At 59.7% G+C, this 57,180-nt stretch carries 50 protein-coding genes and 1 pseudogene (1 of these 51 cut by a window edge); 25 read left to right on the top strand and 26 right to left on the bottom strand.

The window, feature by feature from the left end:
• Positions 1–1,848, bottom strand: partial view of a peroxidase family protein gene (locus Enr8_RS19560; RefSeq protein ID WP_186767751.1) — the 5' portion only. It extends 255 nt beyond the left edge of the window; the window shows 1,848 of its 2,103 coding nt (coding positions 1–1,848); it begins with the start codon at positions 1,846–1,848; its stop codon lies beyond the left edge, outside the window.
• Positions 1,849–2,115: 267 nt separating this feature from the next.
• On the opposite strand from Enr8_RS19560, the gene Enr8_RS19555 reads away from it, so the two are divergent.
• Positions 2,116–2,397 (top strand): hypothetical protein, encoded by a 282-nt coding sequence (locus tag Enr8_RS19555; protein WP_146434717.1) that lies wholly within the window; start codon positions 2,116–2,118, stop codon positions 2,395–2,397.
• Between the two features lie 65 nt (positions 2,398–2,462).
• On the opposite strand, the gene Enr8_RS19550 is transcribed toward Enr8_RS19555, so the two are convergent.
• The 4 genes from Enr8_RS19550 to Enr8_RS19535 are packed head-to-tail and all read right to left on the bottom strand — an operon-like array spanning position 2,463 to position 6,462.
• Positions 2,463–3,539, bottom strand: coding sequence for an ATP-binding protein (locus tag Enr8_RS19550; RefSeq protein WP_146434714.1), 1,077 nt, complete (start codon positions 3,537–3,539; stop codon positions 2,463–2,465).
• Between the two features lie 4 nt (positions 3,540–3,543).
• A complete protein-coding gene (locus Enr8_RS19545; protein WP_146434712.1) occupies positions 3,544–4,002 on the bottom strand; it encodes a glycine cleavage system protein H in 459 nt (152 codons plus the stop codon).
• Positions 3,999–5,309 carry a coproporphyrinogen-III oxidase family protein gene (locus Enr8_RS19540; protein WP_146434710.1) on the bottom strand — a complete coding sequence of 437 codons (1,311 nt, stop codon included), beginning with the start codon at positions 5,307–5,309 and terminating at the stop codon, positions 3,999–4,001. Before Enr8_RS19540 ends, Enr8_RS19545 begins: the two co-directional genes overlap by 4 nt.
• Before the next feature lie 46 nt (positions 5,310–5,355).
• On the bottom strand, positions 5,356–6,462 hold the full coding sequence (locus Enr8_RS19535) for an outer membrane protein assembly factor BamB family protein (RefSeq protein ID WP_146434708.1): 1,107 nt from the start codon (positions 6,460–6,462) through the stop codon (positions 5,356–5,358).
• A 251-nt stretch (positions 6,463–6,713) separates the two neighbouring features.
• Here Enr8_RS19535 and Enr8_RS19530 point away from each other — a divergent pair, with 251 nt between their 5' ends.
• Complete coding sequence (locus Enr8_RS19530; RefSeq protein WP_146434706.1) at positions 6,714–8,252, top strand: YcjF family protein; 1,539 nt, start codon at positions 6,714–6,716, stop codon at positions 8,250–8,252.
• On the top strand, positions 8,242–9,609 hold the full coding sequence (locus Enr8_RS19525; protein WP_146434704.1) for a GTP-binding protein: 1,368 nt from the start codon (positions 8,242–8,244) through the stop codon (positions 9,607–9,609). Before Enr8_RS19530 ends, Enr8_RS19525 begins: the two co-directional genes overlap by 11 nt.
• 43 nt (positions 9,610–9,652) lie before the next feature.
• On the opposite strand, the gene Enr8_RS19520 is transcribed toward Enr8_RS19525, so the two are convergent.
• The 3 genes from Enr8_RS19520 to serC form a co-directional block, all read right to left on the bottom strand.
• Positions 9,653–10,360 carry a metal-dependent hydrolase gene (locus Enr8_RS19520; protein WP_146434702.1) on the bottom strand — a complete coding sequence of 236 codons (708 nt, stop codon included), beginning with the start codon at positions 10,358–10,360 and terminating at the stop codon, positions 9,653–9,655.
• Between the two features lie 248 nt (positions 10,361–10,608).
• Entirely contained in the window at positions 10,609–12,231 is a 1,623-nt protein-coding gene (gene serA / locus Enr8_RS19515) for a phosphoglycerate dehydrogenase (RefSeq protein WP_146434700.1), read from the bottom strand.
• Positions 12,232–12,286: 55 nt separating this feature from the next.
• Complete coding sequence (gene serC, locus Enr8_RS19510; RefSeq protein WP_146434698.1) at positions 12,287–13,399, bottom strand: 3-phosphoserine/phosphohydroxythreonine transaminase; 1,113 nt, start codon at positions 13,397–13,399, stop codon at positions 12,287–12,289.
• A gap of 296 nt (positions 13,400–13,695) precedes the next feature.
• On the opposite strand from serC, the gene Enr8_RS19505 reads away from it, so the two are divergent.
• Entirely contained in the window at positions 13,696–14,421 is a 726-nt protein-coding gene (locus tag Enr8_RS19505; protein ID WP_146434696.1) for an SDR family oxidoreductase, read from the top strand.
• Positions 14,422–14,714: 293 nt separating this feature from the next.
• Here the strand turns inward: Enr8_RS19505 and Enr8_RS19500 are convergent, their stop codons facing one another.
• Positions 14,715–16,160, bottom strand: coding sequence for a sugar porter family MFS transporter (locus Enr8_RS19500; RefSeq protein ID WP_146434694.1), 1,446 nt, complete (start codon positions 16,158–16,160; stop codon positions 14,715–14,717).
• Between the two features lie 89 nt (positions 16,161–16,249).
• Entirely contained in the window at positions 16,250–18,298 is a 2,049-nt protein-coding gene (locus Enr8_RS19495; RefSeq protein ID WP_186767750.1) for a WD40 repeat domain-containing protein, read from the bottom strand.
• A gap of 211 nt (positions 18,299–18,509) precedes the next feature.
• Between Enr8_RS19495 and Enr8_RS19490 the strand changes: the two genes are divergently transcribed.
• The 5 genes from Enr8_RS19490 to Enr8_RS19470 all read left to right on the top strand — a co-directional run bounded on the left by Enr8_RS19490 (position 18,510) and on the right by Enr8_RS19470 (position 24,338).
• Positions 18,510–18,818: a putative quinol monooxygenase gene (locus tag Enr8_RS19490; protein ID WP_146434690.1), complete on the top strand. Its 309-nt coding sequence runs from the start codon at positions 18,510–18,512 to the stop codon at positions 18,816–18,818.
• 6 nt (positions 18,819–18,824) lie between these two features.
• On the top strand, positions 18,825–19,895 hold the full coding sequence (locus Enr8_RS19485; protein ID WP_146434688.1) for an XdhC family protein: 1,071 nt from the start codon (positions 18,825–18,827) through the stop codon (positions 19,893–19,895).
• A complete protein-coding gene (locus Enr8_RS19480; protein WP_146434686.1) occupies positions 19,882–20,496 on the top strand; it encodes a nucleotidyltransferase family protein in 615 nt (204 codons plus the stop codon). The genes Enr8_RS19485 and Enr8_RS19480 overlap by 14 nt, the downstream gene beginning before the upstream one ends.
• Positions 20,497–20,766: 270 nt before the next feature.
• Positions 20,767–23,394 (top strand): hypothetical protein, encoded by a 2,628-nt coding sequence (locus tag Enr8_RS19475; protein ID WP_146434684.1) that lies wholly within the window; start codon positions 20,767–20,769, stop codon positions 23,392–23,394.
• Positions 23,395–23,405: 11 nt separating this feature from the next.
• Positions 23,406–24,338, top strand: a complete 933-nt coding sequence (locus Enr8_RS19470) for an ABC transporter ATP-binding protein (RefSeq protein ID WP_146434682.1) — start codon at positions 23,406–23,408, stop codon at positions 24,336–24,338.
• A gap of 347 nt (positions 24,339–24,685) precedes the next feature.
• On the opposite strand, the gene Enr8_RS19465 is transcribed toward Enr8_RS19470, so the two are convergent.
• On the bottom strand, positions 24,686–25,219 hold the full coding sequence (locus tag Enr8_RS19465) for a hypothetical protein (RefSeq protein WP_146434680.1): 534 nt from the start codon (positions 25,217–25,219) through the stop codon (positions 24,686–24,688).
• A 282-nt stretch (positions 25,220–25,501) separates the two neighbouring features.
• On the opposite strand from Enr8_RS19465, the gene Enr8_RS19460 reads away from it, so the two are divergent.
• The 3 genes from Enr8_RS19460 (at position 25,502) to coaD (ending at position 27,562) form a co-directional block, all read left to right on the top strand.
• Positions 25,502–26,134, top strand: coding sequence for a hypothetical protein (locus tag Enr8_RS19460; protein WP_146434678.1), 633 nt, complete (start codon positions 25,502–25,504; stop codon positions 26,132–26,134).
• Positions 26,135–26,222: 88 nt separating this feature from the next.
• Positions 26,223–26,891, top strand: coding sequence for a hypothetical protein (locus tag Enr8_RS19455; RefSeq protein ID WP_146434676.1), 669 nt, complete (start codon positions 26,223–26,225; stop codon positions 26,889–26,891).
• A 167-nt stretch (positions 26,892–27,058) separates the two neighbouring features.
• Entirely contained in the window at positions 27,059–27,562 is a 504-nt protein-coding gene (gene coaD / locus Enr8_RS19450; protein ID WP_146434674.1) for a pantetheine-phosphate adenylyltransferase, read from the top strand.
• Here coaD and Enr8_RS19445 read toward each other — a convergent pair.
• Together Enr8_RS19445 and tatC are read right to left on the bottom strand one after the other, a co-directional pair.
• Entirely contained in the window at positions 27,559–28,593 is a 1,035-nt protein-coding gene (locus tag Enr8_RS19445; RefSeq protein WP_146434673.1) for an alpha/beta hydrolase family protein, read from the bottom strand. The genes coaD and Enr8_RS19445 overlap by 4 nt on opposite strands.
• 25 nt (positions 28,594–28,618) lie before the next feature.
• Positions 28,619–29,764 carry a twin-arginine translocase subunit TatC gene (gene tatC / locus Enr8_RS19440; RefSeq protein ID WP_146434671.1) on the bottom strand — a complete coding sequence of 382 codons (1,146 nt, stop codon included), beginning with the start codon at positions 29,762–29,764 and terminating at the stop codon, positions 28,619–28,621.
• Between the two features lie 281 nt (positions 29,765–30,045).
• Between tatC and Enr8_RS19435 the strand changes: the two genes are divergently transcribed.
• The 4 genes from Enr8_RS19435 (at position 30,046) to Enr8_RS19420 (ending at position 33,906) form a co-directional block, all read left to right on the top strand.
• On the top strand, positions 30,046–31,014 hold the full coding sequence (locus Enr8_RS19435) for a type I phosphomannose isomerase catalytic subunit (RefSeq protein ID WP_146434669.1): 969 nt from the start codon (positions 30,046–30,048) through the stop codon (positions 31,012–31,014).
• A 194-nt stretch (positions 31,015–31,208) separates the two neighbouring features.
• Positions 31,209–31,481 (top strand): membrane or secreted protein, encoded by a 273-nt coding sequence (locus tag Enr8_RS19430; RefSeq protein WP_146434667.1) that lies wholly within the window; start codon positions 31,209–31,211, stop codon positions 31,479–31,481.
• 131 nt (positions 31,482–31,612) lie between these two features.
• Positions 31,613–33,028, top strand: a complete 1,416-nt coding sequence (locus Enr8_RS19425; protein ID WP_146434665.1) for a pseudouridine synthase — start codon at positions 31,613–31,615, stop codon at positions 33,026–33,028.
• Positions 33,025–33,906 (top strand): dihydroorotate dehydrogenase electron transfer subunit, encoded by an 882-nt coding sequence (locus tag Enr8_RS19420; RefSeq protein ID WP_146434663.1) that lies wholly within the window; start codon positions 33,025–33,027, stop codon positions 33,904–33,906. The genes Enr8_RS19425 and Enr8_RS19420 overlap by 4 nt, the downstream gene beginning before the upstream one ends.
• Positions 33,907–33,916: 10 nt before the next feature.
• On the opposite strand, the gene Enr8_RS19415 is transcribed toward Enr8_RS19420, so the two are convergent.
• The 4 genes and pseudogenes from Enr8_RS19415 to Enr8_RS19400 form a co-directional block, all read right to left on the bottom strand.
• Entirely contained in the window at positions 33,917–34,315 is a 399-nt protein-coding gene (locus tag Enr8_RS19415; RefSeq protein ID WP_146434661.1) for a peptidase associated/transthyretin-like domain-containing protein, read from the bottom strand.
• A gap of 102 nt (positions 34,316–34,417) precedes the next feature.
• Positions 34,418–35,350: a DUF1559 family PulG-like putative transporter gene (locus tag Enr8_RS19410; RefSeq protein WP_146434658.1), complete on the bottom strand. Its 933-nt coding sequence runs from the start codon at positions 35,348–35,350 to the stop codon at positions 34,418–34,420.
• A 55-nt stretch (positions 35,351–35,405) separates the two neighbouring features.
• A pseudogene (locus Enr8_RS26450) lies at positions 35,406–35,483 on the bottom strand (prepilin-type N-terminal cleavage/methylation domain-containing protein); the annotation flags it as partial.
• Between the two features lie 342 nt (positions 35,484–35,825).
• Positions 35,826–36,977, bottom strand: a complete 1,152-nt coding sequence (locus tag Enr8_RS19400; RefSeq protein WP_146434656.1) for an aminotransferase class V-fold PLP-dependent enzyme — start codon at positions 36,975–36,977, stop codon at positions 35,826–35,828.
• Positions 36,978–37,242: 265 nt separating this feature from the next.
• Between Enr8_RS19400 and Enr8_RS19395 the strand changes: the two genes are divergently transcribed.
• Positions 37,243–37,425 (top strand): hypothetical protein, encoded by a 183-nt coding sequence (locus tag Enr8_RS19395; protein WP_146434654.1) that lies wholly within the window; start codon positions 37,243–37,245, stop codon positions 37,423–37,425.
• Positions 37,426–37,431: 6 nt separating this feature from the next.
• Here Enr8_RS19395 and Enr8_RS19390 read toward each other — a convergent pair whose 3' ends face one another.
• Entirely contained in the window at positions 37,432–38,133 is a 702-nt protein-coding gene (locus tag Enr8_RS19390; protein ID WP_146434652.1) for a hypothetical protein, read from the bottom strand.
• A gap of 253 nt (positions 38,134–38,386) precedes the next feature.
• Between Enr8_RS19390 and Enr8_RS19385 the strand changes: the two genes are divergently transcribed.
• Positions 38,387–39,454 (top strand): prenyltransferase/squalene oxidase repeat-containing protein, encoded by a 1,068-nt coding sequence (locus tag Enr8_RS19385; protein ID WP_146434650.1) that lies wholly within the window; start codon positions 38,387–38,389, stop codon positions 39,452–39,454.
• 46 nt (positions 39,455–39,500) lie between these two features.
• Here the strand turns inward: Enr8_RS19385 and cobA are convergent, their stop codons facing one another.
• Positions 39,501–41,027, bottom strand: a complete 1,527-nt coding sequence (gene cobA, locus Enr8_RS19380) for a uroporphyrinogen-III C-methyltransferase (protein ID WP_146434648.1) — start codon at positions 41,025–41,027, stop codon at positions 39,501–39,503.
• A 188-nt stretch (positions 41,028–41,215) separates the two neighbouring features.
• Here cobA and Enr8_RS19375 point away from each other — a divergent pair, with 188 nt between their 5' ends.
• From Enr8_RS19375 to Enr8_RS19355, 5 genes are all read left to right on the top strand, one after another.
• Positions 41,216–42,658, top strand: a complete 1,443-nt coding sequence (locus Enr8_RS19375; protein WP_146434646.1) for a tetratricopeptide repeat protein — start codon at positions 41,216–41,218, stop codon at positions 42,656–42,658.
• 88 nt (positions 42,659–42,746) lie between these two features.
• Positions 42,747–43,022, top strand: a complete 276-nt coding sequence (gene rpsT, locus Enr8_RS19370; RefSeq protein ID WP_146434644.1) for a 30S ribosomal protein S20 — start codon at positions 42,747–42,749, stop codon at positions 43,020–43,022.
• A gap of 203 nt (positions 43,023–43,225) precedes the next feature.
• Positions 43,226–44,002 (top strand): SDR family NAD(P)-dependent oxidoreductase, encoded by a 777-nt coding sequence (locus tag Enr8_RS19365; RefSeq protein ID WP_146434642.1) that lies wholly within the window; start codon positions 43,226–43,228, stop codon positions 44,000–44,002.
• A gap of 92 nt (positions 44,003–44,094) precedes the next feature.
• The gene (locus tag Enr8_RS19360; RefSeq protein ID WP_186767749.1) at positions 44,095–44,454 is read left to right on the top strand and encodes an STAS domain-containing protein; all 360 of its coding nucleotides are present in this window, start codon (positions 44,095–44,097) and stop codon (positions 44,452–44,454) included.
• Positions 44,447–45,700: a GspE/PulE family protein gene (locus Enr8_RS19355; protein WP_146434637.1), complete on the top strand. Its 1,254-nt coding sequence runs from the start codon at positions 44,447–44,449 to the stop codon at positions 45,698–45,700. The genes Enr8_RS19360 and Enr8_RS19355 overlap by 8 nt, the downstream gene beginning before the upstream one ends.
• Before the next feature lie 145 nt (positions 45,701–45,845).
• On the opposite strand, the gene Enr8_RS19350 is transcribed toward Enr8_RS19355, so the two are convergent.
• The 7 genes from Enr8_RS19350 to rnr all read right to left on the bottom strand — a co-directional run bounded on the left by Enr8_RS19350 (position 45,846) and on the right by rnr (position 52,940).
• Complete coding sequence (locus Enr8_RS19350; RefSeq protein WP_146434635.1) at positions 45,846–46,871, bottom strand: hypothetical protein; 1,026 nt, start codon at positions 46,869–46,871, stop codon at positions 45,846–45,848.
• A 224-nt stretch (positions 46,872–47,095) separates the two neighbouring features.
• A complete protein-coding gene (gene mtnC, locus Enr8_RS19345) occupies positions 47,096–47,830 on the bottom strand; it encodes an acireductone synthase (protein ID WP_146434633.1) in 735 nt (244 codons plus the stop codon).
• Positions 47,827–48,408, bottom strand: a complete 582-nt coding sequence (locus Enr8_RS19340) for a 1,2-dihydroxy-3-keto-5-methylthiopentene dioxygenase (protein WP_146434631.1) — start codon at positions 48,406–48,408, stop codon at positions 47,827–47,829. Before Enr8_RS19340 ends, mtnC begins: the two co-directional genes overlap by 4 nt.
• A 40-nt stretch (positions 48,409–48,448) precedes the next feature.
• Positions 48,449–49,177 carry a methylthioribulose 1-phosphate dehydratase gene (gene mtnB, locus Enr8_RS19335; RefSeq protein WP_146434629.1) on the bottom strand — a complete coding sequence of 243 codons (729 nt, stop codon included), beginning with the start codon at positions 49,175–49,177 and terminating at the stop codon, positions 48,449–48,451.
• Positions 49,178–49,256: 79 nt separating this feature from the next.
• The gene (gene miaE / locus Enr8_RS19330) at positions 49,257–49,832 is read right to left on the bottom strand and encodes a tRNA-(ms[2]io[6]A)-hydroxylase (protein ID WP_146434627.1); all 576 of its coding nucleotides are present in this window, start codon (positions 49,830–49,832) and stop codon (positions 49,257–49,259) included.
• 139 nt (positions 49,833–49,971) lie between these two features.
• A complete protein-coding gene (locus Enr8_RS19325) occupies positions 49,972–50,301 on the bottom strand; it encodes a hypothetical protein (protein ID WP_146434625.1) in 330 nt (109 codons plus the stop codon).
• A gap of 341 nt (positions 50,302–50,642) precedes the next feature.
• Positions 50,643–52,940, bottom strand: coding sequence for a ribonuclease R (gene rnr, locus Enr8_RS19320; RefSeq protein ID WP_146434623.1), 2,298 nt, complete (start codon positions 52,938–52,940; stop codon positions 50,643–50,645).
• A gap of 494 nt (positions 52,941–53,434) precedes the next feature.
• On the opposite strand from rnr, the gene Enr8_RS19315 reads away from it, so the two are divergent.
• Positions 53,435–55,750, top strand: coding sequence for a DUF1592 domain-containing protein (locus Enr8_RS19315; RefSeq protein WP_246120158.1), 2,316 nt, complete (start codon positions 53,435–53,437; stop codon positions 55,748–55,750).
• Positions 55,734–57,053: a DUF1552 domain-containing protein gene (locus tag Enr8_RS19310; protein WP_146434619.1), complete on the top strand. Its 1,320-nt coding sequence runs from the start codon at positions 55,734–55,736 to the stop codon at positions 57,051–57,053. The genes Enr8_RS19315 and Enr8_RS19310 overlap by 17 nt, the downstream gene beginning before the upstream one ends.
• Positions 57,054–57,180: the final 127 nt, after the last annotated feature.

The following is a 57,180-nucleotide window of genomic DNA, read 5'->3' as shown; positions in this document are numbered from 1 at the left end:
CGTCACCGGGCCCGTTGGCGTCAGCAGCAAGGCCTGGATCTGGTAGTCGCCCGTTTCCAGGAAGTTGTCAAAGTGGTAGTTGCCGCGGCGATCAGTCGTCGCTTCGGCGATTACTTCTCCTTCGTCATCCAACAGCTGCACCGTTGCGCCAGGCAATCCTCGCGGACGGTCACGGCGGCCATCCTGTTGACCGTCGGCCAGAACCGTTCCGCTGACCGTCGCCGACATGAAGAAGACGTTTTCCTGCAGATTATCGATCACCGTGTTCCGCTGAATGATGTCGGAGAGCGAGGTCCGCTCGATACGGTCGACGTCTTGGGCTGAGAAGATGTTCTCGTACCAGAAGCGATCGCCGTCACGCAAGCGAGTGAACTGTTCGACCAGAATCGCCTGAGTCGTTTCGCCGACGCTGCCGCCGGGCACGTGATCTTCGGCCAAGGCGCCGACCCACAAGTCGATGTTGTCGACCGTGCCGTACAGTTCTTCCAGCGATTGCTGCAGTTCGGGATCGGAGGTGATCTCGGCGAAGCTGGTTACCCGCGGTAGACCATACGCTTCTCGGACCGAGTTATAGTCGGCGATGCCATGATCACGACCACGCTGGATGTTGAGCGACGCCAGGTCGAGCCCGCCGCTGCCGGGAGGGCCGAACAGGAAGTTGCGAACGCTATCGACGATCTGCGTATCGACTTCCTGTGACTGCGACGAGGCGGCGTATTTCAGCAGCGAGTCGATGCCATGCTGTTGCACGAGCGCCGGATTGAAGAACGCCTCGGCGAGGGTCACCTCGTCCGCAACTGCGCGGCCGTCGTTGCCGAAGAACTCGATATCGTCGTTGAGTAGACTATGCCCCATCCGGTAGCCGGCCGTGGCAAACTCGTTGCTGATCTGCGGATTGATTGTCGAATCGTAGCCCGCGTAGTCAGGCAACACGCCTTCGCCGAGCAGGGCAGGGAGGAACTCGTTAAACGTGATCGACTGGATCTCAGCGATCACGATCGAGCGAGCCTGCTGGTAGATCTCTTCGTCGGACAACGCAGGATTCTCGGCCCCGATTCGCTCGGCCCAGAAGTTGTGCTCGCGCACGAACAACGTTTGCAGCGCGGTTAACTCGATGTTCTCGTTGGCCCGGATGTCGCCGGCCGCAAAGAATCCTTGGTCGTCGATCGGCAGCAAGTCGCCGTCGCTGGTCAATAACTTGCCTCCCTCGAAGCTGCGCAGGCTATCGGCGACTTCCTGCGTCGAGCCATAAACCTGCGAGCCGTCGATGAAGGCGGTGATCGAGTTGAATTGCTCCCGCGGATTGTCGACGCTGTCGCCGGTCGCTGGGTCAAACAGCGAACGGAAGAACGAGATCACATCGTCGCCGCTGGCGTCCGGATCAAAGTAAGGATCGCCGGTCGGAACGGCGATGCCGACCGCCTCGGCGTCTCCCCCTTCGGTCAAGTCAATATCATGATCGAGGAACTGGCCCCAGACATAAATGAAGGCGGAAAGTTGGCGCTCGTTGCCGACCGAGTCGGGATCTTGGGCGGCCAACGCATTGCTGATCTCGCGAGCGCTGGGGCGATCTTCACCTGCTAGTGAAGAGATGCCGTCGCCATAATCGGCCGCGGCGACGCGGACGAAATTTTCGCCGACGCTGCCATACTCGGGGTTCTCGACATTGTTGCCGGCGCCGTCGATCGAGCGGACTTCGTCAATCAGCGCGGTCGGAACTGGCGCCGGCGGAGGAAGGGTCGCATCGTCGATCGGGGCGATCGAGAGCGTATCGATCGCAAACAATTCACGCTGCTCGAGCGCTTCCAGATTCGATGGGCGCGTACCGCTAGACAGTTTGCTTCGCATGGGGTTTTTCTCTCTGCTGGGGTGTGACGCCTTGCCCTACTGTTTAGATAGTAGCTGGGCGAAGAGAATCTGTCGCGGAATTTGCGCGGAGAAAATTATCGGGGCATCTTCGCGAGGTGTGTTCCGGCTGTTTTGCGTAGGGTGGTGGAGCAAGCGCACGGGCCTTTGCTACTTCGAAACACGTGATTCGCTTGCGCAACCCACCTTCATTGCCGAACGCATTTCGTGGGTTGCACAAGCGAATGCGTTGGTTGGTGGTAGTAGTGCGTGTTGCGTTGGTTTCACCCACGCTACAAGAAAAGAAGACTAGCCGGCGCCGCAGCGAAGTTCGCCTTCCGTCAGAATGCGGCAACGAAGGCCGCCGTGGAAGGGCGGCAATCTTGGCTTCCCTCAAACACCACGTCGCCGACCGACGACCTGGCGGAGACCGCAACGAAAGCGGAAGGGGGACTCACCAGCGAGGCGTGCGTGATCGAAGAGCAGGCCCGCTTAATCGAGCCGCTGCAGAGTGGCGAGAACCTGTTGAAGAAACCGCACACGCGATGCTGACTGGTTGCCGCATTGAAGACATGCTCATCCGTCGAAGACGCCGTAAGGGCATGGCGCCAGGGAATCTAGATGTCTAGCTCGTCGACGGCGTCGATCAGGTCGTCTAGCTCATCCCGGGCTTCGGCCGGTTTGTCGGCCTGGCGTTTGGGAACGCCTACGGACGAACCGACGGCGTCGCGGCCGGCGAGCATAAGTTGCTCGTCCCGCTCGCGGACGGCGGTGTCGACGGCGTTGGGGTCTTCGGCCGGTTTGCCGAAGAGCTGCGAGAGGTCGATCTTCAGACCGCCATCGGCGACCAGGTCGCTGCCGGCGATCGTTGGCGTTTTATGCTGCGGGAAGATGATGGCGTTTTCGGGACAAACGCGGCTGCACGCGGGGCAACCTTTGCGGCAGTTGTCGGGCTGCTCGACCAGGATCGTATCGATCCCGTCGACCCCATAAACGCCGAACAGGCAGAAGTCGATGCACTCCATGCAGTTGGTGCAGCGGCTGTAGTCGATCACCGGGTACCAGCGACGGCCGCTCGTCTCTTGAATGCGGATCGGCTCATGCGGCGCTGCGGCAGGGGCGCCAACGTAGGTGTCGTTGGTCGGTTGGTCGTGACGCTGTTGTTGCTCCGGCGTTACGACGTTCGTCTTGGGCGGATCGAGCGAGAGCCCCCCCAACTGCACCACTTGCGGCGTCAGTTCGGCGGCGATCCGCTCGATCTCGGCGACGTACTCGTCGACCTTGTCGGTGACCCGCAGGTCTAGGCAATAGATGTAGCGGTTAGAAGCGGGACGCGAATCGACGACGCGCTCTTTTTCGTCGGGCGCGTCGTCATCTTCGAGCTCGTCCAGTTCGTCCTCGTCCGCTTCGTAGGTCAAAAGCGACGTGCCGACTTTGCCATGAATGTTGTTGCGATCGAGCGTCCAGCGGGCGGCCCGCTCGAACATCCACGACAGGATCACCATGTGTCCGCTGATCCCTTCCAGGCAGAGCATGCCGGGTCCGTCCGACTTCAGGTCGTACAGGTGCGGGATGATGGTGACTTCGACGCCAGGATGAAACAGCAGCCGGGCGACGATTTCCTCTTCGAGGTTCCGTTTGGCCGGATTCTGGCTTTGTCCTTGGCTGAGGACGACGGTCAGTTTTTTCGCCATGGGGTTACTCGTTGAGTTGGCCTTTGATGGTGCGCTGCGTCACTTCCCAGACCGCTTCCAGGTGGGTCAGGTATTCTTGGGGCGACATCAGCTGGTCGCCGGGGCCGTCAATCTCGTACAGCCAGCCGGCGCCATACATATCTAGGTTAATCTGCGACGGGTCGTTTAACAGCGCCGGGTTGAGCGTCGTCAGTTGTCCGGCCAGTGGAGCGTACAGGTCGCTTTCGGCCTTGCTGCTTTCGATAAAGCCGATCTCCTGGCTTTCCCGTACTGGACTGGGGGCGTCAACGTTCCACTCTAAAAAGTAAACGTCTTGTAGTAGCCGCACCGCGTAGGCGGTAAAGCCGAAGCGGTAACCGTTTTCTGTCGGCTGGGCCCAGGTATGGTTTTTGGCGTACTGGCGATCGGTCGGAAACTTGGCCTCAAACTTCCCCATCATGAAGAGAAGAGAGTCGTCGCTCATGTATAGCGAACTCCCTGGTGCTTCTCTTCAAAGAACGGCGGCAACAGGCCGTCAGCCCGCAGCAATCCGTCGCGAGTCAGCTCGATCCGGTCGCCGTCGATCTTGGCCATGCCGGTCTCGACGTATTCGTCCCAGATCGGCTTCCACTTGTCGAGGATGTTGACGCCAAACTTGTTCTGGAAGTAATCGACGTCCAGATAACCGCGCTTCAGCAGCAAGATCGTCTCGCGGATTAGCAGCTGCTCTGGCGTCGGACGATAGGCCCGCTTCAGCGGCAGCTGTTTCTTTTCGAGCAGGTCGGTCGTGTAGTCGGCCCACTCGGTCTTGTTCTGATAGTGAACGCCGGAGATGTGACCGAAGCTGGCCACCCCGGTCGCCAACAGGTCGGCGCCGCCGAACAGGTTGTCGCGGTAGCTGAAGCTGACCTTGGTGGGGTCTTTGATCATCGTGTAGGCGCTCGACTGCGAGTAGCCAGCCTTCGCCAGTTCGTCGAAGGCGTAACTGACCCACTCGCGCTTCTGCGGCCAGTCGGCGACCGGCGTCTCGATTTTGTTGCCCAGGATGTCTTGCGAGTAGACGGTGTTGAACGGCAGTTCCATCTGATAGATGGTGACGCTCTCGGGCGACAGCTCAAGCGTCTTGGCGACGCTGTCCTTCCAAGTGTCCCACGTTTCGCCCACCATGCCGGCGATCAGGTCGATGTTGACGTTGGGGAACTGGGCCGCTTCGATCCACTCCCACGCTTTGTAGACTTCTTTGGTCAGGTGAGCGCGGCCGTTGTCTTCCAGGATCTTGTCCGAGAAGTTCTCGATCCCCAGGCTCAACCGGGTGACGCCCATATCGCGGAGCGTCTTGACCTTGGTCTCGCTCAGCGTGCCAGGTTCGCACTCAAAGGTGACCTCTTCGGCCTGGTCCCAGCTGATGCTCTCGCGGAGACGATTCTCCAAACGTTGCAGCTGTTTGGGGCTGAGGAACGAAGGAGTGCCGCCGCCGAAGTAGACGAAGCGGAACGGCCGTCCGCCCATCGCGGCCTGCTGGCTGACCAATTGGATTTCGTCAACCAGCGCCGAGACGTAGGTTTCGACCTCAGACGCATTCTTGTCGGTGTAGACGCGGAAGTAGCAGAACTTGCAGCGTTTGCGGCAGAACGGGACGTGCAGATAGAGACCCAGCGGTACGCCAGGGCGAGGCTCGCTGGCGAGGGCTTGCTTCAAATCGGGAATCGCATCCTCGCTCCATTGGGAGAAAGGAGGATAGTTCGAGATGAAGTAGCTGCCGACCTCGGTTTTGACTGAATCGGTGGCCATGAAACTCCTGCAGGTTAGTCGTGCAAAGTTGCCGCGCGATGTGTTCTTACGGTTTTGTTTTTTGGCCGAAGCAGTAAACGACGCCATCGTCGCTGGCGATCAACAGTTTGTCATCGCTGATCGCAGGGCCGCCGGTAAAGCCGCCCCCTGCTTCGTAGCTCCAGACTTCGGCGCCATCGCTGACGTTCAGTCCGTAGACTTTGCCGTCGCTGGAGCCGAAGTAGACTTTATCGCCGGCGATGACCGGCGAGCTGTCGATTCGGCCGCGGGAAGGAAACGTCCAGAGCTGCTTGCCATTGGTAATGTCGATCGCGGCGACCCGTTTGTTGCGGCCGCCAATGATCGCTTGGTTGTCGGTGACGGCGGCGCTGGCGCGAAACGCCTGACGTCCCCGCTCGTCTTCGTAGGTCCAGCGGACCTTCGCTTGTTTCCAGTCGATGCCATAGACTGTGCCCCCTTCGGTGCCGAAGACGACCAGGTCGCCATGCACCGCCGGGGTGCTGCCGGTGGGAGCGTCGATCTCCACGTCGGTTGCGCTCGTTCCCTTGTCGAGATCAATGATGTGCAGCTTGGCGTCGCAGCCGGCGACAAAACCGCGGTTCTCGACAATCGTCGGCATGCAGCGGATTTGATCAGCGATCTCGTACTTCCAGACCAACTTGCCGTCGGCCGCGGTCAGGCAGTAGAGCGTAGCGTCTTGCGAGCCGATCAGCAGTTTGTCTTGATAAAAGTTGACGCTGCCGTTGATCTCGGCGCCGGTTTCGTACTTCCACAGGATGTCGCCGGTCTTGGCGTCCAGGCAATAAAGCAGGCCGTCCATATCGCCCAGGTAAACCTTGCCATCGCGATAGGCGGGGCTGCCGTAGAAGCCGGTATCTTCGATCACCTTCTTCCACAGCTCTTTACCGTCGGTCAGCGAAAGGGCGTAAACCGCTCCGTCCAGGTCGCCGATATAAACGACATCGTCGACCACCGCCGGGGTTCCCTCGAAGGCGCCTTTTTCGACCGTGTACTTCCAGAGCAGCGACAGGTCGCCGGGAAGCGGTTTGGCGGCGACTCCGCTGGCGACCGGATCACCCCGAAACAGGGGCCAGTCGGCCTGGAGCGGCGCACAGCAAAACGCGATGATCAGCGCAGACAAGATGCGAGGCATGGCGTAAGACGCTCCAGCGGCGGGAAACAAGTGGCGAAGACTGCTTATTCTACCAAAAGCGTGCACTAATGGCACACGCTTGCTAATCGAGGGCCGATTGTAAGGATAAGGCTATCAACCGACCTTGCCGATTTTTGGTGAATTTCCCAACATTCGGGCAAAATTGCCCCGTTACGGACGAACTACTCGGCGGTGTGGCGTAAATTGACGTAATTCCGCTGTTTCCCGCATATCGCAAATGCGGCCCTCCCATGAAGCGATTCCCCCTTCCCAACTCGTTCTGGATCATCGTCACCGTGGTGATAATCGGCGGCGGTCTGATCTATTTGCCGTCGTTGATCGCGTCTTACTATCGCGAAGCGGCCGAATTGGGGGGCGTGGCCCAAGTCGCCTACCTGGTCAGCGTAATCGGCGGAGCGGCCCTGATCATCGGCGCCGCCAGTTGGGTGCTCTACCGACTGGTCCGGGCCAAGCGGCTGAAGTCGCAGCGAAAAGAACGCCGCCAGAAGAATCCTAGCCGACTGTCGGCCGAACAGCGGCGAACCGAATTAAGTGAAAATCTCGCCTCGATCGACGACTTTCAGTCCGAGGCTGGCGAAGATGACCTGGCCGAACAACTCGCCCCGCTGCGCGAAAAGCTAGAGATCAAGCTCGACAATCAGCGGCTCGAAATCGTCGCCTTTGGCACCATCAGCAGCGGCAAGTCGTCGCTGCTGAACGCCTTGGCCGGGCGCAACGCCTTTGCCAGCGAGATCGCCGGCGGCACCACCGTCACCCGCAACGAAATCCCCTGGGCGGGCGATAACCAGGTGATCCTGGTCGATACGCCGGGCCTGGGCGAGGTCGATGGCGAAACCCGGCAGTTGATCGCCGCCGACGCCGCCAAGACGGCCGACATCGTATTGCTGGTGGTCGATGGCCCGCTTCGCGATTCGGAGTTCCGTCTGCTCGAATTGCTGGGCCAGATGGAAAAGCGGGTCATCATCTGCTTCAACAAAGAAGACCTCTACAACGACAGTGACCGGGCCAAGCTACTGCAGCAGATCTCCAAACAGGCCGAAGAGTTCGTTCGCCGCGAAGACATCGTCTCGGTCCGGGCCCGGGTCACCAATCGCCAGCGGGTGCGGATTGCCGTTGACGGCAGTGAAGTGTCGGAAGAAGTGACGGTGCCGGTTTCAATCGAGCCGCTCGCCAATCGGATGATGCAGGTGGTCAAAAAGGATGGCAGCGATCTGCTGCTCGCCAATTTGCTGCTGCAGTCGCGAGGGTTGGTCGATCAGGCGCGGTTGAAAGTGGAGCAAGCCCTCGATCGCCGGGCGAACCAGATCATCACCAAATACATGTGGGGCGTCGGCGGAGCTTCGGCCGCGCTCAGCCCGCTGCCGTTTGTCGATATCGCGGCCGGCGTGGCGATTTCCACCAAGATGGTGGTCGACTTGGCCAAGGTTTACAAACAAGACGTCGATATCGATGTGGCGGTCCAACTGCTGGGACAGTTGGGCAAAAACCTGCTCGGCATTCTGGGGGTCAACATCGCCGTCCCGGCGGTCGCGTCGCTGCTGAAAACGGTTCCCGGGGCGGGTTACCTGGCGGGCGCTGCGTTACACTTGGTGGTCATGGCCTTGATCACCCGCTGGATCGGCAACGTCTTTATGGAATACTTCAAAAACGAGATGCGCGAACCGGAGGGGGGACTCGTCGGCTTGGCCCAGCGCGAGTGGAACCGCGTGACGCAACTCAGCTACCTGCGCCAACTGGTGCAACAGGCCCGCAATCAATATGTCGACTGACAGTACGCCCGAAACGACCGAATCGCACGAGCACGTCGATGACGAGCGGTATCTCGATGCGCTTGCGTCGGTTAAGAAGACGCTTGATCGTTTCCGGGGCTGCTCCGACCAAGAGAAAGACTTGCTTCGCCGCGATCTGCGGCAGATGCAAGAGATGGAGTCGAAGCTGACCACCGGCCGGGTCGAGATCGTCGTCTTTGGCGAAATCAGCACCGGCAAGTCGGCCTTGATCAACGCGCTGGTTGGGCAAGCGGTGACCGAAGTCGACGTCCAGGGAGGTTGGACCCGCGAGATCTGGCATGTGGCGTGGGACGGCTGCGGCTATCGCATCCCAGGCCTGGGAACCAGCGAAGTGGTGCTGATCGACACGCCGGGGATCAACGAAGTCGGCGGCGCCCACCGCGGCGAAATGGCGCAAGAGGCGGCGCGGCGCAGCGACATGCTGCTGTTCGTGACCGATTCCGACCTGAACGAGACCGAGTTCTCGGCGCTGGTCAGTCTCGCTTCGGTCAACAAGCCGATCGTGTTGGTGCTGAACAAGGTCGATCTCTACTCGCCTGATCAGCGGAAGCGTTTGCACGAGGTTCTGTCGCAGCGTCTGGAAGGAATTGTCCAGCCTGAGAACATCGTCGAGACCTCGGCCGATCCGCGTGAAGTCGAATACGTGGTCGAAAAGGCGGATGGCTCCACCACCAGCCAATGGCGGAAACCAAAACCAAACATCGAAGCGCTACAGCTGAAGATGCTGGAAGTGCTGGAGCAGGACGGCTTGGCCCTGCTGGCGCTGAACGCGGCGATGTACTCAGCCGACAAGTCGGACCGGATTGCATCGCTGAAACTAAAGATCCGCAACGATCGGGCGAATCAACACATCTGGGGGTACGCGGTGGTCAAAGCGACGACCGTCGCCTTTAACCCGGCGCCGGTCGCCGACGTGATCGGCGGCGGCGCAGTCGACGTGGCGATGGTCTGGCACCTGGCCCACATCTACGGCATCGAGATGACCTGGGCCAATGCCGAAAAGCTGGTCAAATCGATCATCCAAGCGGCCGGCTGGGTCACGCTGGGCGAACTGACGACCCACGCAATCATGTGGAGCCTGAAGGCGGTGACGCTTGGCTGGGGTTCGGTGCTGACCGTGTTGCCGCAAGGCGCCGCGGCCGGCTACGGCTCGTACGTCGTCGGTCAGGCGGCCAAGTTCTACTTCGAGCATGGCGCCTCGTGGGGAAGCGAAGGACCCAAGTCGGTCGTGCACAAAATTTTGGACAAGACCGACCGCAAGTCGGTGATCCAGGATTTGAAGGACGAGATCTTGAAGAAGCTGCGGATTAATCAGCACGCGACGCCGGGCAAGTAACCTTTGCCTGGGTGCCGTTGCCACGTCTGCTGGTCATTGCATACTAGCCCAGCGTGATCGTTTCGCCCGGCTTGATCACGTGCGGCGTGGCGCTGGTTTCGCTTTTCACCTTTTCGGCCCATGCGGCGGCGTCTTGGGCGATTGGGGGCCAGGTGTCGTAATGGGCGGGGGCGACTTGTTTGGGAGCGATCAATTTGACCGCTTCGACGGCGTCGTCGACGCCCATCGTGAAGTGATCGCCGATCGGGACGACCGCCAGCAAGATGCCTTTGGCGCCGATCAGCTTCATGTCGCTGAACAGATCGGTATCGCAGGCGAAGTAGATCAAGCCTTCGGGGACTTCCAGGATAAACCCAACCGGCGAGCCGCCGTAGGTTCCGTCCGGCAGCGAAGAGCTGTGCACGGCCTGCGTCATCCGGACTGGGCCAGCCGTCGACTGGAAGGTGCCGCCGATGTTCATGCCGACGGCGTTCTCGACTCCCTGGCCGCCGATCCACTGCGCCATTTCGAGAATGGTGACGACCTGGGCACCGGTTCGCTTGGCGATCTCGACAACGTCAAACTTGCCGTCGGCGCGAATGCCGACATGGTCGAAGTGGCCGTGCGACAGCAGAATCACGTCGGCTTCGACTTCGTCCGACTTGATGACGGCGGCTGGGTTCTCGTCAAAGAATGGATCGAGCACGATCTTGTGGCTGCCGGTATCGATCAGCCAGGCGCCATGTCCGTGCCAGGTGAGTTGCGTCGCCATCGGTGGTGTCCCTCCTACGAAATGTCAGTTTCGCATGAGTTTACCACGCGGCCGCCGACCACTAAACACTATCCCGAGACGCGAGCCGAGGGAATGGACGCGCAAGTCTCTGGAAGGGGTTTGCGCCAGGCGTGACAAGGGTGGGAGAGTCGGGCGTTTCGCAAGCGCAATCCGAGTGTTGCGCTTGCGTCCACATTCCCTCGGCTTGCGCCTCGGGGTAGTGAAGAATCGTTTTTCGCCAACCGGTTCTAGCGCAACCAGGTCGGCAGTTCGCCGGCGGCGGGCAGTTCGACAACCCGGGCCGAGACGATGTCGGGGTTTTGCAGCACTTCGTCGACGGCCGCTTGCGGCGGGACGCCGTCCAGGTTCAGCACGCCGACCGCATTGCCCCCAGCGGTGCAGCGTCCGACCGCCATTTGGGCGATGTTAACGCTGTTGCTGCCGAAGATGGTACCGACGCGACCGATGATGCCGGGGACGTCATTGTGGGTGAACAGGAAGAGGGTGCCGTCGAGGTAGGCCTCGAGACGTTGCCCGTCGATCAAGATCAACCGCGGCATGTCGTTGCCGAACAGCGTACCGCCGATCTGCGACGTGCGGCCATCTTCTTCGAGCGTCGCGGTGATCGAGCTGGAGAAGCTGCCCATCTCGGTGCTGCTTTCGCTGGAGATCGTAACGCCCCGTTCGGCCAGCAGCATCTGCGAGTTGATGATGTTGGCGCCACCTTCGTCCATCGCCTTTTCGAGCAGACCGGCACAGAACGAAGCTGTCAGCAGCTTGGCGTCTTTGCCAGCGACTTCGCCGCGGTAGTTCAGCTTGCACGACTTCAGCTTGCCGTCGTGCAGTTGCCCGGCGAGCAAACCGATGCGATAGGCGACGTCCAGGTAACCACGCATCGATTCGAGCGTCTTCGGATCGATCGGCGCGACGTTGACGGCGTGGCGGATTTCGCCCGACTTCAGATGGTTGGTCACCAACTGGACCGCTTCGACGGCGACTTGGGTTTGGGCTTCTTCGGTGCTTGCGCCCAAGTGAGGCGTGCAGACGACGTTTTCCATGCCAAACAGCGGGCTGTCGGTGCAGGGCTCTTCGGCATATACGTCCAGGGCGATCCCGCCGAGCTTGCCGCTCTTCAGGCCTTTGACCAGGGCCGCTTCGTCATAGATGCCGCCACGAGCGCAGTTGATCAAGCGAGCGCCCGGCTTGATGATTTCGAGCGCTTCCTGATCGATCAGGCCCTTCGTTTCCGGCGTCAGCGGGGTGTGCACGGTCAGGTAATCGACCAACGGCAGCATCTCTTTGACCGACGAGTAGAGCTCGATGCCCAGTTCGGCGGCACGTTCCGAACTGATGAACGGATCGAAGCCGATGACCCGCATTTCAAAGGCGAGAGCCCGCTTGGCGAACTCTTGCCCGATGCGGCCCAGACCGACGATGCCGACCGTTTTATCGGCCAACTGGGCGCCCATGTACTTTTTGCGATCCCAGCGACCTTCGACCAGGCTTTGATTGGCCGACGCGACGTTGCGCGATAGGGCCATCATCAGGCAGAAGGCGTGCTCGGCGGTGCTGACCGTGTTGCCGGTCGGCGTGTTCATCACGACGGTCCCCAAGCGGGTCGCCGCGTCTTTATCGATGTTGTCGGTGCCGACGCCAGCCCGGGCGATGCACCGCAGTCGGGTGTTCCCCTCCAGCGACTCGGCCGTGATCTTTACCCCGCTACGACAGATGGCGCCGTCAAATTCGGCCAGCGACTTGCGGAGTTCTTCTCCGGCGAGCTTAAGGCGGACTTCGTACTCGAAGCCTTCCGCTGCGTCGAGCAGCGCCAAGCCTTGAGGCGACAATTCATCGAGAACCAGGATTTTGGGCATGTGCGAAGCCTTCGGTAGCTGAGGGGTGCAAAGTCAGAGGGTAGGGGAGTCGCGACTACTTGTTCTCGTCGGCGAACTGTTGCATGAAATCGGCCAAGCGGCGAACGCCATCGATCGGCATCGCGTTGTAGACCGAGGCGCGAACGCCGCCGACGCTGCGATGCCCCTTCAAGTTGGTCAGGTGCAGTTCTTCGGCCGACTTGAAGAACTTCTTTTCGACATCGGCGTTGGGCAGACGGAAAGTGACGTTCATCAGCGAACGGCTTTCTTGCTCGGCATGGCCGGCATAGAACTCGGCGTTGTTGTCGATCACGTCGTACAGCAGCGACGATTTCTCGCGGTTCAGTTTTTCCATCGCCGCCAGGCCGCCGATCTCTTCTTGCAGCCATTTGGCGACCAGGCCCATCACGTAAATCGCGAAGGTAGGCGGGGTGTTCCACATCGAGTCGGCTTCGGCATGGTTGCGGTACAGCAGATAGCCGGGCAGTTCGGCGTTGCCGCGGGCCAGCAGGTCTTTGCGGATGATGACCATCGTCACGCCGGCCGGGCCTGCGTTCTTTTGAGCACACGCGTAGATCACGCCGTACTTATCGACCGGCAGCGGGCGGCAGAAGATATCGGACGAGCAGTCGACGACGACCGGCACGTCGCCCGTTTCGATCTCGTCGAGGAACTGGACCCCTTCGATCGTTTCGTTGGAGGTCATGTGGACAAACGAGGCGCCCGGGTCGAGCTTCAACTCACTTTGCTTCGGCAGGCGATTGTAGCTGCAATCGGCGCCATCCCACGCGATTTGGACCTTGCCTTCTTTGACCGCTTCTTTCTTGGCATTCTTGCCCCACGAGCCGGTCAGCACGTAGTCAGCCGCTTTTCCTTCTTCGAGCAGGTTCATCGGAACCATCGAGAATTGCAGACGCGATCCCCCCTGCAGGAAGAGAACGTCATGCGTGTCGGGGATGCTCAGCAGGTCGGTGATGCGGGCCTTGGCTTCGGCGGCGATGTCGACGAACGTCGGGCTGCGATGGCTGATTTCCAGGATCGAACTGCCGACGCCCGGCAGGGCAATCAGGTCGCGTTGGACTTGCTGCAGCACCGCTAGCGGTAACACAGCGGGACCGGCCGAGAAGTTGTAAACGCGTTGGACAGCGTCGGAAACCGAGGCGTTCATGCGAGCATTTCCCCTAGGGGCGAGCGGAAAGGAAAAAACAAACCCCGATTTTAAGCGTTTCAGCGCGAGTTGGGTACAGGGCGTCTACCGCCGCCAGTGGGGGCAAATCGGACGAACTTGGAAAAAATCTGCACGCCCTAGCCGGAAACCAACTCGACTGGCGGTCAATTCTCTTCCTTTCCAGAGCGCAGACGGCGGCAGGAAGTTCGCGTAGTTGGTAAGCTATCGACTCTCTGGATCCGCAAGGAACCGAAAATTCGACCCAGTTTTTGATTGAACAGCCCAAAGGAGATGCGATGAGTCTGGCGGATAAATCGGCGTTGGTCGTTGGCGGCGGGACCGGAATTGGCCTGGCGATCGCCCAGGCATTGGCCGAAGCCGGGGCGAAGGTCGGTATCGCCGGTCGCCGGTTTGACGTGCTCGAGCAGGCCTCAGAAACTTCCAAGGCCGAGATTCATTGCCACAGCGTCGACGTTTCGGACCGTAAAAGCGTCTTGGACCTGGTCCAGTGGGCGACGCAAACCCTGGGCAAAGTCGATATCCTGGTCAACGCGGCCGGCGTGAACATCAAGAATCGCTCGATGGAATCGATGACGCCGGAAGACTGGGACCGGGTCATGCAGATCAACACGACCGGCGCCTACAACTTGATGTACGCCGTCTTGCCGCAAATGCGCGAGCGGAAAGATGGCCTGATCATCAACGTCTCGTCGATCGCTGGCAAACGAGCGATCGCGCTGGGCGGAATCGCTTACGCCGCGTCGAAGTTCGCGATGACGGCCCTCGGCACCGCCGCCGGTAACGAAGAAAACAAAAACGGCGTCCGCATCACCAACGTCTACCCGGGCGAAGTCGACACGCCGCTACTGCTGCAACGTCCCAAGCCGGTGACCGAAGAGCATCGCGGCCGCATGCTACAACCCGAAGATTTCAAGGAAGTGGTCCTGGCGATCTGCAATCTGCCGCCGCGGGCTCATGTGGCGGAGATGGTCATCAAGCCGACGTTTCAGGAATACGTCTAAGACGGACGCGGCAAGAGTTGCGTTCACTGATCCCTCGCAACTCGTTTGCGGGGTTCAGGGGCATAACCTGTTCCGTTTTTATGCCCGGGCGGTGGGATCGAAAAGTAGCGCGAGCAGGCCTAGCAGTCCTTTGCGGCAGAGTGTATCGGCAGGAGTTCGGCGGCGATCCCGACCAAGAAGGTCACGAATCCTGCCCAGCTCAAGATTCCTGGGCCACAAAAATCATAGGGAGAGGCTGCCTGCGCCTGGCTGGCTTCGCGCGGCGAATCGTAAGGATTTTCTTCCCCAACCATCTACGGCGTGACCCCCAACTTCCGTTCCATCTCTTCCAGCGGCACCCCCTTCGTCTCGGGAACCATCGTCACGACCCACAATAACTGCAGCACCATCATGACGCAGAAGAAGAGGAAGATGATCATCATGCCGGCGTGGGCGGCGAAGAAGGGGAAGAAGAGCGTGATCAGCGCGGCGAAGATCCAGTGCGTAAAACTGCCGAGCGACTGTCCCATCGCGCGGTAACGATTCGGAAAGATCTCGGAGATCAACACCCAGATGACAGCGCCCTGGCCAACGGCGTGCGCGGCGATGAACAGGTAGAGCCCCACCGCCAGCAAGAAGACTCCTCGCTGTTGGGAGTCGGTCAGTTCGTTCACCGCGGCTTCGCTTTCGTCCAGTCTTACGACCTCGGCGACGACCTCGGCGACGGCATCTGCCGGAGGTTCAGTCGGCACCGGCGGCGCCATGCTCGACGCCCAACTGCAGATCAGTAGCGACGCGATATAGCCAAACGAACCAATCAGCAGCAGCGTCTTGCGGCCGAGTCGATCGATCAGCCAGAGCCCGACAAAGGTAAAGATCAGGTTGATCACGCCAATGCCAATCGAGGTTTGCAACGCGCCTTCGCTCGTTTGTCCGGCCGCCTTGAAGATCCGTGGGGCGAAGTAGAGGATCGCGTTGATGCCGGACATCTGATTGAAGAAGGCGACCAGAAACGCCAGCATGATCGGCGTCATCATGCGAGTCGACCAAAATCCATGCAGCGACTTTTTCTCTTCGTTGGCGGCTGCGGCAATCTCGTCCCCCAGCGTATCAATCTCCGCTTCGCTCCGCTCGGGAGATATCTGCCGCAAGACCTGCAGACCGGCCTCGCGATCTTCCCGCTTGGCGATCAACCACCGCGGGCTCTCGGGCAGGGTAAAGCACATCAGCGTATAGATAACCGCCGGGATCGCTTCTACGCCCAGCATCCATCGCCAGGCGGTATCGCCGATGCCGGCCAGCAGCGCGTTCGACGCATAGGCGATCAAAATGCCAAAGACGATATTGAACTGGAACATCGCCGCCAAGCGGCCGCGTCGCTCCGGCGGAGAAATTTCAGAGATGTAGAGCGGCGCCGCCACCGTCGAGATGCCGACTCCCAACCCACCGATAAACCGGGCGATCATGAACGAATAAACGTCGGTCGCCAGGGCGGACCAGACCGCCGAAATAAAATAGAGGGCGCCGATCGAGAGAAGCGTTTTACGGCGTCCCCAGGCATCGGTCGGCCAACCGCCGATCAGCGAACCAAGCACCGTGCCCCAGAGGGCGGCGCTCATCGCCAGACCATGCGTCAGCTTGTCGAGTTCCCACAGCTTTTCAATCGTTTGTTCGGCGCCGGAGATGACGACGGTATCAAAACCGAACAGGAAACCAGCTAAGGCGGACGTTAGCGACCAATAGAAGAGACGGCTCGTCATGGCATGCGGGGGCTAGACTGACGGGGGTGATCGACGAAGGCGTCATCTTAACAGCAATCTCGCGACAACGCGAAATCCGCAAGCCCCGCTTAGCTGCCCGGCCCCTTGATTGGCCAGATCTTGAACGACCCGTCGGCGGAGATGATCGCAAGCTTGTTGGCCGCCTCGCTTAACTCCACTTGAATTGCCGGTGGGCTGGAATCAAATCGATCGAGCACGCTCTTGGATTCGGTATCCCAGAGGATGGCGCCGGAAGCGGTCGAGGCTCCAATCGCTAAGCGTTCGCGATAGCCAATCGTGATGCTGTGAATCGTCTTGCCGTCTTCTTTCAGGTTGATCGGGTTGGAGCGAAAATCGGCTTGCCATTTTTCCCAAAAGCGGACGCTGCCGTCATCGCTGCAAGTCGCCATCTTGGCGCCGTTGGCCGAAAATGCGATATCGCGAACCTCAGCGTCCGGGTGGGGCTGAAAGTCGGTCAGCTTGCGGATCCGATCGCCGATCACTCCGAGGATGCTGACCTTGCCGTCGGCGAAGCCGAGGACCAGATATCGGCTACTGGGGGCAGTCGCCAGGACGGTCAGCTCGGCGCCAGGATCGGCGCTCGCGACGACCGGCGACTTTTCGTAAGTGGACATGGACGAGTTTCGGAACCGCAGCGTCATGGCCGAACCGCGGGCGTCAGCGACCGCGACGAACTGATCGTTGTAGGCGACGACAACCTTTTGCGCGTCGACATCGACGCTCCAGTTGCCCAGCATCTGCAGTTTTTTGAGATCCCAACAGGCGAGCGGTCGATCGCCGGCGCCCTGGCGAGGACGCAGCGTCATCAGCTTGTCGTCGTAGCCGTAAAACGCACAGTCGAGATAATTGCCCTGGGTCGCTGAAATTACCGCCGCAACCTTCTTGCCTTGCAGATCGTAGACGTAGATTTTGCCGTCGTTATAGATCGCCGCGGCCCATTTTCCGTTTCTCGACATTGTGAAATGGAGAAACCGCTGCTGAGTATCAATTGGCTTGTACGAATCAACCTTAACCGCCGGCAGCCCCCGGCGACTGATCGAAACGGTTGAACCCTGAATGGCGGTCGTCGGCCGCGCGATCGTCTCGGTCGGCAAGTCGGCCGAGATCGACGGCGACGCGGGGCGCGTCTCTTGTGCCGGGGGAGTCGTGCCCGGCGTGCCGGTGTATTTGGTGGCGCTGTTGGGTTGTAGCGCATTGATTTTTGTCCCAATCTCTTTGATGGCGACGCCGATTAGGTTTCGGCCTCTCGGAGAGTCGATCGTCATCGCGATCAGACGTCCCTCGCTATCGAACCAGGGACTGCCTGGTTGGGTCAGGTCGGCGTCGGCGTTGGTCGAGATTTCGTCATACTTCTCCGACACGCCATAGTATTTGGCGAGACTCCGCGGCTTGGAGGTGACCGCTTGGGCGACGACGCGCTGCGGAGAAAAAGGAAATCCGCGGGCGTCAAAGCACAGAAACGAGTTCCCTTGCTGCGCTGGCGTGCGTCGATGCGCCAGCGTCGAGTCGACGGTGACCGCTTCTAGTTCGTATCCATGCGTATCGATAGCGATCGGGGCAATTTCATCCGCCTGCGAGCGCGTGTCGTCGAAGTGCCCCAAGACCCGCGTCTTTTGCCGGTTGCAGAACTCGACTTCGCCGGCGATGGCGTCTTCCAGCAAGCTGGCTGCCGTCAGAACCACGCCGGACGATCGGACGACGACGCCGGCGCCTTGCACGACTTCCCCATTTCGTTTGGTCATCGAAACTCGCACGACGACCGGTTCGAGCGTCGGCGCCAATTTGTCGATCGCGATCGATTTGCCAATCAGCGGCTTTGCCGTCTTTGGCGAGGGTGTTGGCGTGCTGGGACGAGTCTTCATCGGCGGAGAGGTGCGCGGCGGCGAAGTCGTGCGCGGAGTCGGCGTTGTTGTGGCGACGCTGGGCGTTTGACGGGCCGCGTCGGCATAGGCGTCGGTCCAGTTCGACTCGAACCCATTTCCCGCTTCTCCGCCATCCTCAGGCGTGGTGACCGCCACGTCTGGTTTGGTCAGCCGTGACTTGCCGCAACCGATCAGGACGCACTGAGCGGCCAGAACCAGTGCGATCAGCGGCAGCGATAGGCGTACAGGCGGCATAGCGTGATCGATCCTCGGGCGACGGTTTGCTGTTCGGTAATCCCTACTATAACTGACGCCCTGGGGCCCGCCAAAGTGCGGTCTGCGGCTCAAAAATTCTAGAGATTCTCCGTAGCGGCGAATCTGGTAAATTGAAAGAACCAGGGCGGCCGCAATGACGCGCTCCGCCGGATGCTGGAACTGGTACACGTCGAACACGGAGTTGGCAATCATGATTCACGTAATCGCGACGATCGAGCTGGAGCCGGGCCTGCGAAGCCAATTTTTGTCGGCCTTTCACGATCTGGTCCCCTTGGTGCACGCCGAAAAGGGATTCATTGAATATGGTCCGACCATTGATGTCGACTCGGGCCTGAGCCCGCAGATTCCGCTGCGTGAGAACGTCGTCACGGTCGTCGAGAAGTGGGAGACGATCGAAGACTTGAAAGCCCATTTGGACGCGCCTCACATGGACGACTACCGCCGCAGGGTAGCCGATATCGTGAAGGGGATGGAAATCCAGGTTTTGCAGCCGGCCTAAGCGACCATGCGTGATGTACAGCGTCAATTTCGGATGGCGATCCAAAGTGAGCGGCCCGTCGTCGTTTGTCGACTGGTCGAGACCCGCGGCTCGACTCCGCAAAAGCCAGGCGCCACGATGTTGGTCTTCGCCGATGGCGATCAGGCCGGCACGCTGGGCGGCGGCTGCGTCGAGGCGGAAGTCCGCCGCGAGGCGCTGCGGATTCTCTCCCAGCAATCGCCTGAGTTGCTCACCTTTCAACTCGATTCCGACTACGGTTGGGACGACGGGCTGATCTGCGGCGGGCGGATGAAAGTGTTGCTGGATCCGGTCGGCGATGACGCGAGGGCTCGCACCTATTACGAACAATTGTTCGTTACGGCGGAGCAGGGGGGGACCGAAGCGATTCGGATCGACGGCGGATCGCACGAACTCCGTTTGTTTGACGCCGCGGCCGAGCCGGTCGGCGCTTTGCGAATCGTAGCGGATGCTGACGAGCAAACGATTGTCGCCGGGATCGAACCGCTCGACTGCAGGCCGCGCCCTCGCATCGAAAACGGTTACGCCTATCTACCCTATCCGCCTCGATGCCGCTTGATCATCGTCGGCGGCGGCCATGTTGGCAAAGCGGTCGCAGCGCTGGCGCAAGACGCCGACTTTGACGTCGTCGTTTGTGATGATCGCGGCGAGTATTTGACCGCAGATCGATTTCCGGGCGAGATCGAGCGGGTTGCCGGCAAGCTAGACGTGACCTTGCCGCAACTGGACATTGACGCTCGCGTTTTTTGCCTGATCGTCACCCGCGGGCACAATCATGACGAGGAGGCGTTGTCTCGCTTGATCGACCGAGGCGCCGCCTACGTCGGTATGATCGGTAGTCGCCGCAAGATTCGTTTGATCTACGACGACTTGCGTGAACAAGGAGTCTCCGACGATTCGCTCGCCGCCGTCTTTGCGCCGGTGGGGATCGATATCGGTTCGCAAACGGTGGCCGAGATCGCCATCAGCATCGTCGCTCAGTTGATTTCGGTCCGCAATTTGGGAGCGGCCCGCACGCGCGAGCTTGCCGATTTGAAGCTGTCGCATGGGCCGGCCTAGGTTTCGCAGCTTTGCGATTGTCCCGGCGGCGGGGCGCAGTCGCCGGATGGGGAGCGACAAGCTGCTGCTTCCCTACGAAGGCCGCCCGATCATTGATCGCGTGATTGACGCCTGGCGCGAAGGCGGCGTCGATCAGATCGTGGTCGTGGTCCGAGCCGATCACATGGCGCTGCGGGCTCACTTGCAAGATTCTGCGATCGAGCTGGCGGCCGTTTCTTCTCCCTTGCCAGAAATGGTTGATTCCGTCCGGGCGGGGCTGCGGCGCTTGGAAGAAAAATTTGCGCCCAAGGCGGGTGATGCCTGGATGCTGGCGCCGGCCGATTTGCCGACGCTCGACCCCGCGGCGATTCGAGAAGTGCTCGCCGCATACGATCCCGAGGCGGGCGAAACGCTTGCAGCAACCTACGAGGATCGCCGGAGTCACCCGGTTCTGTTTGCCTGGAGCAAGGCGCAACAAGTCGCCGCTCTGCCGCCAAGTGGGACGATTCGCGATTTGTTTACCGAAAATTCATGGCGCGGGGTGTCGATCGCTCAGGCTCGCCCCCGGGACGTCGACGTGCCGAGCGATTTGCCGCTGGGCGAAGGAAAATCGGAAAAATAGGGCAATCACTTTCGCCAACGGTGGTTCGGCTCTAAACTTTAACTGCCTGTTGAAAAATGCCATCGTGGCATTTTTCAACCTCGCCAGGCTCAGAGCGTAGCTCTTCGCGGCTCGCAAAATAACGGACTTACGTCGTTATTTTGGGATCGCATCCGTGCGATCATGCAGTCCGTCGAGAAAATCAACGGACTGTTAACCTGTTGCTGCGAACAACTTATCGTCTTATCCGCTGTTATCTGGAATTGATTCGCTTGTCCTGCGGAACCCAATATGCCGCTTTCTATCTCGCGTAAGTCTACCAAGCTCGCCTCTGACGCTCGCTGGAGCATGTCGTGGATGACGACGCTCGCGATCATGATTGGACTATCGCTTGTCGTCAGTCTGCCTGGTTGTAGCGGTTGCGTGCGAGATAAGACCAAGGAAGAGGAAGAGGCGGCCCGCAAGAAGAAGCAGGAAGAAGAGCAGAAGAAGGCCGACTTTGAACAGCCGGAGTTTCGCGCTCTGCCGTACGACGATCGCGGGCCTGGCAACTATATCAAGCCGGGGCACTGGGTCAGCGGCAGCATTCGTCTCAAAGCGAACGCATTCGACTATCGCGGCGAACTCTACTCGAAAACGACCAACCAGACCGGCGGATCGATTCCGCTGCCGGGAACCAGCTACTTTTTCTCGGCGACTAGGCCAATCGCGCTGGCGAAAGGGCAGGAGAGTTGGTCCGACGTCACCTACTATGTGCCGGAGGTCAACCAAGGGGGCGTCGGTTCCAGCAGTCGTTGGCTCATGTGCCGGTTGCAAGATCGAGGGGGCGGCGCGGTTGTTCAGTCGGAAGTATTGCCGACGCAGCCGATGCCCGCGCACCAATTCTACATGGTGGTGTTGGCCGCCAACTCGGACGACTACCAATTTCTCGGTTCGCTTGACACGGTCAAACCGTTGTCGGCGTCCATGGATCAAAACGAGTCGGCGCCCCACTATCGCGTCGTCATTCCCAAGATCATCGACCGCACGCCGCTGCCCGAGAACCCGCTGACCTGGACCAGCATCGCGGTCATCGTCTGGGACGATATCGATCAGCAAACGCTGACGACTTATCAGCAAGAGGCGTTGCTTGATTGGTTGCACTGGGGCGGCCAGTTGATCATCAGCGGTCCTGGTTCGCTCGATCGACTGCGGCTCAGCTTTTTGGCCGATTATCTGCCGGCTGAGTCAGACGGCGCCGAAGAGCTGGAGCCAGAACGCTTCCAAACCTGGAATGAGAAGTTCGTGCTCAACGAGCGGATCGACGGCAAACCAATGCGGTACGACCTGAAGTTGAGCGGCGCGCCGGCCCGCGGGGTAAAGCTGAAGCTGGCCGACGACGCCTACTACGTGCAAGACACCGGCGACCTGGTCGCCGAGCGTCGCGTCGGCCGTGGGCGAATCACCGTCACCGCGTTCCAGATGCGCGATCCGCGAATTACGAAACAGTGGAAGAACTTTGACAACTTCTTTAACGCGGCGATTTTGCGGCGCCCGGCTCGTCGCTATGAAGTGACCGACGTCGAATTTGTCACGACTCGCTGGAAAGACAGTCGGTTGCGGAATGATCCGCTGGCGGTCTCGCAGCTGCGATTCTTCAGCCGTGACGTCGAAAGCGCCGCCAATCGCTACGACCGCTACGACGGCCAGCAAACGGCGGACGCTACCGAAGGAGAACAAGGCCTGGTTCAGCAGGAACCGATCAAGAACGATCCGTCGCAGTTTGCAGCGCTGCCGCATGCGGGCTTCGCGGCGACCGACTCCGGCGTCGCCGCCTGGAATGACGAAAGCGGCGCCGCCAATGCGGCCCGCGAGTGTTTGGTGCAAGCGTCGGGGATCGACATTCCTGACGCGTCGTTCATCTTCCGCGTGACGGCGGTTTACCTGCTGTTCTTGGTGCCGATCAATTGGGCCTTTTTCCGTTTGATCGGCCGGGTTGAGTGGGCCTGGATCGCGGCGCCGGTGATTGCGATTGTCGGCGCCTTCGCGGTGATCAAGTTGGCGCAGCTTGATATTGGGTTTGCCCGCAATCGGACCGAGATCGGCATTCTGGAAATCCAGCCCGACTACCATCGCGCCCACATGGCCCGCTACACGTCGTTGTACACGTCGCTGTCGACGCGATATCACTCGGAGTTTGATCAAGGCTCGGCGCTGGCGCTTCCGCTGACTTACGGCCCCGGAAAAGGAGTGATCACCCGCTTTGGCGATTCGCCCTCGGAAGTCCGCTTCGATCAGGAAGGTTTGTCCGCTTCGTTGACCGGGTTCAGCGTAATGTCGAACTCGACCGGGCGGATGCATAGCGAATACATTTTGCCGCTGGCGCAAGATCCGGTTTTCTCTTGGAAGCCCGGCGAAGACGGCAAGTCGGCGGAAGTCGTCTATCGAGGCGAGCTATTGATCAAAGACGTGGCGGTGATGCGCCGCATCGGCAATAGTCCGAATGGAGCTTTGGAGGTCGCCTGGATTGGCGACATTGCGCCCAAGCAATCGAAGACGATTCGGTTCGAGCCGATGACCGATCCGTGGAACGTCTGCCCCGAGTGGAGCCAATCGAAAGTCTTTTCGCCCAACATCGGCCAAGACGCCGAGGTGAGCCTACGCAAGCTGCTGAATGTCGCCAAAGACGTACGGCATCTGCGCTCGGGCGACGTTCGCCTGATCGGCTGGACCGACGAAGATGTGCCAGGCGTCGAGATCACGCCCGAGGCGCCGCAGCGCGACTTGCGGACGCTGGTGCTTGCTCATCTGCAATACGCTCCGCTGCCCGATCCCGAAAGCGACGTCAACACGCGCCGCATCTTGGGGCAAGAGCCTGAGAAGGTGCTGCAAGATAGCGCCGACAGCATTGAATTGTTACCTGAAAGCGGACCCAACTAGATCGACCCCCTATGATCGAGCTGAAAGACTTCGGCAAAGACTACGGTACGTTCACCGCCGTCGAGTGCTTGAATCTGAAAATCGAAGCTGGCGAAATGTTCGGGTTTATCGGCCCCAACGGCGCTGGCAAAAGCACCAGCATTCGCTACTTGGCGACGCTGTTGAAAGCGACCCGCGGCGGCGGAACCGTCAACGGCTATTCGGTCGCCAACGAGCCGATGAAGGTGCGGCATAGCGTCGGCTACATGCCCGACAACTTCGGCGTTTATGACGGCATGAAGGTCTGGGAGTTTCTCGATTTTTTCGCCGTCGCCTATGGGATTCCGCGCACTCGTCGTAAAGCGGTGATCACCGACGTGCTGGAGCTGCTCGATTTGACGTACAAGCGCAATGACTTCGTCAATGGCTTGTCGCGCGGGATGAAACAGCGTCTTTGCCTGGCGAAGACGTTGGTGCATGACCCGCCGGTGTTAATCCTGGACGAACCGGCCAGCGGTCTTGATCCTCGGGCGCGGCTGGAAGTGAAGGCGCTGCTGAAAGAGCTGCGGAAGATGGGAAAGACGATTCTCATCTCCAGTCACATCCTGACCGAACTGGCCGACTGCTGCACCTCAGTCGGGATAATCGAACGGGGCCAGTTGCTGATGCACGGCCCGATCGAAGACGTCTATCGTCGCATCCGCAAGAATCGCATTCTGCAGATCAAGGTTATCGACAACTTCGACGCCGCGTTGTCGATCATTCGCAGCGAGCCGAGTTGCGTTGACGTCGATATCGAAGCCGATCGCAAGATGATCACCTGCGAACTGCAAACCGACGACAGCGGCGTTGCCGCGTTGCTCAACAAACTGCTCGCCAACCAGGTCCAGGTCCGCAGCTATGCGGAGAAAGACCCGACGTTGGAAGACGTGTTTATGATGGTGACGAAGGGGCTGGTGACGTAGTTCGTTGCGAGGCTAAATTCTTTACTAGCCCGCTGCGCGAGCGAGGCAATGCGGTAAGAAATGCCTAATGACTAAGAACTAATGTCTAACTGCCTGTTGAAAAATGCCATCGTGGCATTTTTCAACCTCGCCAGGCTCAGAGCGTAGCTCTTCGCGGCTCGCAAAATAACGGACTTACGTCGTTATTTTGGGATCGCATCCGTGCGATCACGCAGTCCGTCGAGAAAATCAACGGACTGCTAGTGCTAAGAAGCGGAGGTTCTTCCTCTTGTTTAGACATTAGTCATTTGCTTGCGACCGCTTTCCCTCGCTGGCGCAGCGGGCTAGTGTTGGGTTTGCCAGCGGTTCTAGCCGAACAACATCAACCCCGTGCCTCCTTCGTCGCGGCGTTCCCATTCGCGGCGGACTTCTCCCAGGCCGTAAGCGCACAGCTCGAACCGATCGCTCAGTTCGTCCAAGAGTTCGGCGCCGGGCTTGTCGTAGCCCGATTGGATTTCGCTGGCGGCGTGGTAGGCCCGCTTTCCTTCGGCCCAGTAGTTGACCAGGTGGTCCATGCGGTCTTCGCGGCGCATTCGCTTGAGCGCCTCGGGATAGACGCCGGACCAGAAGAGGATGAAATCGCCGATGTGCTGATGGACGTCGCGCTTGGCGTCGCCGAGGCGCGCTTCGGCTTCGATCATCATGTGGGCGACTTCGGTCAGCGGCTTGCCGGTCAGGCCGCGAATGCGAAAGACGACTTCGTTGTTAACGAAGCGGGTCAACAGTTCAGTCAAATAGTCGATCAACCTCGGGTTTGGCACCCCGAGCTTGGTATAGAACGTATGCTCCGTCACTCCTGCAAAGAACTGACGTACGCTGATGCTGCGCTCGTTGTCGCTCATGGCTCTCGGCCTCCAAGTCGCTATCGTTTTCGTTTGCCGCAGACAACCAATCGTGGCGCACGTAAACCGCAGAACGTCTGGGAAATGCCAGTACCTCAAGTATAGTTTCGATGTTTTTTCGGGGTCAAGTTCAACGAAAAATTCCAAAAATTCGCGTTGTGCGGCGAATAGCTCAGCAGCGCGACCGCTCGCATGGCTAGCGATAGACTGCAGCTAGCGTGGGAGGGTAGGATGTAGCTCCCCCCACTTTTGAATCACAACTGCCTTAGGAATTGACGCCGTATGTCGGACGCCGAAGAGGATCTCGTCCCCGCCGAAAGCGCCTCGCCAGCGAACAGAAAACCTGCTTTGCTGACCGCCCTGGCGATCGGCGGAATTCTGTTGGCGGTGATGAAGCTCGGTTCGATCGCCGCGACGCTGCCATGGTTGTTCGGCGCTCAGTCGGGGCAGACCAGCGGCCTGGGAAGCGAGATGCAAGAGCGGATGATCGAATATCAGCGGCTGATGGGAGAAGTGCAGCAACAATACGCGTTGTACCAGTTGCTGATCGTTCCCCTGTCGCTGATCACCGCGGGCCTGTTGTTTTGGGCGGCGCTGAAGGCGCTGAAACTGGCCGTGCGCGGCGATGTCTGGATGCGGCGGGCGGTGGTATCGGCCGCCATCGTCGACCTGGTCGGCGCGGCGGTCGCCGTCTTCGTGCAACTCGCCATGTACGACGCCATGCAAACCGCCTTTGGCGGGATGGAGCCTGACCCTGACAATCCGACGTCGCAGATCATGGCGGTCGCCATGCAGGCCGGGTTCTACATCGGAGTCGGGGGCAGCATTGGATTTATCGCGCTGGAGCTGGGTTACTACTACTTTGCCTATCGGTTTTTCGCGAAGCGGGAAACGCGGGCGTTGTTCGAACAATAACTTGGGGCGTCGCTTTGCAGGGTGAGACGAAATGGACCAACCAGAACCGAAAGTCGCAACGAGGTATCCTGAGCCAGGCGAAGAATTGGTGATTCTGACGCCCGAGAAAAAAATACGAAACGGCGCGCTGTTCTACGCGAAGTTGGGTAGGGGGCTCGCAGTCATCAACCTGATGTGTCTGGTATTGCTGGTGTTCTCTGGTTGCTTTGTGTCCAGCAGTACGTCCGACGACGGAAAGGTGTTGCCGGAAGCGATCGCGATCGAAGAAGGGATCGAGCAGGTCACAACCAAATATCTTTGGCGGATCAGGTTTCTCCAGGCTGCTGGATTTGCGCTCACGTGCAGTTTGCTGGTTGCTTGTCGAGCCGCGATACGGCTGCGACCGAGCGCCGCCAAGGCGATGAAAGTTGCGTTTTTGGCCTTCTTTAGTTTGACGCTCGTCGAAGCTGTCTACGGCATTCCGTTGATTATCGAAGCCCAGGAATCGGTCGGGACGCGACTAGGAGAAGTCAAGCCTCCCGGCAGCAGTGAACGCCGTCTCAGCGCGTACGCGTCAAACGCAAAAACGACGTCGCAATTCGACTGGCAGTCGTCGGCAAATACATTCTTCTTCTACTGGCAGATCATCGTGGGAACCATCGCTCTGTTGGAGGGCCTCTTTTTCTTGGCCGGGATTCGGTTCTTTTCCCGGCGTGACGTTCACGAATTCTACGAAGGTCAATTGCATCCAGGGGAAGACGATCTCCTGCCAGCCTAAATCGCATCGCATGGGGATCGAGCGATTCGATTCCTTTTTCGGGACCGAGGGCCAATCCTTGGTTTAATACGGCATGGGTTAGGTTACGATGTCACTTGCAGAAACTCGAATTTCCTAACGTGAGCTTCAGGTCGCCCGAGCGACGCCGCCCCTAAAAAGCCCCACCGATGTCTGAGAAAAATCCCAAATTCGCCGTCTATACCGGTTCGTTTGATCCGGTGACGCTCGGCCATTTGAACCTGATTGAGCGGAGCAGCCGCCTGGTCGACCGCTTGATCATCGGCATCGGTACCAACGACCAGAAGGTGGGGCTGTTTTCGCCGGACGAGCGGGTCGAGTTGGTCCGCCGCGTCACGCAGCATGTCCCCAACGTCGATGTGCTGCACTTCAGCGGTCTGGCGGTCGACTTCGTCCGGTCAGTGGGCGCCAGTGCGATGATCCGCGGCATTCGTCCGCTGACCGACATCGCCGGCGAGTTCACGATGATGATGGCCAATCGCAAGCTCGATCCCGGCATCGAGACCGTCTTTCTGATGGCGGACGAAGAGTACGGCCACGTCTCCAGCTCACTCTTAAAGCAGATCACGCCGCTGGCCGGCGACGAGCAGTTGGCGAAGTTCGTCCCCCGCGAAATCATCGCCGATGTCCGCAGCAAGATACCGTCCGCCTAGTCGGACGCTTTCGGCTGTTCGACCGCGTCGATGCGGCTGCGGATATGGGTCAGCACGTACGGAATGAAGACGACGCCCGAGTAGTGATTGGCCGAGAGCTGGACGTGATGTTCCGGCGCAAGGTGCGCCGCTGCAGCCAAGGCCTGGCCGTTCTCGAGCGGCACAACCTGGTCGTACGTGCCGTTGTAAAGCCAGGTTCGCTTGGGATCTAAGCGATGGGCGATTCGCAGCGGTTCGATCGTGTTGATCAACTCGACGAGCGCTTCCCCTTGGATGCCGGCCGCTTCCAGGCGTTTGCGAACTTCGGCCGCCTCGCGATGGCCATGGTGAATGATGTCATGCAGGTCGCCGCCAGAGAGAAGCAGGAAGACGCTATCGAAGCCATCGTCGAGCGCCGCCGCGTCGCTGGCGACGAAACCGCCCAAGCTGGTTCCTTGCACCGCGATATGATCAGCGTCGACCAGCGGCAGCGCCGCGACCGCATCCCGGGCTCGCCGTACATCGGCGATCGATTGCTTCATCCGAATCAGAAACTCGGCGCCATTCTTTTTCTCGCCGGGTACCTTCCGCAGGCCGTAGCCGGGAAGCTGAATCATGAAGGTGTGAAAGCCTTGATTGCGGAGTCCTTTGGCCATGACCTGGCCGACGGTCATGCCGCTGCCGGACTCATGCACAACGATGATCGCTGGCGCTTTCATCGCGTGGCCCTCTTCGTCTCGCGCGGCATACCACTGCATGGCGACGCGATCGTTGGTCGGGTTGCTGGTCGTCCGGGCGGACGGGAAGCGGACCAGGGCGTCTCCTTTCTCCTCAGCCGCCGCTTCGACATCGACGGCAAACTGCCCCCGCGGCCAGCAAAGTCCCTCCAGACAGGCCTTGGCGTCGGCGTTCTCTTCCTGGATATCGGCCAGCGTATCGGCGGCCGCAAACGACTCCCCAATCGCGGCCGACAGGTCGACCGCGTAAGCCTCGGTCGCACCGATCGTCAACACAATGAATAAGACTCGTGCTGCGAGCGTGCGAAACGACATGGCGAACTCGTTTGGCTTTCTAGGTTTAGCGAATCGGCGCCATCGGAGCCTTACGACCAGGCATCCAGAGGCACAAACCGATACCGCCAAAGTACAGCAGCGACAAGGGAACTGCCAGCAACAACATGCTGAGCGGATCGGCCGGGGTCAACAATGCCGAGAGGACGCAGATCACCAACAGGGCGATTCGCCAATGCTCGGTATAAGCTCTTACCTCGACAAGTCCGATCCGGTTTAGCAAAAGCATGACCAGCGGCAATTGAAAGCTAATCCCGAAGCCGAGCGGGAGCAAAAGGGCAAAGCTCATCCACTCGCTGATCCGCGGATCGGGATCAATGCCGAGCGACAGATTGAAGCTGAACAGGAAGTCGAGCACCGGGGCGAAGACGTAAAAGTAGGCCAGCGCGGCGCCGCCGAAAAACAGCCCCAGGCTAAACGGCAGGTAAATCCAGACATATTTTTTCTCGTGCGAATAGAGTCCCGCCGCGATGAAACTCCAGATATGCCAGAAGATACCCGGACTGGCGATAATGGCGCCGCAAACCAGGCCCGCCTTCAGCCAGATCATAAAGACTTCCTCGACCTTCAAAGCGGTCAGCGAGGTCTCGACCGGCTTCCAGGTGATCATCGGGACTGGCTGCGTCGTGGGAACGATCGCCATCTCTTCCAGGGCGTCGGCGGTCGTTTTGGGCTCGACCGAAGATGGGACGGCGTGCTCATTCCCGGGCGTTTCCTCTGGCGTCGTCTCTCCCTCGGCGGGCGTTTCGTCCGCGGGCTTCTCTGGAGCCGGATCGACCGGTTGGCTCTTCAGATCCGCAATTCGGCGGACCTCGGTCGGCTCGATGTAGATGATCTCCGGCGACCAGGTATTGTCGGCCGCGATTTTCTCAAGCCGTTCCTTATCTGTCTCGGTTAGCTCTTTACCCCCATTTTCGGCCTTCAGGCGTTCGGTCAGCCGCAGGAGGGTCCGTTTCTGGTTGTATTGGAGCAGCGCCTCTTTGACCGGTTTCTGGATCGCGTCCATCGCCTGATCGGCGACCAACAGGCCAATCGCCAGGCCGCAAGCGAGCCAGAGAATCGATTTGAACAAGGCGGAGCGGAGTTCTTCGAGGTGTTCCCCGAAAGTCATCGCCGACCCTTCGAACAGGTCATCATTGATCTTCTTCGCCATGGGTATTCTCCGGATATGAAATCCGTCTTTTGGTTGCGCAAGGGGATCGTCAACAGAAGATCAATAATGGGGGACCATCATCGATCCAAGGTGCGATTCGGCGCCGTAAGATACCGTCGGTTTGATTTCCGACGGCTTCAGGCCCTGACGGTTCAGGGGCGGGCGAGGAAGAACCACGGGTTTTATGCTAACATCGACCTGCGAAAATGACAACCAAGCGGTGCGTCCGGCCCCAACCACCGCTACAGCCGCTAAAAACGTCAACCCTAAGGATGGATGCGATGACGCTCGACTACCCGCTCCGGTTTATGCCGAAGTTCCGCCAATATGTCTGGGGCGGTCGGCGATTGGGAACCCAATTGGGCAAATCGATCGATGCTGAGGGGGTTTTCGCCGAAAGTTGGGAAGTCGTCGACCATGGCGAAGATCAAAGCGTCGTCGCCCACGGCCTGCTGCAAGGAAAAACTATGGCGGAGTTGGTTAGTTTATACGGCGACCAACTCTTCGGCCGGCACCCGGTCGCGCCGCAGTTTCCGCTATTATTCAAATTCCTGGACGCCAATCACGACCTTTCGATCCAGGTCCATCCGGATGACAAGCAAGGCGCGTTGCTCGATCCGCCCGATCTGGGCAAAACCGAGGCCTGGGTCATCATGGACGCCGAGCCTGGCGCCCGGATGTACGTCGGCCTGAAGGAATGGGTCGATCGCGACGCGCTCGCGCGGGCGACCGCCGAGAACCGCGTTGTCGAGCTTATGCACACCATCGAGCCGCAACCGGGCGACTGCGTCTTCATTCCGGCCCAGACGGTCCACGCGCTAGGTAAAGGTTTGTTGGTCGCCGAAATCCAGCAGTCGAGCAACACCACCTACCGGCTGTTCGACTGGAACCGGACCGACGCCGCCGGCAACTCTCGCCCGCTGCATATCGAGCAATCGCTGGCGACGATCGATTTCGCCAAGGGACCAGTTCCGCTGCAGACGCCCCAAGCAGTTGCCGAAGGGGTCGAGCGGTTGGTGGAGTGCGACAAGTTCGTGCTCGATCGAATGCGTCTGGGTCAGTCGCGTCAAATTGGCGGGGACGAGCGGTTTCATATCGTTTCGGTCCTGGAAGGGATGGTTACGGTCGATCACCCGGCACATCCGCTGCAGCTGAACAAGGGAGAAACGTTCCTACTGCCGGCAGCCAGCGTGGCGGTGACGTTGGCCCCAAGTGGACCGGCGACGCTGCTGGACATGTACCTGCCGTAAGATTCTTCGGGGTGACGTTGCCATGTCTGCGTGGCAATGAATGTGTTCCGCTCGTGTGCCACTGCTGGCTTGTCCAGCAGTGGCACACGATGTCAACCAATCAGGACGTTTCCTGCTAGCACAGATTCCTCTTTCGCCAGGTTGGCGAAGCATCTACACTCCTCGCTGATTTCTATTGGAGGAGTTCCTACGCCATGCTGACTTTCCGACCGAAAACGATCGCCCTGCTGACCATCCTGGCGGTTTCGCAGTGCGCCGGTTGTTGGCATCTGAAGCAGACCCCGTTGTTTGATCCTGGCACCATGCAGCAACAACAACAGCGGGCGATGGCGTACGATCCCTATACCAACAATGACCTCGGTCCCGAGGTCCTGGGGGGGCGTCCTCGCGATTTTGATCGTCCGTCCGCCGAGGCGGTGCAGAACGACCCGGCCAATTTTGGCGCCAACGCGGCGTTTCTGCCGTAGGGCGGCTCGCTTGGGGTGAATTGCTGGTTGTGCTCCGGGCGAATCCTCGATTTCGCGGATCACCGCGGCGCCTGTCCGTGCAGTGCGGCAGCGGATAAACTGGGGGTTTTGCCCCTTCCGCTCAAACCGCCATGACCCCAAAACCGACTGAATCTGACAATCCGGCCCCCGGCCGCCTGCAGCGCCTGCACAAGGTGTTGGCGTTTGCCGGCATCGATAGCCGTCGGAAATGCGAGGAAATGATCCAGGAAGGGCGGGTCGAAGTCGATGGCGAGTTTGTGACCGAACTCGGCATGAAGGTCGATCCGGACCGGCAAGAAATCTTGGTCGACGGCCAAAAGCTGAAGTTCGGCAAGCGAATCTACTACATGCTGAATAAGCCGCCGGGCGTGCTGAGCACCAATTTTGATCCCGAGGGTCGAACCCGCGTGATCGACATGGTGCCGCAAGACGTCCGGCTGTTCACGATCGGGCGGCTCGACCGCGCCAGCGAAGGGCTGATCGTCGTCACCAATGACGGCGAACTGGCGAACCGCCTGGCCCATCCCCGCTATGAAATCGAAAAGACCTACCGGGTCGAAGTGGCCGGCCATCCCGAGCAATCGGCGTTGTCGGTGGTCCGCCGCGGCGTCTACTTTGCCGAAGGTTTCGTCAAACCGGTCAGCCTGGTCATCAAGCGGAAGAACAAACAAAGCACGTCGCTGGAGATCATCCTCGACGAAGGGAAAAATCGCGAAATTCGCCGCTTGATGGCCAAGATCGGCCACAAAGTGCTGCGGCTGAAGCGGATCGCGATGGGGCCGCTGCGATTGGGCGAAATGCCCGATGGCGCCTTCCGCGAACTGAAGGCCGCCGAGGTGAAGGCGCTTCGCGACGCCGCTTTTGGCGGGCCCGGCAGTAAGCCGAAGAAGAAGCAAACGCCCCGTCCGCCGCGTGACGAACAGGGATCCCGCGGCGAACAGCGGCCGCGCGACGAGAGGCGAAAACCGTCGACTACCGGCAAGCCGAAACGAAAGCAGAGCGGTCCCGCCGCCAAAGAGGAGCGTCCCCGCAAGTACGGCAAGACGATTGGCGGCGACAGCGGACCCTCGTCGTACGGCAAGTCGTCAGCGCCGCAGAAGCGACGTGGCGCGGACAAATCAGACCGCCGACCGGCGAAGGGACGTGGTTTCTCCGAAGCGTTCGGCGCAGATGATGACGACGATGACGAAGGCCGTCCGATCTCGGAACTTGGCTGGTTCTCCGGCGGAGACGAACGTCCGGCGAAGAAGAAGGCCGCGCCAAAACGAGCCGGCGATCCGCCGAAGAAGAAGTTCTCGAAAAAGGGAACTGGTTTCAAAGGTGGTGCGAAAAAGGGGGGACCCAAGAAAGGGGCGCCCAAAAAGAAGAAGACGAGCTACGGCCAATCTTCGCCCGAAGAAGGAACGAAGGGAGGTCGCAAGGCGAAACGCGGAGGCGTCCGGACCAAGTTCGTGAAGAACCCCGACGCGAAGAAGCGTACGACATCGAATAAGCCCAAGAAAAAGAAGACGAAGCGCCGCAAGTGAACGACAACTGCAACCCGCTCCACGCTCCGTACTACGCCGACCAGGCGACGCAATTGACGGCTGAAGTCGTCGAGAACGTCCAATTGGCCCGCGATACGTTTCGCGTTCGTTTCGCCTGTCCCGAGTTGGCGGCCCGCATCACGCCGGGGCAGTTCGTCATGCTCCGTCTTGCTGACATGCAAGATCCGCTGCTCGGCCGCCCGCTGGCAATGTACGACGTCTATCGCGACGACAGCAGCGCTGCGGTCGGGATCGACGTCGTCTACCTGGTGCATGGCAAGATGACCAGCAAGCTCTCGACCTTCAAGCCGGGCCAACGGCTGGAAGCTTGGGGGGCGCTTGGGAATGGTTTCCCTGCCGAAGAGGTCGAGCACCTGATCATGGTAGCCGGCGGCATCGGCCAAACGCCGTTTGTCGCGCTCGGCAAAGAGTATCTTGGCCGCCAGGCGTACGGCGATCCGGCGCGACAAGGCGCCGCCGCCGGCAAAGTGACGATGTGCTACGGCGCACGTTCGGCCGAATACCTGGCCGGCGTCGATGACTTTCGCGCCTGCGGCATCGACGTCAAAATCAGCACCGACGACGGATCGGCCGGGCATCATGGCTTGGTTACCGACCTGCTCAGCGAGACGCTCGACCAGTCGACCGCCGGCGTGCAGATCGCCTGCTGTGGACCCGAACGCATGATGGAATCGGTCAGCAAGATCGCCGCCGAGCGCAACGTGCCGTGCTGGGTCTCGCTCGAGACGCCGATGGCTTGCGGCATTGGCATCTGCTTCACCTGCGTCGCCAAGGTTCGCCAGGACGACGGCAGTTGGGACTACAAACGGACCTGCGTCGAAGGCCCGATCTTCTCGGCTGAGAAAATCGAGTGGTAACGACCTGACGCTATTTCGCTTTGGTCGTCAACGCGAAGTCGATTTGATTCTTCTGATCGGGAGCAACATTGGCGGTCAGTTTGCCCGCCTTTCCATATTGCCGCGGAACCATCACCGCTGGCGTCGCCTGGCCGGGGGCCGGTTCGTTGGCGATCGTAACTGCGTGCTCACCGATCAGCGCTCCTTCGATGTCGGTCGTATAGACCAAGTGATAGTGCCCGGCGTCATCGGTTCTGCCATAAGATGACTTCCCGGATGGTATCGGCGCGAACGTAATCGTCGCCGAGTCGGCCGGTTTCCCGTCGACAGTGACCGTGCCGGTAACTTCCGAGATATTTGCCGGGCTAGCTGGCCGGCATCCGACGATGATGGCAGCTGCAAATAGTAACGCGAAAATTTGGCTTTTCATCCAAGTTCTCTCCCAAGGTGGTCGCGGTCGGCGACATGCGTGTTTCGACGAAGCGCGCGGCCGTTACTCTGTAGCCGCGCGTCGAGATTTTTCAGGAACGGCCTAGAACTGGTCGACGACAAATCCATCGTGCCGATTCGCCAAGTTCTCTAGCACGTTGTTGTCGACGAATTCGTCCGGCTTGTGATCGACCGTCTCGGAGATGAAGTGAACCGAACCGTCGCAAAAGACGAACTGCACGCCGCCAGGATGCGCCGAGCGATACGCGGTGTTGATCCAGGTCGCGCTGTTGCCCCACCAGCCCCCTTGCGACCACCAACTGTTGCCGGGGTAGTTGATCGCAAAGTAGGTGACGACGTGATTAGAAATCGTGCTGCTGGAAGTGCCGGTGCTGCAAGACCAGAGCCCGCCGGTGACGTGCGAAGCGCGCGAGTCTTTCTCGTTATCGGGGTTTCCTTCGTGGAAATCGGATTGCTCGCCGAACATGGCCGTATTGGACGTACCATCGGTGATGTCCTGAAAGCCGACGATCGAGCCTTGAAATTGCGGCGGCGGATAGTCACGCAAGATCATCGGGATCACGCCGTTGTCGCAGTTGATGCCGCTATAGTCCCAGAATGCCCGCGGATTCCAGTCACCAACCGTACCGCCGACAAAAGCACAGCCGCCGTTGGAAGCGTAGTCGGTGATTTGAACTTCAATTTCCGCCGGAGCGCCCAGCGCTTGCGTCGGACCATTGGTGGCGTACTTGCGGGTAGTCGGCAGCGGGCTCGAAGGGCAGTTGAAGACGGGAGCACGCAGCTGCGCGGCCGCTTGCCAATGCCGCGCTGGCGCCGCCCAGCTGGCGTTCATCATGTCGAACGACGAGTTGATGAAGAAGGAGCTATCGGCGGCTGCGCTCAATTCGAGCGCCGGCATGATGCGGACCAGCCAAGAGGCTTTTCGGCCCCAGCCTTCGGCCGTGCTGTTTTCGCCAAACCCGGCCGGCGGCAGCGCCTGGTTGACGTCGTGGTAGATATGAGCGGCTAACGCCATCTGCTTTAGATTGTTGCACGGCCGGCAGCAGCAGTGCGATCAGCACGCCGATAATGGCGATGACGACCAACAGCTCGACCAGCGTGAATGCATCACGCCGCGTCACGCCAAAGGCTTGTTCGTTTTCAGTCATTTTGAAGGACTCCTCAACTTCATCGGAAAGATAATGAAAGATGATTCTGTGAGGCGCCAAGGCGTCGCTAGACGCTTGGGTCGAATTGCACGAATGGCAAACGACATTCCTTCGAGACGATCGTTGTTAAATAACGAAGGTGATAGGAGATTGTTGATGATATGTTAGGAGCTAATCGAAGTGTATCACGCAGGTTTTTTGCAAAAAGCGTTTCGCCTACGTCGCTGCCGCGGTTTTCGTAAGATCATTCCATCATCGGGGGCGCCTATCCCTCTCAGGCGTATTTTGTGCACAGGGTATTGGCGGCGGTTGGCTGGAAAATCAGCGGATGGCGACCCGCCATCAAACGCTGCGCAGCGCCTCTACCAGGCGGTCGACATCTTCCTCGTTGGTGTAGGCGTGCGGACTGATCCGCAGCCGACCGCCGCGCACGCTGAGCGCGACCTTTGCGTCGACGCAAAGGTTTCGCAGTTGATTCGGGTCTTGCCCCGGGAACTCAAAGGAGATGATCCCAGAGCGTTTATCTCCCTCACGATCCGAGAAAATCGACGCCCCAATCGACTGCAAACGCTCGACCGCCAAGTCGCCGATTTCCAAGACGCGGTCGCCGACGGCGCTTTGCTCGGCGCCGGCGCCAAGCTCCATTAACAGGTCCAAGCTGCCGCCGAGCGCCATGTAGCCGATCATATTTTTCGAGCCTCCTTCAAATCGCCGCGCGCTATCGGCGAACTCGAGCGCGATCCGGTCGTAGTCGTACGGTTTGACCATACTCGACGGACCAACGAAGAGCGGACGGACTTTGTCGAGGTGCTCGCGGCGGATGTAGAACATGCCGACTCCCTCCGGCGTCATCAGCCACTTCTGACTGGTCGAAGCGAAGAAGTCGACGCCGGTCGCTTTGACGTCGAACGGGAAAACGCCGAGCGCCTGAATCACATCGACAAACATCAGCGCCCCATGGGCATGGACCATCTCGGTCAGCTTGGCGATGTCGAGCCGATAACCGGTTGCGAACGCGACCCAACTGACGGCGACGATACGGGTGGTCGAGTCGATCGCGGCGACGATGTCGTCGAGCGTCGGTCCGGCGCCTTCGACTTGCACCTGACGGACTTCGACGCCGATGCTCTCCAGATGCATCCAGGGATACAGATTGGCGGGGAATTCGTTATTGAGCACAACGACGCTGTCCCCCGGTTTCCAGTCAAAACCTCCGGCGACCAGCGACACCCCATGGGTCGTGTTGGGGAGCAGGGCGATCTCGTCCGTATCGGCGTTGACCAGGCTGGCGATCTTACTGCGGGTCTTTTCGACCGCTCTGGCCCAGTCAGGCCAATGGAGATTTCCGCCGGCGGCCGCCTGGTCGACGTACTGACGGATCAGATTGGCCGTTCGCCGGGGGAGGGGGGAAACCGACGAGTGATCGAAGTAGGCCCACTCCGGCGCGATGGTCATCTCTTGACGAAATTGGTCCCAGGGGGTGGGCAGACTCATGTGTTTGGCGTTCCAAAAGCTTGCGAGCGAAATAGTTACGGCGTACTATAAGGACCTCTTCGCCGGTTGCAAAACCCCCGGCCGTCATCAATAATCCTCGTTTCTGCCTCCTCCACGATGCCGGGACTTCCCACGCAAGTTGTTGCGTGAAAGGACTTTTCTCACGCTGGGCGTGACATCTGGCGGAGGCGAGTTATACTACACCGTCTGGGAAATCTGGGAAAAATTCACCAGGTTTGTGCAGGGGCCAAACAGGAGTCGCCGCATGCCGAAAGCGCTAACAATCACGGGAATGGCTATCTCCATTCTCATTTTCTTGGTGTTTGCGCTCGATTTGGCGATTGGAGTTCCCTTCCAATCGGTTAGCACCACGATGGATATCGCCTTCGTGGTCGGATCCGCCGTTCTCGCCTTTCTCGCGTTTACTACCTTCCGCGAGCTAAAATAGCGGCATTTAGGCCGCTTTGACCGGGGAAGCTTCCAGCTGGCTGGCGCAATTGGCCAGCGTTTCTACCGAGCCCCCCCGATCGCGAAACTTCGCCGCGAAGTCGATGGCCCGCAGCGCCTGATCGGTCGCCCACGGACCGGCGTTGGCGACCGTTTCGCCGCAAATCCGCATCACTTGGGCTGGCGTCGGCTTGGCAAAATCAAAACGTTGCGGCAGCCACTCGGTCAGCCTCGCCAGAAAAGAGGGAGCCTGGATGTTGGGCTCAAACCAGAGCGTGCCATTCTGGTGAGATGCGCCCGGCAATGTGGCGCCATTGCCGCGGATCGCCAAGATTCCAGCACTGCGGAGGGCGGACGCGTGATCTAGCCCCAGCGGCCCGTGCGCGAATACGGAGCGGACCGAATCGCCCGCCAGACGGCGAACTTCTCCCACCAAGCCGCTGCCCCCCCACTGGCGCCAGTCGCCGCTCGGCTGCATCAGTAGGGCCGTCTCATGCTGGGGATCGGACGAAATCCAGTCGGCAAGTTGGCCGTATCCGGGGCGCGAGAGACCAAATGTCGCTGGAATTTGGCGTATGGCCAGATGGCTGAGCAGTTTCCGCGCGACCTCGTGCAGGCGACGATGGTGGGCTAGTTGCAGCGAGGGGGCCGAGAGATGGAGGTCGATCGTAAGTACCAGGCGGTTGGTTAACATCCCTCCGAGTCGCATAGAATTCTCCCTGCCCAATGAGCTGACTGAACTATTTTTGGATCGGTCGCGCCGATTATGCGGGTGAGGGTTTCGGGCGAATCTCCACTCGGGCAGGGCGGGGCAAGTGGCGAGCATACGTCGACTTTGCGGGCGGATTGGCGGAAATGAACCAATCGGCCCGTTTCTGCGACGAAGGAATTAGATAGCCGTAAGCTGCGGAATGAGCCACAATAAGGGAGAGGAAAGATCCGCCGCTTTCCAAAGGATGCCGATGACTGACAGATTAAATCGCCGAGCCGCTCTTCGTTGTCTGGCCGCAGGTCTACCTTTGGCCGCAGGATTTGCGGGCAATTCGTCGCTGCAGGCGGCTGACTCGGCGCTCAAGACAAGCTGGCTGACCTCCACGCGGAAAGGACTCGACTGGGTCGCCCGCACGCAAACCCGCGTCGGTCATTGGGCCAGTCAGGCCTATCCGACCGCGATGGCCGCGTTGGCGGGAACGGCCCTGATCGCCTCTGGTTCGACCACCACCCAAGGTCCGTACGCCAAAAACATCCGCCGCGTCACCGACTTCATCTACAGCAAACGGCGCGACAACGGTCTGATTGGCGATCCGCTGACCGACAATCGTTACACCTACGGCCACGGCTTCTCGATGCTCTTTCTCTCCCAGGTGTTGGGGGAAGAGGAAGATGAAGAAAGAAGAGAAGAGCTGATCAACACCTTGACCAAGGCGGTGGAGTTTACCGTCTCGGCCCAGACTACTTCTGGCGGTTGGGGATACGTCAGCGCGAAAGATGGCAACGACTTCGACGAAGGTTCGACCACCATCACCCAGGTGCAAGGCCTGCGCGGCTGTCGTAACGCCGGCATCGTGGTTCCGTCCGAAGTAGTTGAACGGGCCAAGCAGTACATCTACGGTTGTCAGAATCCGGATGGCGGCATCTCGTACAGTTCGAAGAATCGCGGCACGTCGCGTCCGGCGATCACCGCCGCGTCGGTTTGTTGTTTGCAGAACGCCGGCGAGTATGGTGGCGAAGTGGTCGACAAGATGATCAACTACTGCAAAGACAACCTGCACCAGATCCAAACGCAACAACAAGCGTTCAGCCATTGGCACTACACGTATCTCTATTACGCCCAGGTCGTCTATCGCGAAGGTTTCCGTGATCGCGAATTTTGGGAAGCGTTCCGTGATCGACTCTACGGCGAGATCGTTCGCAAGCAACGCAACGACGGCGCCTGGGACGACACGACCGTCGGCCCAATCTACGTCACGTCATGCAACCTGATCATGATGCAGTTGGACTACGGGTTCCTGCCGATCTATCAGCGGTAGGAGAGGACTTGGCGCCATGCACCCAATCTCCGTCGCCAAGCTCGAGCTACTTACCGGCGACGTGTTGTAGCAGCGCTTCGAGCACGCCGTCCATCGTGTAGACGCTCGCTTCGACGGCCGGTTCGGCGCCTACTTCTCGCAGCGCGCCCGATGTGATCGGGCTGATCGTGACGAACTTCGTCTCTTTGGCTCGCTCGCCCAATAGCCGGACCGTCGCTCGGGCGATGGCGCTACTGGTGACAAGCACGTAGTCGATTGGCTGCTCATCCCAGGCTTCGAGTAGCTCGGGCGAAAGCTCCACGGTATCGACGCTTTGGTAGACGACGATCTCGGTAACCTCGCCTCCGGCGGCGGTCAGGCCGTTGGGCAACACGTCGCGACCGCGACTGGCTCGTGGTAACAGGAACCGCTGGCCGGCGGCTTCGTCTTGCAGAGCGGCGACCAGCGCTTCGGCCCGGTATTCACCTGGGATGACGTCAGCCGTCAGGTAGTAGTCAGCCAGCGTGTCGGCGGTGCCGGGGCCAATGGCTGCGATCCGCAGATGGCCGACCGCGCGGAGGTCGTCTCCCAATTCAAACAGCCGATCAAGAAAGTAGCGGACGCCGTTGGCGCTGGAGAAGACCAGCCAATCGTAGTCGTGCAAACCGCCAATCGCCGCGTCGATCGGGCGCCAATCGAGCGGCGGCGAGATTTGAATCGCCGGTTGCAGATAGACGTCGGCGCCCAGTTCGGCCAGCGTGTGGGCCAAATCGTCGGCTTGGTGTTCAGGCCGGGTGATCAAGATCCGCTCACCGAACAACGGTCGCTGCTGAAACCAGTTGTCAGCTGACGCTTGGCGCGCCACTTCGCCAACGACGACGATCACCGGCGGGCGGATTTCGGAGCCGGAATGGAGCAAATTGCCGATCTCGCCCAGCGTACATTGGTACGTTTCCTGATCGGGCCAACTGCAGCGGCGGATGATCGCACAGGGCGTCTCGGGCGACTTGCCGCCGTCGATCAATCCGGCCGACCAGACCGGAGCCGAAGTGACCCCCATGTACATCACCAGCGTGCCGGGGAACTTGGCCAATGCCGAATAGTCGATGGCGTCGTCTGACTTGCCTGGCTTTTCGCGGCCGGTGACCAGGGCGACCGCCGAGGCGAACCGCGAGTCGGTAACCGGAACGCCGGCACAAGCGCCTGCCGCCAAAGCGGTGGTGACGCCGGGAACGATTTCAAACGGGACGTCGTTTTGCTTGAGCGCTTCGATCTCGTCGGCCGCCCGGGCAAAGACGGTCGGGTCGCCGCTCTTTAGTCGCACCACATGCCGCCCCTGCTTGGCGGCGTCGACCATCGCCTGGTTGATCTCGGCCTGCGACCAGAGCTTTCCCTGACCGTGTCGCCCTAGGCAGTGGAGCTCGGCGTCGTCTCGCACATGCCGCAGGTGAGCTGAATTAGCCAGGTAGTCGTACAGGACGACGTCGGCGTCCGCTAACAGTTCGACGCCACGTAAAGTAATAAATCCGGCGTCGCCCGGACCTGCGCCAACGAGGGAGGCCTTACCAGGAGCGTGAGTGGCGTTTTCCGGCATTCCGATTTTCGGGGGTTGGGGAGCCTGTTTTCTCTCGATTGAACCCGGGACGAGCAAGTTTCACAAGACGCCAACTTCTTGTTTACCAAGAACTTGGCACGATTACCCTGGTACAGCTAGAATAACGATTCGTCGCGGTTATGGTGGCGGTAGACCAGTTTTTCTTCTGATAGTGGATAAATAGCGACGTGGACGGGCAGAACGCGACGGCCGATTCAGCGGCCTACGAGATCACTCCAGCCAAGCGAAAACGTTTGCAGTCGGTGTTTGATCATGCGACCGGCATGATGAAGCAGCAAAAGTACGACTTCGACTATGCGCATAGCCTGTTAGGGGAGTGCGTGAAGTCGGATCCGGCCAATCTGATCTACGCCGAAAAGATGATGGAGAATCTGGAGCGGAAGTTCAAAGGCAAGAAACCAAAGGGCCTGTTCGGAGCGTTCGGCGGTCGCGGGATCAAAAAGGCGCTGGCCTCCAAGAATTGGGCCGAGGTCCTGGGCCAGGGAGTCGACATGCTGAAGTCGAACGCCTGGGACGCGGCGGCGCTGGTGCCAATGGTCGACGCCTGTGCCGAGTTGCGCTGCCACGAGGTTGGCCTGCTGTTCATGAAGTACGCCACCGACGGTTCGCCCAACGACATCGAAGTTCGCCGGCATTGTGCCCGGTATCTCGGCAGCGTGGGCCAATTTGACCAGGCGATGGCGGTCTGGCACTTCATCAACGAGAAGACCCGCGGCGACGACGAAGCGAACAAGATGATCTCGCAGCTGACGCTCGACAAAGAGCGGATCCGTCAGGGATTGCCGACGATCACCAACAAAATCGACGTTCGCCCCGGCGAAAAGCCGCGGCCCCGGCCGAAGTCGGTCCAGGAAGAGGCGAAGTCCGAGAAGCCGAAAGTGGCGATCGAGCTGAACGAAAAGCAGATTCTCGATCGCGTGATCCTCGCCAGTCCCGAGAAGGTCGAGAACTACCTGAAACTGGCCGACCTGTGGCAGAAAGACGACAAATACCACGAAGCGGAGCTGGTGATGAAAAAAGCCCAGGCCGCCATTGGACAGTCGCTGCAGATCATCCAAAAGTTTGAAGATATCCGGATCAACCGGGCTCGCCATCGCTACGAAGTCGCCGAAAAGCAGTTTGAGGCCGGCAAGACCGCTGAAAGCCGCAAACTGGCCGACGACCTGAAGGATGAGTTGAATCGAACCGAACTCGAAATCTACCAAACCCGGGCCGAGCGTCACCCCGACGACAAGAAACACCTCTACGAGTACGGGTTACGGCTAAAACGGGCCGGCAATCTGGACGAGGCGATCGAGGTCTTCGATCAGGTGATCGAGGGAGATGAAAAAATGCTGGCGATCGCCAATCTGGGGAAGGGGGAGTGCCTGCAGGCGAAAAAGAAGTACCACACCGCGATGGAGTGCTTCGAGGAAGCCCTAAGTTACAGTGAGCACTTGAGTTCCGAACGCCACAAGCAGTTGCTGTACCGGTCGGGGGTGCTGGCCATGGGGCTGGGAGAACACTCCGACGCCAAGGCTTACTTCAAGCGACTGAAAAAAATGGACCCTGGCTACCGAGATATCGATTCGAGGCTAGACAAGGTCCGAAAAATGTTGCAAGATAAGTAGCTTCGCATTGAGAACAAATTGTCCGCGGATAAGAATGCGGCCTCGTTTCTAGGAAATAAGAGGCCGCCCGCAAGGGAAATCAGGATCCATGCCCAATACCAAGAGCGCCAAGAAACGCCTCCGTCAAAACGAAGTTCGTCGTGCCCGCAATCGCGCCATCAAGTCGGTGCTGCGTCACCAGATTCGTAAGGTCCGCACTGCGATCGCCGCTGGCGACGCCGCCACGATGGACGCCGAACTGAAGGCCGCCGTGAAGCGTCTCGACAAGACGGCCGCCGCCGGCGTCATCCACGCCAACGCCGCCGCTCGCGTGAAGTCGCGTCTGAACGCCGCCGTCAAGGCTGCCAAGACCGCCAAGGCGTAGTTTGCAGGGGCCTGCTTGGGGGCAAGCAGTGCGCTTTCGCGCCATTCTCAAATCACGGAAAACCGACCGTTCATGACCGGTCGGTTTTTTTTTCGCGCGCTGCCGATCGCGAGCAAACCAAACGACGAGACTGTTTCTTCTGCGTCACAGTCGTGTTAAAACCGGGGAATCTCTCTTCCGCTTTCCCCACAAGGCTCCTCGCTATGACGCTCGCGTCCCTGCTCGAACTCTCTAGCCGCACGGCGCTGGTCACCGGCGGCAGCAAAGGTATCGGCAAGGCGATTGCCCGCGGACTGGCCGAGGCTGGCGCCGACGTTTGCATCACGGCGCGACACGCGGACGAACTGGAAGCGGCGACGCGCGAGATTGGCGCAGGACTTGACGTGCGGGTCGCCTGGCGAGTGTGCGACATGGCGGACCGGGCCGAAGTCGACGCGATGGCCGACTGGGTGTTGGGAGAGTTTGGTAAGGTCGACATCCTGTTCAACAACGCTGGCACCAACCAGCCGCAGACGTTGGTCGAGACGACCGACGAAAGTTGGGACCGCGTGCTGGAGATCAACTTCACCAGCTGCATGCGACTGGCCCGCAAATTGACTCCGGGGATGATCGAGCGGGGCTGGGGACGGATCATCCATCTCTCTAGCGTGATGGCGGTTGCGTCTAATTCGGGACGGGGAAACTACTCCGGCACAAAAGCGGCGCTCAGCGCGATGTCTCGAGCGCACGCCCTGGAGTTGGGGCCACATGGGATCACCGTCAACTGCCTGGCGCCGGGACCGATTGCGACCGAGCTGCCGATGAGCCTGCTCAATGATGAACAAAAAAAGCGTTTCTCGGAACGAACGGCGGTCAAACGCTGGGGAGAGACGCAAGACCTGGTGGGGCCGGCGCTATTGCTGGCCTCCGACGCCGGCGCTTACATTACCGGCACGACCCTCTTGGTCGAAGGGGGAATGCTTTGCCGGACGTTTGATTAAGAAATCACGACTTTGAAGAGATGTTCGTTTTCTCTTCATACGGCCGTGATATAAACGGTCGTTTGCCTGCGATTGACAACAGGGCCGAAGCTATGGAATTGCATGTCGTTTCCCACGACGAGAATATTGTCCAGGTCGCCGTTTCGGGACGCGTAACCCAAGATGGTTCGATGCGCGAGACCGAACCGCTCTCGGCGTTGATCGGCATCGACGCCTATCAGCGAACGGTCCTGCTGAACATGCAGGAAGCCGACATCATCGATTCGAGCGGAGTCGGTTGGCTGTTGACCTGTCACAAACAATTTGAAGAAGCGGGCGGCAAGTTGATCTTGTTTAATATGCCGCCGATCGTCGCGAACGTTTTCAAGTTGATGCGGCTCGACAACTTCTTCCACATTGTCGCCAACGGTGAAGTCGCCATGCAATTGGCGAAAGGAGAGCATCATGAATGAAAGCGCCGTAAGCCGTGGTCCCGCTGCCCCCGACTTTGCCAAAGTCGACCTGAATAGCGTCGAGCCCGATGTCGCCGTCAAGCTGCTGATTCACCAAGCCGCCGAGATGCAGGCCAGCGACTTGTTTATCTTGGCAGGCGAAGGTACCGTCCAAGTGGCGGTCCGGCAGTGGGGACGGATGAAAGTCATTCGCGACGTCCCAGCCGATCAGGGACGTTCTTGGATTAGTTACCTGAAGGCGATGAGCTCGATGGACATCGCCGAACGGCGTCGTCCGCAAGATGGTCGCTGGATCTTCAGTGATCAAGGCAAAAAGCTCGATCTACGTTTGAGTCTGTTGCCGACGCTGTATGGCGAGGACTTGACGGTCCGCTTGCTCGATCGGAACTCCAGCTTGCTCTCGGTCGAACAACTGGGACTGAACCGGCACGATCGGCAAGGAATCATGTCGATGATTCAGGCCAACTCCGGCTTGATCCTGGTGACCGGTCCGACCGGAACCGGCAAGACGACGACGCTGTACGCTTGCTTGCAGTTTCTGAACGACGGCAAACGCAAAATCAACACGCTGGAAGATCCGGTCGAGTTTTCGCTCTCGGGGATTCGCCAGTCGCAGGTCGCCCCGAAAATCGGACTCGACTTTTCGGAGCTATTGCGAAGCGTGATTCGTCAGCAGCCTGACGTGATCATGATCGGTGAGATCCGTGATGCGGAGACCGCCTCCACCGCCGTTCGCGCGGCCAATAGCGGTCACCTGGTTTTCGCCACGCTGCATGCGCCGGTTGCCGCGGCCGCGGTGCAAAGCATGTTGTCGCTCGATGTGAATCCGCACTTCCTGGCCAGTGGGCTTCGCGGCGTCTTGTCGCAGCGATTGGTCCGGGTTCTGGATCCCAAGACCCGCATTCCGTACGAACTGGGGCCTGGCGGCGCTGCGGCGACCTTTGGCGACATTCAAGAGATGCTTGAGCCGGGCGAAGGGGAAGTCTTCTACGGCCCCGACCCGACGGCGGCGAACGAAGGTTACGTCGGCCGCACCGCAATCTTCGAGCTGATGGAAGTCACCGGCGATATCCGCCGCGCGATTTCCAGTCGCTTGCCGGCGCAAGAGCTGGAAGCGATCGCCGTACGCCACGGCATGCTCGACTTCCGCCGCGCCGCGCTCATGAAGGTCGCCCAAGGGGTGACCAGCATGGAAGAGGTGTTCAAAAATGTCCCGACCGAATATCTCGGTCTGGAAGACCAGTAGATAAGCGTGACTCACGTCAATCGTCGGTTGGGTGCAGCGCAGCGCAACCCAACAATGCGGCTGCAAGCAAAAGGTGGGTTGCGCAAGCGAGTGGCATTGGTCACATGACGCAACCTCTCGCGCTTGCTCCACCCACCCTTCAAGTTTAGCTGCCGGTGATGAACTCGTCGGTCCACATTCGCATCCGCAATTGTGCGGCGCGATAGTCGGCCGCCGCGTCTTGCACTTCCCGCGGCAAGCGGTAAAGTTCGTCGGCCGGCCAGGTCGTCAGGTCGGTCGGGTCGAGCTTCGGCCCATGGTTGGTTCGGCCATGCTTGACCAGCGAGACCAGTTGATCGATCGGCGAGTGACGCGTCGCTTTCTCGATCACGCCGCGGTACTGAACGGTGGTCGCTCGCAACATTCGCTCGCAGGCGACGTAGTTCTCGGCCGCGCGTTTGGCATCGGCGTTGATGTCCAGATACAGCGCGACGCGAAACGCCTGGCGAGCGAAGGTGCGACGGCTATCGAGCGGCGAGAGGCTCGAAGATTCTTCGCCGAGCGCTTCGCAGTAGACGCTGGCCAGCCCGCGGGTCCAGTTGCCCGGTACGCGGAAGACGCAGGTATATTCCTTGGCGCCTTCCAGCGTCGATTGCCGGGCCGGCTTCAGTTTGAAGTAAACGCCGGCGCCGCGGTGGATCGTGCCGCTGGCGGCGATCAGCTCGACCGGCGAACGCAATTCGTACTTGGTGGTGACCGCGTCCTTACGGCTGGCCCCGCCGCTGATGTTGCCGCTGACGATGCCGTCGTATTTGCCGGTCAGGTTGGCGCCCAGTGAAGAATCGCTTTCCTTCTTGCGTTCGATCTGCATCCCGCCGGTCAACTTGTTTTCGAGCGTGGTGCGCGGCGAGTAGTCGACGACGGTCATGCGGGGATCGCCGCTTTCGATGCGAATGACGAACTGCAGCAGATCGTTCTCGGCTTCGTAGGCGACCAGCGACGAAACGACGAACTTCGCTTCAATCAGCTTTTCGTCGCCGACATAGTCGTCGGGCGTGACGTCGCGACAAGCGATCCGATAACCGACGTCAAAATTGACCGGGCCAGCGCTGGCTAGCGTGGCCGACGATAGCGTCGCCAGCGTGATCAATAAGCCGAACGGGACCGAAACGAACGAAGATTTCGCCAACATTCTTGCCTCCTGCGGAAAGCGTAAGTGCTACCGTGCGATTGGCGGGAATGCCTGGCTGCGATTCCTTGCAGCGGCGGCTGACCTTCAGCCGCGAGACTTGCTTACCTCGTCATTGAGATTCAAAGCATTGCCGATTAAATACCGGCCCAATGGTAAGCGGCGACCGATACGCGGCAAGGTCCCCGTCGTATCGGTCGCATAAACGTCGCAAAAAATTTTGCGTGCTAGCCGATGGATATCTGGTCGAACGATTCGATGGCGGTATGTCCATTGGCGTTTTCGACCGGCGCGTTCCCAGGGCGATAGCACAAACCGGTTCGCATTCCGGCTTCGCGCGCGGCGTCCAGTTCGGCCACGACGTCGCTTAGGAACAAGATCTGGCTCGGCTCAAAGTCGAAGTCGCCAGCGATGGTGCGATAGCTCTGCGCCTCTTTCTTGGGCCCGGTCGTTGTGTCGTAGTGCCCCTGAAACATCGGCAACAGATTGCCGTGATTGGTGTGCTCGAAGAACATCTTCTGTGCGGCGACGCTGCCGGAAGAATAAATTCGCACGTCCTTGCCGGCGGCGTTCCAGCGCTCTAGGGCGTCCGGCACGTCGTCAAAGACGGCCGCGACCAGTTCGCCGGAGTCAAAGCCTGCTTTCCAGATCAAGCCTTGCAGCTGTTTTAGTCCAGTCGCTTTGACGTCGTCGTCCATCAGCCGCGTCATCTCGGCGCTGACTCGCTGCCGCTTCGCCTCTTCGGTGGCGTCGTCCTGCGTCCACTCGGCAAACGAGTCGGACCCGGCGTCCTGGGCGATATAGCGCAGGACCAATTCGAGCTCAGGCGTACCCCACGCCGACTCGAGATATGCGTCCAGCTCGCGGCGGACAAACGGAAACATCACGTCGTAAACGAAAGCGACGCTGGCAGTCGTCCCCTCGATGTCGAGCAGCAGACCGCGGCCGTAAAATTCGATCAAGGCTTCACCACCGGGTCGAGATCGTCCGCTTTCGGAATGTAGTCGGGGCCCCAGCAGAGCGGCGAATACTTTTCGTGGACGCCGGCGTCCATGTAGTGCGGAGTCCAGCCGCTGGGATCTTCAAACAGGCGAATGCAGCGAATCGTCTTTTCGTCGCACAGGGTGAACCAATGTTTCATGTTGGCGGGCACGTTGATCAAGTCGCCCGACTCGACCAGGACCGAAAAGACCGGGCCTTCCGGCGGGTTGATGTGGAAGACGCCTTGCCCTTTGACGGTGAAGCGGACTTCGTCTTCGCTGTGGGTATGTTCTTTGTCAAACTTAGCGAGCAACGCGTCGAGGTTGGGGGTCTCGGGATTGACGTTGATCACGTCGGCGGTGACGTAGCCCCCTTGGTTCTTCAGCCGTTCGATCTCCGGCGCGTACGCGGTCAAGATATCTTCATTGGTCGCTTCGGCGCCGATGCGGCCTTCGACCTCCCACTTTTCGTACCAGATGCCGTACGGCTCGAGGTATTGGCGGATCTCTTGCGGATCGGTGATGCGACGATTCTCGTCGTGAATGGTAATGCTCGCCATAGGGAGGTTTCTCCGAATATCGCTGCAGGAAATGATCGGGTTAAACGGCCGAAGCGGCGCTGCGCAGTTCGCCGCATAGCATCATGCGACGAACCACCGTTTCAAACAGAAACTCGTAAATCTCGATGTGGCGTCGCGCTTCGGCGACGTCGGCGCCCCAGGTATATAGCCCATGGCGGCGGATCAAATAGCCATGGATCGGCGGTTGCGATTGATCGGCCAACCGGGCGGCGACCTGCTCGGCCAAGACCGGAATGTCTTGCGTGTTGTCGAAGACCGGCACCCACTCGGTATGCTCGTGCGTCTTGACGCCGGCCAGACCTTTGAGCATCTCGTACCCTTCGATCGCGAAGCCTCCTTCGTCGAAGAAGTGGTCCGACAACAAGGTGCCCCAGATCGAATGGGTATGCAGAATCGCGCCGACGCCCGACCGGTGCTGGGCGGCGACCACATGCAACAGCGTCTCGGCCGATGACTTCGGCTGATCGGTGGTGGCGGAGCCGGTGACGTCGACCTGTTTGCCCTGGTCGTTGACCCGCACAAAGTCGGCCCGCGTTAACCGCCCTTTGTCCATGCCGCTAGCGGTCAGCACCAGTTGCAGCGGATCTTGCTGCAGCACGGCGCTGTAGTTGCTGCTGGTTCCGACTGACCAACCGCGCTGGAAGAAGTAAGTGCCGGTTTCGCGAAGGGCGTCAATTTCCGCTTCTTGGCCAATCAGGGCAGGGTGGGGCTGGCCGAGCGAAGCGCCCCCAAGGGAGACGTTTTCCATAAATCTTCGTCACCGTTTCTCAAAGTGCGTAAAACGCCAGTCTATCACGATTTACGGCGACCACAACCAACCGCGACTTCTAGCTGTGCATCCGGGGATTCTCGTCTCCGGTCGCGATAATCGCCGCTTCTGCCGCCGCCAGTTCGTCCAGCCGGTCCATCACCGTCTTGTCGTCGGCGTAATGCTTGGCCAGACGGACGTACGCCGAATGATGCCGGGCCTCCGACTCAAACAACTCGTCATAGAAGCTGGCCAGCGTTTTGTCCTCCAGCCGCTCGCGGAGCATGCCAAACCGTTCGCAGCTGCGGGCTTCAATCAGCCCCGCCACTAAGAGGCGGTCGACCGCTCGTTCGGGCTCATTCTTGCGGATCAGTGCGTGCAACTGTTCGCCGTAGTTGCTCGGTTTCAGTCGACGGAAGGGGATTTCCCGCTCGTGGAGCAGCGCGAGCACCATGTGAAAGTGCTCCAACTCTTCATTGACGATTTCGGTCATCGCGCGGCAGAGATCTTCGTTTTCGACATAGGCGAAGATCATGTTCATGGCGACGCCGGCCGCCTTTTTTTCGCAATGGGCGTGGTCGATCAGCAGCAGGTCAAGATGATCGCTGACCTGGGAAAACCACCGGTCGGAACTGGGCGATTGAAGATGAAGCACGATTTTGTTCTAGTCGAGAAACCAAGGGGCAAAACGCCAATGTAGGCGCCCAGCACGGTTGTCTCAAGGCGACCAGCGCACGAAAAACGCCTCGACGGCAAACGTCGAGGCGTCCGGCATTCGTTTCGCAGGCGTGAGCTTAGAAGCCGACGCCCAGCGAGAAGTTGCGGCCATTCAGGTAAAATCCGCCGCCGCCACCGCGATAGTAGGTGGGACGTTCGTACCGGTAATTGTAGAACGGCGAGGGGGCGTAGGCCCGTGTGTAAACGCGGGTCGGACCATAGCTGCGATAGACGGGCGGACCGTAGTAGGCTCGACCGTAGTAGCGACCGGGACCCGGGCCGCCGCGGTAGCCGTGACCGTGGCCATGACCACCGTGATAGTGTGGGCCCCCGGCCATCGCCGACGAAGCGCCAAACGAAAGGCCAATTGCCGCAACAGCTGCCAGTGCGATAAGGATGCGTCTCATTTTCTCATCTCCGACTATGGGGAAAAGCGGCGAGCCGAGTCCGCGCTGCTGCGCGGATTCGCTCGCGTTGGATGTATGTCAAACAGCATCGTGTTCTTCGTTTGCCGGCCGATGCTGGTTGCTCTACGTAATCGCAAGCGGCGTGCCAGTACTGCTTCGCCTGCTTGCAAACCCCCAAACGGTAACGATTTACAGAAATCGCGATTGTGCCGAAGCAAAAAGGTGGGACGATTTGTTATCGAGTTGATAACAGGATTCTCAAAATGAGCCAGCTGTCAGATCGAGATCTTGCTCGACGCTCGGCCTAACCGATTCGCCACAGATCACCGAAAAAACGGGGCCTATCGCTTCCGCTTCTTCGGCTTCCCTTTACCGCCGTGCGATTTGCCGCCCTGCGGATGCTTGGCAGGCTTGCCGCGCTGGTACGAGAAATCGTCGCTGGCCGTTCGCCCCGAAGTCGGCGAGCGGCGCTGGTGATCGGCCGCGTGCTCTTCGAGTTCGATCAGGCGGAAATCAAGTTCCCGCTTTTCGAGATCGACCCGAGCGATCGCCACTTTCAGTTTGTCGCCAAGTCGATAGGCGTTGCCGCTGCGATGACCGACCAGCGAGTGGGTGGTCCGGTCGTATTTGTAATAGTCATCCTGCAGCGAGTTGATGTTGATCAGCCCGTCCGCCGGCAACTCCAACCCTTGCACGAACAGGCCGAACGATTCGACGCCGGTGATGACCGCTTCCATCTCCATGCCGATCTTCTGGCTGAGATGGTTGAGCAGTTTGATCTTCACCAGGTCGCGCTCGGCGCTGGCGGCCCGCTGTTCCCGTTCCGAGCAATGCTCTCCCTCGGCCATCATCGCGTCGTAGTCCTGGACCGGCTTTTTGCCTTCGTCCAGTTCGTTGTACATTCGATGGATCGTCAGGTCGGGGTAACGGCGGATCGGCGACGTGAAGTGGCAGTAGCACTCGCTCGCCAAAGCGTAGTGGCCGATTTCTTCGGGACTGTAAATCGCCTTTTTCATGCTCCGCAGCGTGGCGTAGTTGACCGCCGCTTGCTCGGGCAGATCGCGAACCTTTTCGAGCACGCGGATGATCTCGAACCGGCTATGCAGGCTGTCGCATTCGATGCCGACGTCGCGGACGAATTCGGTCAGCGCTTCCAGCTTGTTTACCTCGGGCGAGTCGTGGACCCGCCGCAGGAAGAAGAGTTCTTTGTCATGCAGCTTTTCGGCGACCGCCTCGTTGGCGGCGAGCATGAACTCCTCGATGATTTGATGGCTCTCGGTGTTCTTCTCGACATGGGCGCCGGTGACCTGGCCATCTTTGTCGAGGTCGAGCTTCAACTCAGGCATGATCAGTTCGATCGAGCCCCGCTGGAAACGACGCTCGCGGAGCATCATTGCCAACTCGTGCATGTCGGCCAACAGCTTGTGGACCTGCGGCGTCAGCTTCTCTTTCCAGGCCTCGCGATCTTCCAGGTAATCGTCCACTTCTTCGTAGGTGAAGCGGCGTTTGCTTTTGATCGCACTCTTGAAGACCTCGGTATGTACCCGGGCGCCGTCGGGGGTGAACTCGATCTTGGCCGTCTTGGCGTAGCGCACCTTGTCGGGCTGCAAACTGGCCAGGTTGTTCGAGATGATCTCCGGCAGCATCGGAATTACCATATCAGGCAAATAGATGCTGGTTGCGCGGTTGCGGGCTTCGACGTCCAGCGCCGAGCCTTCCGGCACAAAGTGAGCCACGTCGGCGATGTGGACGCTCAGCACCCAGTGGCCGTTGTCGAGCCGCGTCAGGCTGATCGCATCGTCAAAGTCGCGGGCGTCAATCGGGTCGATCGTGATGATCGTCTCGGCCGTGATGTCGCGGCGACCTTCGCCGATCGACTCGTCAAACTTGTCGGCCATCTCGCGGGCGACCTCTAAAGCCGCTTCCGGAAACTCCTGCGGCAGGTCGTACTCCCGCATCACCGACAGCAGGTCGACGCCGGGCGCCCCGCGAGCGCCGAGCACTTCGACGATCACCCCTTCGCCTTCATGAAAGTGCGACGGGAAGCGGACGATCTCGATCACCACCTTGTCGTCAATCCGGGCGCCTTTGACGCCGGGGTCGCCGACCAGGATTGGTTCGGAAAAGACGTTGCCGTCGACTTGGACCAGGGCGTAACCGTGCGATTCGCCATAGGTGCCGACAAAGCGATGCGTTTCGCGTTCGACGATCTCAATCACTTCACCGCAGATCTTCGACTCGCCGGTTGACCCGCGGGTCTTAAAGAGCCGAATCCGGACGGTATCGCCGGTGGCGGCGTCGGCGGTTCGTTTGGCGGGAACGTAAATGTCGGCGGTCTTTTCGGCCGACTTGGGCGTTCCTAAGGGACGCAAGAATCCGAACCCTTTGGCGGTTCGATGAAAGCGGCCGACGATCGTTTTCGACGTTTTGGCTTTGTCAGCGCCGGCTCGTATGATCAGATGGCTTGCGCCGTAGACGATGTGCCCTTTTTTGAGAAGTCGCTTGATGGCACGCTTGAGCGTTTTGAGGTCTTCTTCCGCCAGATTGAGCTGTTTGGCGATGACTTTCGGTTTTACCGGTTGGTAAGTCGACTTTTGAATGTGGGCTAGGAGCGTTTGCTCCAGCTGTTCCAGTTCCATGAAACTCCGTTCTAAAGAAATACTTGCGGTCTCAACCCACGATCAGAATGCGGCCGGGCTCGGCGACCTTGCCGAAGAATAGGGCCCGTTGCCAGCTTGTCGGTGGGGAAACCTGCTTTACTACATATCTACTGTATCAGATCCGCAGGCATTCGCCTAAGCGCACGGCGGTAATGGCGGAAAGAATTAACTTGCTGGTATAGACCATGCCTGGGTCAGGAAAGTTCGCCAAAATATCACAGTTCATGGATGGAATTCCGACCGTAGCGGGGCGATTTGGGGCTGAAAATCTTGACAAAGGGGTGGCGAAATTGCTACCATAAACAGCGAAGAGATGGCGACTTACACCCATTTCTTTGCCTACCCGCCCCCAATGGATCGACCCACCGTCGCTTGGCGACGTACCCGGGCACGATCTTCATCCCGCCTGTTGATTAGTGATTGAGATGCCTGCGTACTCCCCTACCTCCTGCGCTCTCACCAAATGCCTAGCCATGGCGTCGGTTGGAATGTTTGCGGTCTTTGCGGCCGCCGGTTTCTCGTTGGCGGCCAAACCGGACGGGGCCGCGATCTACAAGAAGATGTGCGCCGACTGCCACGGCGAGCGGGGCGAAGGCGTCTCTGGCGCCGCCGAGAACGCGCTGCACGGGACCAAGTCGATTGAGCAAATCGCGCTCGCCATCGAAGAGACGATGCCGGAAGACGATCCGGATGCGTGTGCCGGCGAAGACGCCAAGGCGGTCGCCGCATTCATTCATGGCGAGTTTTACGCGCCGCACGCCCGCGAAACCTCGGAATCGCGGATCGAACTGGCGCACCTGACCGTCGACCAATACAACAACACGGTGGCCGACCTGATCGCCAGCTTTCGTTGGACGCCGAGTCCAAAAAAAGAACGCGGGCTGAAGACCGAGATCTTTACGAGTCGCAACTTCCGCGATCGGGCGATCGAGCGGGTCGACGGCAAGATCGACTACGATTTTGGCGCTGGCTTGCCATACGACCCCAAGAGCCTGCCGGAAAAAAAGGACGAGAAGAAGAAAGACGATAAGGATAAGACCGATTCGAACGAACAGTTTTCGATTCGTTGGCAGGGGATGGTCTTGGCCGAGGATACCGGCGACTACGAGTTCATTTTGACGACCCAGTTGGGCGCCAAGCTGTATGTCAACGACGACCGCAAGCCGCTGATCGACGAGTGGACCGCGTCGCGCGGCGAGCCGAAAGAGCACAAGCAGACGATTCGCTTGTTGGGGGGCCGCCCGTACCGGATCAAGCTGGAAGTTTACAAGTTTAAAGATGACGCCGCTTCGGTGAAGCTGGAGTGGAAGCCGCCGCGGAAAGCCCGCGACCTGCTGACCGCTCGCAACCTATCGCCCGAGTTCGCGCCGGAGCTGTTCATTTCGACCGCGCCGTTCCCGGCCGACGATTCGGTCTCGGGCTACGTGCGGGGCGTTTCGATGTCGAAGGCCTGGGACGAGGCGACCACTGCAGGCGCCTTGGAAGTTGCCGGCTACGTCGTGGATCACTTGGACGAACTGGCCAAGACGAAGGACACCGCCGCCGATCGCCGGCAGAAGGTGCGCGACTTCTGCGACAAGTTTGTGGAGCGAGCGTTCCGTCGGCCGCTGAGTGAAGAGGACAAGAAGTTCTTCATCCACGAACAGTTTAATGACGACATGGCGTTGGAGACCTCGGTCAAGCGGTGCGTCTTGCTCGCGCTAAAATCGCCGCGGTTCCTGTATACGAACCTCGAACAATCGCCGCCTGACAACTACGACGTCGTGTCGCGACTGTCGTACGCTTTGTGGGACACGATGCCAAGCGAGCATTTGTTCCGAGCGGCCAAGGAGAACTGGATTGGTCGGCCTGAGCAGATCCAGAGCGAAGCCGAAAAGATGCTGAAAGACCCGCGGGCGAAAGCGAAGCTCCGCGGCTTCTTCCACCACTGGCTGCAGTTGGATGAAAAGGAAGGGATCGTCAAAGATAGCGGCGTCTTCCCCGAGTTCAGCGACAGTCTGGCGTCGGACATGCGAACGTCGCTCGATTTGTTCGTCGAAGACGTCGTCTGGAGCGACAATTCCGACTACCGGCAGTTGCTGCTGGGAGATCGTTTGTACGTCAACGAGCGGTTGGCCAAGATGTACGAGATCCCGTTCGAGGGAGGCGACTCGTTCCAACAGGTTTCGTTCCAGCCGGAACACCGGGCCGGCGTTGTGACGCATCCTTACATGTTGTCGATGCTCGCCTACAACGAGTTTTCGTCACCGATCCATCGCGGCGTCTTTATCACGCGGCGATTGCTGGGACGTTCGCTGGCGGCGCCGCCGCAGGCGACCGAGTTTAAGGATGGCGACTTTCACAAAGATATGACGATGCGTGAGAAGGTTTCGGTGTTGACCGAGCCGGCCGCGTGCCAAGGTTGCCACAAGATCATTAACCCGCTCGGTTTCACGCTGGAGCATTTCGATGCGATCGGCCGCTACCGCGAGACCGAAGGAAAGCGAAAGGTCGACGCGACGACCGATTTCGCCACGGCCGAAGGGGACACCGTCAAGCTGGAAGGCGCCCGGGACTTGGCGAAACATATCGTCGAAAGTCGCTCGGCGCATGGCGCCTTTGTCGACCAGTTGTTCCATCACTGCGTCAAACATCCGATCAACGCGTTCGGGCCGAACGTGGGTGACGATTTGGTCACCTCGTTTGAGAAGTCGAACTACAATATCCGCAAATTGCTGACGTCGATCGCACTGGTCGCCGCTTTGCATCAACCTAATGAAGGGAGCGCTGAACATGTCGCGTCTAACTAGACGAGAATTCGTTCGCAACATGGGAGTCTCATCGGCGGCCTTGCCGCTGCTGATGAACCTGCCCAGCTTGGGAATGGCCGCCGCTTCCGATCTCCGCAAACAGCGAATGATTGTGATGTTTAGCCCCAACGGCATTATCCCTGACGCTTATTGGCCCGATCAGAAAGGCGCCGATTTCCAGCTGAAGGAAATCATGAAGCCGCTGGAGCCCTACAAGAACCAGACGATGGTGATCAAAGGGGTCAGCGATCGGGTCCGCGGCGACGGCGACAGCCACATGCGCGGTATGAGCTGCTTGTTGACCGGCATCGAGTTGTTCCCGGGCAACATCCAGGGTGGTTCGCACACGCCGGCCGGTTGGGCCAGCGGTCTGTCGATTGACCAAGAGATCAAGCGTTATCTGCAAGCGCAGGAAGCGACCCGCACCCGGTTCGGTTCGCTGGAGTTTGGCGTCAACGTCCCCGATCGGGCGAATCCGTGGACGCGGATGGTCTACGCCGGCCCCAACAAACCAGTCGCGCCGATTGACGATCCGTATCGCATGTTCGAGAAGCTCTATGGTCAGGTCAAAGACCGCGAAAGCCTGCAGAGCGTGCTCGACAAAGTGCGTCTGGACCTGAAACGCGTTGAACGCTTCGTCAGTAGCGAAGACAAGCAGCGACTGGAAGAGCACGCCGCCTTCGTCCGCCAGATGGAGCAAGAGCTGAAATCGGCCGGCGAAGAGAAGCTGGCCCTGGAAGCTCCGGTGCAGGAAGCCGGCGTTCAGCTGAAGAATGACAACATGCCGACGATCAGCAAGATGCAGATGGATTTGCTGGTCAACAGCCTGGCGAACGACATGGCCCGCGTGGCAACGCTGCAGTATACCAACTCGGTCGGCGTGGCGCGGATGAAATGGTTGGGAGTCGACGACTCGCACCACGAACTGTCGCACAAGCCGGACAGCGACGCCGACGCCAAAGAGAAGCTGATCAAGATCAACACCTGGTTCTGCGAACAGCTGGCCTACCTGGTCAAAAAGCTGGACGAAACGCCGGAACCGGACGGCAATGGTTCGATGCTCGACAACACCACGGTCATCTGGACCAACGAGCTGGGCAAGGGGAACTCGCACACGTTGGACGACGTGCCGCTGGTCTTGGTCGGCGGCGGGCTCGGGTTCAAGATGGGCCAATCGATCCAGGTGAAGAAGCAGCCGCACAATCGCCTCTGGCTCTCGTGCGCCCACGCCTTCGGCCATCATCTCGAAACCTTCGGCAACCCCGACTTCTGCGGTTCTGGCGCATTGGCGGGACTTACCTAGCTGCCTGTTGAAAAATGCCCTCGTGGCAATACTGTTCGGCACGCCCAGTCGGCATAAACAGATTTGATCCCGCCGCGAACTCTTCACGCATTTTCGCCCCGCTGCTGGACCGTGCAAGCTGCCGTTC

The sequence above is a fragment of the Blastopirellula retiformator genome, from assembly GCF_007859755.1.
Lineage (GTDB): Bacteria > Planctomycetota > Planctomycetia > Pirellulales > Pirellulaceae > Blastopirellula > Blastopirellula retiformator.
This window is presented reverse-complemented; position numbering and strand designations above follow the sequence as displayed.

Coding starts and splice junctions, on each gene's coding strand:
- rnr (WP_146434623.1), bottom strand. CDS start 52,940: ATGGAACTGGAACAGCTGGAGCAAACGCTCCTAGCCCACATTCAAAAG.
- Enr8_RS19505 (WP_146434696.1), top strand. CDS start 13,696: ATGAGTCTGGCGGATAAATCGGCGTTGGTCGTTGGCGGCGGGACCGGA.
- Enr8_RS19465 (WP_146434680.1), bottom strand. CDS start 25,219: ATGAGCGACAACGAGCGCAGCATCAGCGTACGTCAGTTCTTTGCAGGA.
- Enr8_RS19350 (WP_146434635.1), bottom strand. CDS start 46,871: ATGTTGGCGAAATCTTCGTTCGTTTCGGTCCCGTTCGGCTTATTGATC.
- Enr8_RS19315 (WP_246120158.1), top strand. CDS start 53,435: ATGGCGTCGGTTGGAATGTTTGCGGTCTTTGCGGCCGCCGGTTTCTCG.
- Enr8_RS19545 (WP_146434712.1), bottom strand. CDS start 4,002: ATGAGCGACGACTCTCTTCTCTTCATGATGGGGAAGTTTGAGGCCAAG.
- Enr8_RS19360 (WP_186767749.1), top strand. CDS start 44,095: ATGGAATTGCATGTCGTTTCCCACGACGAGAATATTGTCCAGGTCGCC.
- Enr8_RS19500 (WP_146434694.1), bottom strand. CDS start 16,160: ATGACGAGCCGTCTCTTCTATTGGTCGCTAACGTCCGCCTTAGCTGGT.
- Enr8_RS19415 (WP_146434661.1), bottom strand. CDS start 34,315: ATGAAAAGCCAAATTTTCGCGTTACTATTTGCAGCTGCCATCATCGTC.
- Enr8_RS19325 (WP_146434625.1), bottom strand. CDS start 50,301: ATGAGACGCATCCTTATCGCACTGGCAGCTGTTGCGGCAATTGGCCTT.
- Enr8_RS19310 (WP_146434619.1), top strand. CDS start 55,734: ATGTCGCGTCTAACTAGACGAGAATTCGTTCGCAACATGGGAGTCTCA.
- Enr8_RS19480 (WP_146434686.1), top strand. CDS start 19,882: ATGGGCCGGCCTAGGTTTCGCAGCTTTGCGATTGTCCCGGCGGCGGGG.
- Enr8_RS19540 (WP_146434710.1), bottom strand. CDS start 5,309: ATGGCCACCGATTCAGTCAAAACCGAGGTCGGCAGCTACTTCATCTCG.
- Enr8_RS19435 (WP_146434669.1), top strand. CDS start 30,046: ATGACGCTCGACTACCCGCTCCGGTTTATGCCGAAGTTCCGCCAATAT.
- Enr8_RS19340 (WP_146434631.1), bottom strand. CDS start 48,408: ATGGCGAGCATTACCATTCACGACGAGAATCGTCGCATCACCGATCCG.
- Enr8_RS19365 (WP_146434642.1), top strand. CDS start 43,226: ATGACGCTCGCGTCCCTGCTCGAACTCTCTAGCCGCACGGCGCTGGTC.
- Enr8_RS19470 (WP_146434682.1), top strand. CDS start 23,406: ATGATCGAGCTGAAAGACTTCGGCAAAGACTACGGTACGTTCACCGCC.
- Enr8_RS19520 (WP_146434702.1), bottom strand. CDS start 10,360: ATGGCGACGCAACTCACCTGGCACGGACATGGCGCCTGGCTGATCGAT.
- Enr8_RS19385 (WP_146434650.1), top strand. CDS start 38,387: ATGACTGACAGATTAAATCGCCGAGCCGCTCTTCGTTGTCTGGCCGCA.
- Enr8_RS19550 (WP_146434714.1), bottom strand. CDS start 3,539: ATGGCGAAAAAACTGACCGTCGTCCTCAGCCAAGGACAAAGCCAGAAT.
- Enr8_RS19460 (WP_146434678.1), top strand. CDS start 25,502: ATGTCGGACGCCGAAGAGGATCTCGTCCCCGCCGAAAGCGCCTCGCCA.
- serC (WP_146434698.1), bottom strand. CDS start 13,399: ATGAACGCCTCGGTTTCCGACGCTGTCCAACGCGTTTACAACTTCTCG.
- mtnB (WP_146434629.1), bottom strand. CDS start 49,177: ATGGAAAACGTCTCCCTTGGGGGCGCTTCGCTCGGCCAGCCCCACCCT.
- Enr8_RS19490 (WP_146434690.1), top strand. CDS start 18,510: ATGATTCACGTAATCGCGACGATCGAGCTGGAGCCGGGCCTGCGAAGC.
- Enr8_RS19445 (WP_146434673.1), bottom strand. CDS start 28,593: ATGTCGTTTCGCACGCTCGCAGCACGAGTCTTATTCATTGTGTTGACG.
- Enr8_RS19425 (WP_146434665.1), top strand. CDS start 31,613: ATGACCCCAAAACCGACTGAATCTGACAATCCGGCCCCCGGCCGCCTG.
- Enr8_RS19495 (WP_186767750.1), bottom strand. CDS start 18,298: ATGCCGCCTGTACGCCTATCGCTGCCGCTGATCGCACTGGTTCTGGCC.
- Enr8_RS19390 (WP_146434652.1), bottom strand. CDS start 38,133: ATGCGACTCGGAGGGATGTTAACCAACCGCCTGGTACTTACGATCGAC.
- serA (WP_146434700.1), bottom strand. CDS start 12,231: ATGCCCAAAATCCTGGTTCTCGATGAATTGTCGCCTCAAGGCTTGGCG.
- Enr8_RS19395 (WP_146434654.1), top strand. CDS start 37,243: ATGCCGAAAGCGCTAACAATCACGGGAATGGCTATCTCCATTCTCATT.
- Enr8_RS19485 (WP_146434688.1), top strand. CDS start 18,825: ATGCGTGATGTACAGCGTCAATTTCGGATGGCGATCCAAAGTGAGCGG.
- tatC (WP_146434671.1), bottom strand. CDS start 29,764: ATGGCGAAGAAGATCAATGATGACCTGTTCGAAGGGTCGGCGATGACT.
- rpsT (WP_146434644.1), top strand. CDS start 42,747: ATGCCCAATACCAAGAGCGCCAAGAAACGCCTCCGTCAAAACGAAGTT.
- Enr8_RS19355 (WP_146434637.1), top strand. CDS start 44,447: ATGAATGAAAGCGCCGTAAGCCGTGGTCCCGCTGCCCCCGACTTTGCC.
- Enr8_RS19530 (WP_146434706.1), top strand. CDS start 6,714: ATGAAGCGATTCCCCCTTCCCAACTCGTTCTGGATCATCGTCACCGTG.
- Enr8_RS19525 (WP_146434704.1), top strand. CDS start 8,242: ATGTCGACTGACAGTACGCCCGAAACGACCGAATCGCACGAGCACGTC.
- Enr8_RS19410 (WP_146434658.1), bottom strand. CDS start 35,350: ATGGCGTTAGCCGCTCATATCTACCACGACGTCAACCAGGCGCTGCCG.
- Enr8_RS19430 (WP_146434667.1), top strand. CDS start 31,209: ATGCTGACTTTCCGACCGAAAACGATCGCCCTGCTGACCATCCTGGCG.
- Enr8_RS19400 (WP_146434656.1), bottom strand. CDS start 36,977: ATGAGTCTGCCCACCCCCTGGGACCAATTTCGTCAAGAGATGACCATC.
- Enr8_RS19475 (WP_146434684.1), top strand. CDS start 20,767: ATGCCGCTTTCTATCTCGCGTAAGTCTACCAAGCTCGCCTCTGACGCT.
- Enr8_RS19535 (WP_146434708.1), bottom strand. CDS start 6,462: ATGCCTCGCATCTTGTCTGCGCTGATCATCGCGTTTTGCTGTGCGCCG.
- coaD (WP_146434674.1), top strand. CDS start 27,059: ATGTCTGAGAAAAATCCCAAATTCGCCGTCTATACCGGTTCGTTTGAT.
- cobA (WP_146434648.1), bottom strand. CDS start 41,027: ATGCCGGAAAACGCCACTCACGCTCCTGGTAAGGCCTCCCTCGTTGGC.